This is a genomic window from Streptomyces sp. NPDC030183, from assembly GCF_055573455.1.
This window is the reverse complement of record NZ_JBVIBK010000032.1, coordinates 1-57165: the sequence shown is the minus strand read 5'-3', so window position 1 is coordinate 57165 and position 57165 is coordinate 1. Positions and strand designations below refer to the sequence as shown.

42 protein-coding genes and 2 pseudogenes are annotated in these 57165 nt (G+C 72.8%); 26 read left to right on the top strand and 18 right to left on the bottom strand.

The genetic code is table 11. From position 1 onward, the window contains the following. Positions 1–86: 86 nt before the first annotated feature. Positions 87–566, top strand: coding sequence for a DUF5709 domain-containing protein (locus ACZ4Z2_RS31580; RefSeq protein ID WP_468080677.1), 480 nt, complete (start codon positions 87–89; stop codon positions 564–566). A gap of 333 nt (positions 567–899) precedes the next feature. Here the strand turns inward: ACZ4Z2_RS31580 and ACZ4Z2_RS31575 are convergent, their stop codons facing one another. Further along, entirely contained in the window at positions 900–2321 is a 1422-nt protein-coding gene (locus ACZ4Z2_RS31575) for a phytoene desaturase family protein (RefSeq protein WP_468080675.1), read from the bottom strand. A gap of 234 nt (positions 2322–2555) precedes the next feature. Here ACZ4Z2_RS31575 and ACZ4Z2_RS31570 point away from each other — a divergent pair, with 234 nt between their 5' ends. Then, the gene (locus tag ACZ4Z2_RS31570) at positions 2556–3002 is read left to right on the top strand and encodes a DUF3592 domain-containing protein (RefSeq protein WP_468080674.1); all 447 of its coding nucleotides are present in this window, start codon (positions 2556–2558) and stop codon (positions 3000–3002) included. A gap of 55 nt (positions 3003–3057) precedes the next feature. Here ACZ4Z2_RS31570 and ACZ4Z2_RS31565 read toward each other — a convergent pair whose 3' ends face one another. The 4 genes from ACZ4Z2_RS31565 to ACZ4Z2_RS31550 all read right to left on the bottom strand — a co-directional run bounded on the left by ACZ4Z2_RS31565 (position 3058) and on the right by ACZ4Z2_RS31550 (position 6955). Then, positions 3058–3279: a hypothetical protein gene (locus tag ACZ4Z2_RS31565; protein WP_468080672.1), complete on the bottom strand. Its 222-nt coding sequence runs from the start codon at positions 3277–3279 to the stop codon at positions 3058–3060. A gap of 116 nt (positions 3280–3395) precedes the next feature. After that, positions 3396–5690 carry an ABC transporter permease gene (locus tag ACZ4Z2_RS31560; protein WP_468080670.1) on the bottom strand — a complete coding sequence of 765 codons (2295 nt, stop codon included), beginning with the start codon at positions 5688–5690 and terminating at the stop codon, positions 3396–3398. Positions 5691–5693: 3 nt separating this feature from the next. Then, positions 5694–6443 carry an ABC transporter ATP-binding protein gene (locus ACZ4Z2_RS31555; RefSeq protein ID WP_468080669.1) on the bottom strand — a complete coding sequence of 250 codons (750 nt, stop codon included), beginning with the start codon at positions 6441–6443 and terminating at the stop codon, positions 5694–5696. Then, entirely contained in the window at positions 6440–6955 is a 516-nt protein-coding gene (locus ACZ4Z2_RS31550) for a PadR family transcriptional regulator (protein WP_468080667.1), read from the bottom strand. Before ACZ4Z2_RS31550 ends, ACZ4Z2_RS31555 begins: the two co-directional genes overlap by 4 nt. Before the next feature lie 125 nt (positions 6956–7080). On the opposite strand from ACZ4Z2_RS31550, the gene ACZ4Z2_RS31545 reads away from it, so the two are divergent. The 7 genes from ACZ4Z2_RS31545 (at position 7081) to ACZ4Z2_RS31515 (ending at position 20954) form a co-directional block, all read left to right on the top strand. Then, complete coding sequence (locus ACZ4Z2_RS31545) at positions 7081–8349, top strand: ABC transporter substrate-binding protein (protein WP_468080665.1); 1269 nt, start codon at positions 7081–7083, stop codon at positions 8347–8349. A gap of 196 nt (positions 8350–8545) precedes the next feature. Continuing rightward, positions 8546–10192 carry a glycoside hydrolase family 13 protein gene (locus ACZ4Z2_RS31540; protein WP_468080663.1) on the top strand — a complete coding sequence of 549 codons (1647 nt, stop codon included), beginning with the start codon at positions 8546–8548 and terminating at the stop codon, positions 10190–10192. A gap of 51 nt (positions 10193–10243) precedes the next feature. Beyond that, a complete protein-coding gene (locus tag ACZ4Z2_RS31535; RefSeq protein ID WP_468080662.1) occupies positions 10244–11572 on the top strand; it encodes an ABC transporter substrate-binding protein in 1329 nt (442 codons plus the stop codon). A 5-nt stretch (positions 11573–11577) separates the two neighbouring features. Further along, positions 11578–12936, top strand: a complete 1359-nt coding sequence (locus tag ACZ4Z2_RS31530) for an ABC transporter permease (RefSeq protein ID WP_468080661.1) — start codon at positions 11578–11580, stop codon at positions 12934–12936. After that, entirely contained in the window at positions 12933–13778 is an 846-nt protein-coding gene (locus ACZ4Z2_RS31525; protein ID WP_468080659.1) for a carbohydrate ABC transporter permease, read from the top strand. The genes ACZ4Z2_RS31530 and ACZ4Z2_RS31525 overlap by 4 nt, the downstream gene beginning before the upstream one ends. A gap of 296 nt (positions 13779–14074) precedes the next feature. Then, entirely contained in the window at positions 14075–18340 is a 4266-nt protein-coding gene (locus ACZ4Z2_RS31520; RefSeq protein WP_468080658.1) for a HAMP domain-containing protein, read from the top strand. Positions 18341–18533: 193 nt separating this feature from the next. Beyond that, a complete protein-coding gene (locus ACZ4Z2_RS31515) occupies positions 18534–20954 on the top strand; it encodes a SpoIIE family protein phosphatase (protein ID WP_468080726.1) in 2421 nt (806 codons plus the stop codon). Between the two features lie 79 nt (positions 20955–21033). Here the strand turns inward: ACZ4Z2_RS31515 and ACZ4Z2_RS31510 are convergent, their stop codons facing one another. After that, positions 21034–21981 carry a hypothetical protein gene (locus ACZ4Z2_RS31510; RefSeq protein WP_468080656.1) on the bottom strand — a complete coding sequence of 316 codons (948 nt, stop codon included), beginning with the start codon at positions 21979–21981 and terminating at the stop codon, positions 21034–21036. A gap of 99 nt (positions 21982–22080) precedes the next feature. Between ACZ4Z2_RS31510 and ACZ4Z2_RS31505 the strand changes: the two genes are divergently transcribed. From ACZ4Z2_RS31505 to ACZ4Z2_RS31495, 3 genes are all read left to right on the top strand, one after another. Continuing rightward, the gene (locus ACZ4Z2_RS31505; protein WP_468080655.1) at positions 22081–22569 is read left to right on the top strand and encodes an STAS domain-containing protein; all 489 of its coding nucleotides are present in this window, start codon (positions 22081–22083) and stop codon (positions 22567–22569) included. After that, entirely contained in the window at positions 22566–23495 is a 930-nt protein-coding gene (locus tag ACZ4Z2_RS31500) for an anti-sigma factor RsbA family regulatory protein (protein WP_468080653.1), read from the top strand. Before ACZ4Z2_RS31505 ends, ACZ4Z2_RS31500 begins: the two co-directional genes overlap by 4 nt. Positions 23496–23658: 163 nt before the next feature. Further along, the gene (locus ACZ4Z2_RS31495) at positions 23659–24639 is read left to right on the top strand and encodes a LacI family DNA-binding transcriptional regulator (RefSeq protein WP_468080725.1); all 981 of its coding nucleotides are present in this window, start codon (positions 23659–23661) and stop codon (positions 24637–24639) included. 9 nt (positions 24640–24648) lie between these two features. On the opposite strand, the gene ACZ4Z2_RS31490 is transcribed toward ACZ4Z2_RS31495, so the two are convergent. Then, complete coding sequence (locus ACZ4Z2_RS31490) at positions 24649–26634, bottom strand: beta-galactosidase (protein ID WP_468080651.1); 1986 nt, start codon at positions 26632–26634, stop codon at positions 24649–24651. A 461-nt stretch (positions 26635–27095) separates the two neighbouring features. Between ACZ4Z2_RS31490 and ACZ4Z2_RS31485 the strand changes: the two genes are divergently transcribed. From ACZ4Z2_RS31485 to ACZ4Z2_RS31475, 3 genes and pseudogenes are all read left to right on the top strand, one after another. Further along, the gene (locus ACZ4Z2_RS31485; RefSeq protein WP_468080649.1) at positions 27096–27818 is read left to right on the top strand and encodes a family 1 glycosylhydrolase; all 723 of its coding nucleotides are present in this window, start codon (positions 27096–27098) and stop codon (positions 27816–27818) included. Then, a complete protein-coding gene (yicI, locus tag ACZ4Z2_RS31480; RefSeq protein ID WP_468080648.1) occupies positions 27815–30118 on the top strand; it encodes an alpha-xylosidase in 2304 nt (767 codons plus the stop codon). The genes ACZ4Z2_RS31485 and yicI overlap by 4 nt, the downstream gene beginning before the upstream one ends. Before the next feature lie 278 nt (positions 30119–30396). Then, positions 30397–30602: pseudogene (locus ACZ4Z2_RS31475) on the top strand (SAM-dependent methyltransferase); the annotation flags it as partial. Positions 30603–30650: 48 nt separating this feature from the next. Here ACZ4Z2_RS31475 and ACZ4Z2_RS31470 read toward each other — a convergent pair. Continuing rightward, the gene (locus ACZ4Z2_RS31470; protein ID WP_468080646.1) at positions 30651–31013 is read right to left on the bottom strand and encodes an STAS domain-containing protein; all 363 of its coding nucleotides are present in this window, start codon (positions 31011–31013) and stop codon (positions 30651–30653) included. 212 nt (positions 31014–31225) lie between these two features. On the opposite strand from ACZ4Z2_RS31470, the gene ACZ4Z2_RS31465 reads away from it, so the two are divergent. The 4 genes and pseudogenes from ACZ4Z2_RS31465 to ACZ4Z2_RS31450 all read left to right on the top strand — a co-directional run bounded on the left by ACZ4Z2_RS31465 (position 31226) and on the right by ACZ4Z2_RS31450 (position 34379). After that, positions 31226–31672, top strand: coding sequence for an ATP-binding protein (locus tag ACZ4Z2_RS31465; RefSeq protein ID WP_468080723.1), 447 nt, complete (start codon positions 31226–31228; stop codon positions 31670–31672). A gap of 97 nt (positions 31673–31769) precedes the next feature. Further along, positions 31770–33005, top strand: a complete 1236-nt coding sequence (locus tag ACZ4Z2_RS31460) for a PP2C family protein-serine/threonine phosphatase (protein ID WP_468080645.1) — start codon at positions 31770–31772, stop codon at positions 33003–33005. A gap of 179 nt (positions 33006–33184) precedes the next feature. Continuing rightward, positions 33185–33385: pseudogene (locus tag ACZ4Z2_RS31455) on the top strand (glutamate synthase-related protein); the annotation flags it as partial. Between the two features lie 151 nt (positions 33386–33536). Next, positions 33537–34379, top strand: coding sequence for an RNA polymerase sigma factor SigF (locus ACZ4Z2_RS31450; RefSeq protein WP_468080644.1), 843 nt, complete (start codon positions 33537–33539; stop codon positions 34377–34379). A gap of 48 nt (positions 34380–34427) precedes the next feature. On the opposite strand, the gene ACZ4Z2_RS31445 is transcribed toward ACZ4Z2_RS31450, so the two are convergent. From ACZ4Z2_RS31445 to ACZ4Z2_RS31420, 6 genes are all read right to left on the bottom strand, one after another. Further along, positions 34428–36401: an APC family permease gene (locus ACZ4Z2_RS31445; protein ID WP_468080642.1), complete on the bottom strand. Its 1974-nt coding sequence runs from the start codon at positions 36399–36401 to the stop codon at positions 34428–34430. Positions 36402–36523: 122 nt separating this feature from the next. Next, positions 36524–38398: an ABC transporter ATP-binding protein gene (locus ACZ4Z2_RS31440; protein ID WP_468080640.1), complete on the bottom strand. Its 1875-nt coding sequence runs from the start codon at positions 38396–38398 to the stop codon at positions 36524–36526. Further along, positions 38395–38832, bottom strand: a complete 438-nt coding sequence (locus tag ACZ4Z2_RS31435; RefSeq protein ID WP_468080639.1) for a lasso peptide biosynthesis B2 protein — start codon at positions 38830–38832, stop codon at positions 38395–38397. Before ACZ4Z2_RS31435 ends, ACZ4Z2_RS31440 begins: the two co-directional genes overlap by 4 nt. Then, positions 38829–39083 carry a lasso peptide biosynthesis PqqD family chaperone gene (locus ACZ4Z2_RS31430; protein WP_468080637.1) on the bottom strand — a complete coding sequence of 85 codons (255 nt, stop codon included), beginning with the start codon at positions 39081–39083 and terminating at the stop codon, positions 38829–38831. The genes ACZ4Z2_RS31435 and ACZ4Z2_RS31430 overlap by 4 nt, the downstream gene beginning before the upstream one ends. A gap of 29 nt (positions 39084–39112) precedes the next feature. Next, positions 39113–40963: a lasso peptide isopeptide bond-forming cyclase gene (locus ACZ4Z2_RS31425; protein WP_468080636.1), complete on the bottom strand. Its 1851-nt coding sequence runs from the start codon at positions 40961–40963 to the stop codon at positions 39113–39115. Positions 40964–40989: 26 nt separating this feature from the next. Continuing rightward, positions 40990–41100 (bottom strand): keywimysin-related RiPP, encoded by a 111-nt coding sequence (locus ACZ4Z2_RS31420; RefSeq protein ID WP_107102704.1) that lies wholly within the window; start codon positions 41098–41100, stop codon positions 40990–40992. Positions 41101–41783: 683 nt separating this feature from the next. Here ACZ4Z2_RS31420 and ACZ4Z2_RS31415 point away from each other — a divergent pair. The 3 genes from ACZ4Z2_RS31415 (at position 41784) to ACZ4Z2_RS31405 (ending at position 43570) form a co-directional block, all read left to right on the top strand. Further along, positions 41784–42158, top strand: coding sequence for a hypothetical protein (locus ACZ4Z2_RS31415; RefSeq protein ID WP_468080634.1), 375 nt, complete (start codon positions 41784–41786; stop codon positions 42156–42158). Between the two features lie 213 nt (positions 42159–42371). After that, the gene (locus ACZ4Z2_RS31410) at positions 42372–42743 is read left to right on the top strand and encodes an ArsR/SmtB family transcription factor (protein WP_468080633.1); all 372 of its coding nucleotides are present in this window, start codon (positions 42372–42374) and stop codon (positions 42741–42743) included. 104 nt (positions 42744–42847) lie between these two features. Next, complete coding sequence (locus tag ACZ4Z2_RS31405; RefSeq protein WP_468080632.1) at positions 42848–43570, top strand: PaaI family thioesterase; 723 nt, start codon at positions 42848–42850, stop codon at positions 43568–43570. Positions 43571–43637: 67 nt separating this feature from the next. Here the strand turns inward: ACZ4Z2_RS31405 and ACZ4Z2_RS31400 are convergent, their stop codons facing one another. Then, entirely contained in the window at positions 43638–44369 is a 732-nt protein-coding gene (locus ACZ4Z2_RS31400) for a hypothetical protein (protein ID WP_468080631.1), read from the bottom strand. A 291-nt stretch (positions 44370–44660) separates the two neighbouring features. Between ACZ4Z2_RS31400 and ACZ4Z2_RS31395 the strand changes: the two genes are divergently transcribed. After that, on the top strand, positions 44661–45584 hold the full coding sequence (locus ACZ4Z2_RS31395; RefSeq protein ID WP_468080629.1) for a hypothetical protein: 924 nt from the start codon (positions 44661–44663) through the stop codon (positions 45582–45584). 36 nt (positions 45585–45620) lie between these two features. Here ACZ4Z2_RS31395 and ACZ4Z2_RS31390 read toward each other — a convergent pair whose 3' ends face one another. After that, positions 45621–48104 (bottom strand): SpoIIE family protein phosphatase, encoded by a 2484-nt coding sequence (locus tag ACZ4Z2_RS31390; protein ID WP_468080721.1) that lies wholly within the window; start codon positions 48102–48104, stop codon positions 45621–45623. A 487-nt stretch (positions 48105–48591) separates the two neighbouring features. Here ACZ4Z2_RS31390 and ACZ4Z2_RS31385 point away from each other — a divergent pair, with 487 nt between their 5' ends. The 3 genes from ACZ4Z2_RS31385 (at position 48592) to ACZ4Z2_RS31375 (ending at position 55800) form a co-directional block, all read left to right on the top strand. Continuing rightward, a complete protein-coding gene (locus tag ACZ4Z2_RS31385; protein ID WP_468080628.1) occupies positions 48592–51840 on the top strand; it encodes an FtsX-like permease family protein in 3249 nt (1082 codons plus the stop codon). After that, positions 51837–54644, top strand: a complete 2808-nt coding sequence (locus ACZ4Z2_RS31380; protein WP_468080627.1) for an ABC transporter permease — start codon at positions 51837–51839, stop codon at positions 54642–54644. The genes ACZ4Z2_RS31385 and ACZ4Z2_RS31380 overlap by 4 nt, the downstream gene beginning before the upstream one ends. 121 nt (positions 54645–54765) lie before the next feature. Continuing rightward, the gene (locus tag ACZ4Z2_RS31375; RefSeq protein WP_468080626.1) at positions 54766–55800 is read left to right on the top strand and encodes an ABC transporter ATP-binding protein; all 1035 of its coding nucleotides are present in this window, start codon (positions 54766–54768) and stop codon (positions 55798–55800) included. Here the strand turns inward: ACZ4Z2_RS31375 and ACZ4Z2_RS31370 are convergent. Together ACZ4Z2_RS31370 and ACZ4Z2_RS31365 are read right to left on the bottom strand one after the other, a co-directional pair. After that, on the bottom strand, positions 55797–56492 hold the full coding sequence (locus ACZ4Z2_RS31370) for an ABC transporter ATP-binding protein (protein WP_468080624.1): 696 nt from the start codon (positions 56490–56492) through the stop codon (positions 55797–55799). The genes ACZ4Z2_RS31375 and ACZ4Z2_RS31370 overlap by 4 nt on opposite strands. A gap of 42 nt (positions 56493–56534) precedes the next feature. After that, a complete protein-coding gene (locus ACZ4Z2_RS31365) occupies positions 56535–57029 on the bottom strand; it encodes a hypothetical protein (protein ID WP_468080622.1) in 495 nt (164 codons plus the stop codon). Positions 57030–57165: the final 136 nt, after the last annotated feature.

Below are 57165 nucleotides of genomic sequence, written 5' to 3'. Positions count from 1 at the left end.
AAACAGGCAGACGGGGGGTGTCACACGGCCGGTCCTCGGTACTCCGCACGGGAAACAGCACCAGTCACCGGCAGCGGGAGGCGACCATGAGCACAGAGAACCCGGCGGACGACGCCTACCAGCCCACCGGCGGCAACGAGGAGCAGGAGGACGCCGCCCCCCTGGACCTCCAGGACGCGGTCGACGAGCGTACGTACGACGACATCCTGGACGAGGGCTACTCCCCGCCCGAGCGGCCGCTGGGAGTCACGAAGACCGGGACCACGGCCGCCGAGCAGCACGAGGGCGAGTCCCTCGACGAACGGCTGCGCCAGGAGGTCCCCGATGTGACCGTCCCTCCCGGTGACGGGGTCGGCGACCTCCCCGGCGGCGAGGGCGAACCCGTCGACCCGGAGGCCGGCGAGGACCGCGCCGGCCGCCTCGTGGCCCCGGACGAGGGCGCGCACACCGACACCACCAAGGAACTCGTCGCCGAGGACGAGGGCATCGACGGCGGAGCGGCGGGCGCGGAGGAGGCCGCCATGCACATCGTCCCCGACGACCGCCTCCCGGGCCCGGACGACTGAGGCCCGCCCAGGGCGCACCGCGTCCCGTCGGCACAGCCCCCCGCGGACCGGGAACGCGAGGGGGCCTCAGGCCCCGGACAGGCCCCGGACGGACCTGCGGCACCGGCCCAGACGAACACGCGGACGTCCCAGAGCCAAGGTCGAGCGGCGCGCCCGCGGGGAGCGGGGCGCCGTTCAGGACGTCCGTCAGGTCCGGCCGCGCGTCGGACGCGCGGCCGGCTCCCACCCGGTGTCCCGGGGCCACCCGCTCGACGCCCATGAGCAGCGAGGCGGGCCCGTACAGGGCCGTCTCCAGCGTCACTACGCGTGCCGCCGCAGATGGCGCAGCCGTCACTATGCGTGCCGCCGCAGATGGCGCAGCGCCGACGCGGCCGCGTTCGCGCCGCACATGCCGTGGGCGCCGGCCCCCGGCGGTGTCGCGGCGGAGCAGATGTACACACCGGGCACGCCGGTGCTGTACGGGTCCAGAGCCGCCCGGGGCCGCAGGACGAGCTGGAAGGCCGTGTTGGCGCCGGCGATGATGTCACCGCCCACGTAGTTGGGGTTGTACTCCTCGAACCCGCCCGGCGAGCGCACGGCCCTGTCCAGCACCCGCTCGCGGAACCCGGGGGCGAACCGCTCGATCTGCGCGACGATGGCCTCAGTGGCGTCGCCGTCGTAGCCGTGCGGGACGTGCGCGTACGTCCACACCGGGTGGACGTCGCCCTTCGAACGCCCCGGATCGGCCAGGTACTGCTGGCCCACGAGGACGAAGGGCCGCTCCGGCATCCGCCCCGCGCACACCGCCTGCTCGGTGGCGGCGACCTCGTCGTAGTTCCCGCCGAGATGGACGGTGCCGGCCCGCCGGGCCGCCTCGTTGGTCCAGGGCACCCCTTCCTGGACGGCGAAGTCGACCTTGAAGGCGGCGGGGCCATGGCGGTAGCGGCGATAGGCCCGCGCCACCCGCCCCGGCAGCCGGTCCCCGAGGATGTCGGCGACCGCGCGCGGGGCGACGTCGAACAGCACCACGTCGGCCGGGGGGAGATCCGCCCGCGAACGCACGCGCGTACCGGTCTCGATCCGGCCGCCGAACTCCCCGAGCAGCGCGGCGAGCGCGTCGCTGATCGCGCGGGACCCGCCCGCCGCCACCGGCCAGCCGTACCGGTGACCGGCGGCGATGATGGTCAGGCCGACGGCTGCGCTCGCCGGCCGCCCGAACGGCCGGAACGCGTGGGCGGCCACCCCGGCGAAGAGCGCGCGGGCCGGTTCCGACCGCCACCGGCGGGCCACCGCGGCCGCGGGCAGCAGGGCCTGCGGCCCGAACCCGGCCAGACGCAACGGATGCCGCGGCACATGGAACAGAGGCCGCATCAGATCTTCGGCGAGCGCGTCGTAGCCGTCCGCGAGCGGCCCGAAGACCTTCAGCCAGCGGCGTCCGTCGGCACCCCCGAGCCCGTCGGCCGTCTCCTTCACGGAGCGGTGCAGGACTCCGGCGGCGCCGGAGTCCAGCGGATGCGCGCAGTCCACCTCCGGCAGACACCAGCTGAGCCCGTGCCGTTCCAGGCCGAGCCCGCTCAGGAACGGGGAGCCCACGGCCATGGGGTGGGTGGCGGAGCAGTGGTCGTGCAGCAATCCGGGCGTCAGTTCGCTGGTGCGGGTGCCGCCCCCGATGATGTCGGCCGCCTCCAGGACCGTGACCTCGACACCTTCCCGGGCGAGGAACACGGCGGCGGCGAGACCGTTCGGCCCGCTGCCCACCACCACAGCCGTACTCATGAGCCTCCTGTGCTTCCTAGAGGGCCTTCGACGAGGGCGTTCGACGAGGGCCTTCGACGAGGGCCTTCGACCCTAGAGGAACGCGTCGGCCCGCCGCGGGCGAAACCCCGTCCAGGGTGTATGGGTGGGTGAACACGGGGGCTCTCCGGCCGGTGTACGGAAGCGTTCGCGGATCGTCCCGGTATGTTCCCGTACGCCCGTCATCGAGTCGGCGTACGCCCTCCGGGGGATCCCTTGGAAGCTTTGTTCAACCTCGTACCCATCCTCATGATCGTTTTCGCGGTGGGCGCGGCTGTCGCTCTGGTCCGCCGTTCCCGTCGCGTCGACGACGCCTGGACCAGAGGACTCACCGCGAAGGCGCGCTGCGTCAGGACCTATACGACGACGAGCGGCGGCGGGAACAACACGGTGCACACGACACTGCACCACGTCTACGAGTTCACCACCCGGGACGGGCGTGTCATCCGCTTCGACGAGGAAGGCGGTCCGTCGACCACGGTCGAGGGCGACGTCGTCACCGTGCACTATCTGCCGGAGCGCCCGGAGCACGCCACCGCCAAGCCCCCGGCCCGGGCGAAGCTCGCCGCGACCACGTGCGGCGCGGTGCTCTTCCTCGCCGCGTTCATCGCCTTCGCCGTCTTCCTCATGGTCGCCTGGAACTCGGACGGTTCGATGCCCTGATGCCCTCGACGGCTCCCGGCGGGCGTCGGGAGCCGTGTGAACCCGGTCCTCGTGGTCAGGCGTCGGGCGCCGCGTGGACCCGGTGGCCCACGAAGGTCTCCAGGACCCGCGTGGCTGCGATCTCCTCCGGCGGGCCGGCGGGCACCCCGACCGCGAGCAGCGCCTCACGCGGGCCGGAGCGCAGCGAGGAACGGAAGCGGACGGCGCAGGCGAGCGCGGTGAGGCCGTAGTACAGGGCGACGAGCAGGCCGCTGGCGTGGACGGCGGCCAGCAGCATGTCCGTCGACCTGGTCCTGGAAGCCCTGGCAACCCGCGCCCCAGCCCTCGACCGACCCCGACCGGCCGTGGGCGGTAGCTGAGGCGAGGTCTGCCGACCACCCCCACGCGCCCCCTTCACGCCACCGCGCTCAGCGTGTCCGCCAGGCGGTGGTGGGTGGCGCGGAGGGCGGGGAGGGTCGCCAGGGTCAGGGCGCCCAGGATCGCCGCCGCGGTGAAGAGCGACAGGACGGTGGGGGAGGGGACCCGGGCGATCCCGGCCCCGATGCCGCTGGACCTGCCCTGCGCGTCGATCAGCCAGTGCGCGAGCGGGAGTCCCAGCGCCAGGGCGACCGCCGTCGAGGCGAGGGCGGTGCACCCGGTGGCCGTGACGGTGATGCCGGAGATCTGCCGTGGCGACAGCCCGATCGCCTTCAGCGCCAGCAGATCCCGCTCGCTCTCGCGGACCGTGCCGCCGATGGCAGTCAGCAGTTCGACCAGGCCGATGAGCGCGAGGACGCCCAGCAGGCCCACGACGACACCGCGCAGCGGCGACAGCCCGTCGGCGGGATTGGTCACCGTGTGCACGTCCAGCCGGCCCGGACCGGCCGCGGCGGTCAGCTCGGCGGCCACCCGCCGCGGATCGGCGTCGGCGCGCAGCCGTACCTGGTAGAGCGTCGGCCGGAGCCCGGGGTCGTTCTCCCGCAGGGTGTCGAGCGACGTGGAGATGACCCGGCCCGCGTTCTCCGGCTCGATGCTGCGGCCCACGATATGCAGGATCTGGGGCCGCCCGGCCACGGTGAGCCGCACCCAGTCGCCGACCGCCACGTCCAGCAGGTCGAGCAGGCCCTGCCCGGCCACCGCCTCGTCGGGCCCCCGGGCGGCACGGCCCTCGGCCAGCGTGTACGGGTACGGCTCCGCGTCGGTGCCGAGGCCCCGCAACGCGATCGTGGCCGTCTGGCCCGACACCAGGGCTGCCACCTCGACGCCGGGATGGGCGGCGACCACGTCGGGGTCGCGCGCCAGGAGCGCCCGAGCCTCCGCGTCCCCGAGGTCGTCGTCCGCGCGGACGGTGAGCGCGGCCGCCAGGCCCATCCGCTCCGGCTCGCTGTGGAAGCGGTCGATGGTGGTCCACGCGCTCATCGCCACCACGATCAGCGTCAGCGGCAGGGCGAGACGGGCGATCGTGGCCAGGGACCGTGGTCGGCGGGCGAACGCCCGGTGCCAGCCGAGGACCAGCGCGGGCGGCAGCCCGAGACCGAGCGCCCGCTTCGCCGCCCCCGACAGCCGCCCGCCGGCCGGTACGGCGGCCCGAGGTACCGGGACCGGGGGCACGCGCCCCGCCCGCCAGGCCGCGAGCCCGGTGGTCGCCCCGATGAACAGCACCACTCCCACCGGCACCGCGACGAGGGCGGCGGTGTGGCCCGCCATGCCCTGCCACAGGTCGACGGCGTCCCCGAGCCGGCCGGGCAGCAGCGGGCCCAGCGCCTGGGTGAGCGTCGCCGCGGCCACGGCCCCCAGCAGCGCGTACACCAGATGCTGGAGCAGGAAGATCCGCACCACCTGGCCCGGAGTGAAGCCGATCGCCTTCAGGATCGAGATGTCCCGCAGATGCCCCCGGATACGGGTACCGATCGCCCCGTGCACGGCCAGCCCGGCGGCGACCAGCGCACCCAGCCCGAACAGCCCCAGCACCAGTCCGAGCAGCCGGTTGTCGCCCTCCGCCTCGGCCCGCGCCTGCTGCCAGGCCGAGACCTCGCTGACGGCGCCCGCGCCGAGCAGGGTGACGGCCCGCTGGACGGCGTAGTCGGTGTCGTCGGGGTCCGTCAGGCGCAGCCCGATCACCTGGCCGCGCTCGGCGTCGGTACCGGGCAGGGCGGCCGGCGGGGCCCAGACCAGCCCCGGCCGCTCGCCCTTGCGGTAGCGCGGTTCGGCGCTGTCGGCGACGCCCAGCACGGTCAGCTTCCCGCTGCCGCCCGGCAGGGACAGCACGTCACCGGGGCCGACGAGCAGAGTCCGGGCGAGGCTGCTCTCCAGCACCACACCGTCGGGCCGGCCCGGGTCCAGCCACCGGCCGGAGGTGAGCAGCGGCCGGCCCACCTCGGGCCTCTCGGACGTGCCGCGCAGTTCCACGGAGGCGCGGCTGCCGCGGGACGTGACCGTGGTGTCGGCGGTCCGGTAGGGCCCCGCCGCGGACTCGACGCCCGCCAGCCCGGCCAGCTCGGACACCTCGGCCGAGGGAGCGGTGTGGATCCACACATGGGCGCCCCGGGACTGCGTGAACAGACGCTGCCAGGGGTTCGTCGCGTACCCGAAGAGTGCCGTCGCCAGCAGCAGGGACGTGACGATGCCGACCGTGGCGAGCACCAGGAAAAGCGCCTCCCCCCGATGGGTGCGCAGGTCCGAGTGCGCCCAGCGCAACATGGCTCGCATCCGTCAGTCCCTCAGCTCCAGCACGGCGGGCACGCCCGCGCCGGGCGACGGGGCGCCGCCCAGTTCGACGTCGTCGGCTATGCGGCCGTCGAAGAAGCTGATCACCCGGTCGGCGGCGCTCGCCAGCCGGGCGTCATGGGTGACGAGGAGGATCGTCTGGCCGCGCTGGTGGAAACGCGACAGCAGCCGCATCACCTCACGGGTGCCCTTGCTGTCCAGGCTGCCCGCGGGCTCGTCGGCCAGCAGCAGGCCAGGGCGGTTGACCAGCGCCCGGGCCAGCGCGACCCGCTGCTGCTCGCCGCCGGACAGCTCGCCCGGCATGCTGCGCTCCTTGCCGGCGAGCCCCAGCTCCGCCAGCAGCTCCGCCCGCTCGGCACGGGCCCGCTTGGCGGAGACCCCGGCCAGCAGCGCGGGCAGTTCCACGTTGTCCGCGACCGACAGATTGGAGACCAGGTTGAAGAACTGGAAGACGATGCCGATCCGGCGGCGGCGCTCCACGGCCCAGCGGGCCTCGCTGTAGGCGTCCGTGCGCTCGCCGTCCAGCCAGATGCTGCCGCTGTCCGGGCGCTGCAGTCCGCCGAGCAGATGCAGCAGCGTCGACTTGCCCGCGCCGGACGGGCCGGTGACCGCCACGAACTCGCCCCGCCGCACACACAGGTCCACCCCGCGTACGGCATGGGCGGGCGCGCCCTCCCCGTGGTGGGTCTTGACGAGCCCCTCGGCCCGCAGAACGGCAGTGGGGGCGTCACTCATTCCGGCTTCTCCAGTTCCTCCTGGCAGCGCTCCAGCCAGTCGAGATCGGCCTGGAGATGCAGCATGGCGCCCTCGATCAGCAGCTGGGCGATGCGGTTGTCCCGGTGGTCGGCCGTGGCGAGTTTCGAGAGGTTGCGCATGGTGTTCAGGTAGTGGCGCCGTTGTCGGTTGATCAGGGCGACCTGGTCGGCGAGACCGGTCCGCGGGGCGAGCGCGAGCTTCATGAAGAACTCGTCCCGTACCCGTGGCTCGTCCGAGGTCTCCTCGAACCAGGCGTGCAGCGCCTCCTGCCCGGCAGCGGTGAGGCGGTAGATCTTCTTGTTGGGCCGGCTCGACTGCTCGACCTCCTCGCCCTCGATCAGACCCGACTTCTCGAGGCGGCCGAGGGTCACATAGATCTGGCCGATGTTCGGCTGAGGGTACGCGGCACCCAGGAGTTGCTCAAGGTCCTGCTTGAGCTCGTAGCCGTGGGCCGGGCCGCGCGCCAGCAGGGCCAGGAGGGGCAGGCGCACTCGAGCTGTCCTCCTCGCGGCCTCGTATTGTGTTCCAGGCCCTAGTATCGCCCATACCTAACGGGTATACATAGCCTCTGACTCCGGGCGAGGGTGCCCGGCGCCGGGTGCACAGGGAGGAACCTATGCGGTGGATACGCGCCGCCGGTAGGGGCCTCCTCGTTCTCGCGGTCGTCCTGGCCGGTTACGGCGCCTCCGGCGCGCAGGCACAGGGCGGACTCCGGGGCCGCGGTCCGCTGACCCTGGCCACCGCGGGCGACCTCACCGGCTACCTCGGCCCCCTCCTGGAGGGCTGGAACCGCGCCCACCCCGGCGAGCGGGTCACCCTCGTCGAGCTGCCGGACTCCGCGGACGAGACCCGCGCCCAGATGATCACCGATCTGCGCGGCGGTGATCGCGGCCGCTTCGACGTGCTCAACATCGACGTCACCTGGACCTCGGAGTTCGCCGCCGCCGGCTGGATCCGCCCGCTGCCGCGCAACCGTTTCCCGCTGGGCAGCTTCCTCCGGCCGGTCGTGGACACGGCGACGTACGACGGACAGCTCTACGCCGTCCCGTACATCACCAACGCCGGCCTGCTCCTCTACCGCAAGGACATCCTCGCCGAGGAGGGCGTCCCGCCGCCCCGCACCTGGGCCGAGCTGGAGCGCTACGCGCGGACCATCGCGCCCGAGCACGGCCTCGACGGCTACGCCGGCCAGTTCCTGCCCTACGAGGGCCTCACCGTCAACGCCGCCGAGGCGGTGTACTCGGCGGGCGGCACGATCCTCGGCGACGAGGGCGAACGCGTCACGGTGGGCTCCGCGGCCCGCGAGGGCATCGGGTTCCTCGCCCGCGGCGTACGCGACGGGTGGATACCCCGGGAGGCGCTGGAGTACAAGGAGGAGGAGTCCAAGCAGGCGTTCCAGGACGGCCGGCTGCTCTTCCTGCGCAACTGGCCCTACGCCTACGTCGGCGCCTCCGCCCCCGGCTCCGCGGTCGCCGGGAAGATAGGCGCCGCCCCGCTGCCCGGCCCCGACGGCCCCGGTACGAGTGTGCTCGGCGGCTCCAACCTCGCCGTCAACGCGCACGCCGAACACCCCGACACCGCCGCCCGCCTGATCGCCTACCTCACCAGCGAGCGCGTCCAGCGGCAGGTCCTCACCCGGGGCGCGCTGCCGCCCGTGCGCGCGGACCTCTACCGGGACCCGGAGCTGATCCGGCGGTTCCCGTATCTGCCGACGCTGCGCCGCAGCGTCCTGGCGGCCGCGCCGCGCCCCAAGAGCCCGCGCTACGACCAGGTCAGCATGGTCGTGCAGGCGGTCGTCCACGACGCGATGGCGGGCCACTCGACGCCCGACGCGGCGGTCCGGCGGCTCACCCGGGAGCTGGCCGACATCTCCCGCCGCGGCTGACCCCTTCCCCGCCGCGCGGCCCTTCCTACTTACATGTTAGGTAACGCCCGCGCATCAACCCCCTCGTTCTGGGGCGGAATATCCGCATATAAAGGGCCACCTTCCAGATACCTGCCGTTCATTCGTTGACACCCCCGTGAAACGCATACCTAACATGCATGCATAACAGTCAGCCCGCACAGACAGGCCAACCGGGGTGAGCTCCAAGCGCATCGAATCGCGTCACTGGTGGCGCGACGCAGTGATCTACCAGGTGTACGTCCGCAGCTTCCTGGACAGCACCGGCGACGGCGTCGGCGATCTCGCCGGGGTCCGGGCCGGACTGCCGTACCTCAGGAAGCTGGGCGTCGACGGCATCTGGCTCAGCCCCTTCTACCCCTCCCCGCAGCACGACCACGGCTACGACGTCGCCGACTACTGCGACGTCGACCCGCTCTTCGGCGACCTCCACGAGTTCGACCTGCTGGTGGCGGCCGCCCGGCGGCTCGGCGTCAAGGTGCTCCTCGACATCGTGCCCAACCACTGCTCCAGCGAGCACCCGTGGTTCCGCGAGGCCCTGGCCTCCGCGCCGGGCAGCGCGGCCCGCGCCCGCTTCCACTTCGCCGACGGACGGGGCCCGGACGGGGCCGAGCCGCCCAACAACTGGCACGCCATGTTCGGCGGCCCGGCCTGGTCCCGCGTCACCGAGGCGGACGGCCGGCCCGGCCAGTGGTACCTGCACATGTTCACGCCCGAGCAGCCCGACTGGAACTGGCGCGAGGCCGAGGTCGGCGCGTACTTCGACCGCGTCCTGCGCTTCTGGCTCGACCGGGGCGTCGACGGCTTCCGCATCGATGTCGCCGCCGGCCTCTTCAAGCACCCCGAACTGCCCGACTCACCGGACCCCGAGGCCGACGCCCGCACCCGTGACTCGGTGAACCCGCTCGCCTGGAACCAGCCCGAGGTCCACGACGTGTGGCGGCACTGGCGGGCCGTGTGCGAGGAGTACACCGAGCGGGACGGCCGCGAGCGGCTCCTCGTCGGCGAGGTCTCCGTCCCCACGGCACGCGAACACGCCCTGTACGTGCGCCCCGACGAACTCCACCAGGCGTTCTTCTTCGACCTGCTCAGCGCCGCCTGGGACGCCGACGCCTTCCGCAAGGTCATCACCGAGGCCATGCAGGACATCGCCGGTACGGGATCGACCGTCACCTGGGTCCTCAACAACCACGACCAGGTCCGCACGGTCACCCGCTACGGCGAGCCCGCCGTCGAGGGCAGCGGTCTCGGCGCCGCCCGCGCCCGCGCCGCCGCCCTGCTGATGCTGGCGCTGCCCGGAGCCGCCTACGTCTACCAGGGCGAGGAACTGGGCCTGCCGGAGGTCGTCGACCTGCCCGACGACGTGCTCACCGACCCCATCTTCCGCCGCACCGGCAGCCGCGCCCGGATCCGCGACGGCTGCCGGGTGCCGCTGCCCTGGTCGGGCCAGGCGTCACCGTTCGGCTTCACCTCCGGTGTCGAGGGCGCCAAGCCCTGGCTGCCGCAACCCGAGTACTTCGCCGAGTACGCCACCGACCGCGCGCTCGCCGACACCCGCTCCTTCTGGCACCTCTACCGCGACGGCCTCCAGCTGCGCGCCGCCCTGCCCCAGCTCGGCGAGGGCGACATGCGCTGGCTGGACACCCAGCCCGGCGTCCTCGGCTTCGTCCGCGGCGACGGCCTGGTCTGCGCCGTCAACTTCGGTACGGCACCCTCCCCGGCGCCCGTCGCCGGCACCCCCCTGCTGTCCAGCGGCCCGTGCCCGCCCGGGGTCCTCCCCGGCTCCACGGCCGCCTGGTGGATCGGCGACGACGCCGCTTCCTGACCCCCGCACTCCCCACACCGTCCATTCCCCCGCTCCGAAGGGACATCAACGATGATGCGACGACGTACCACCCTGCTCACCGGCTGCACCGCCCTCGCCCTCGCGCTCGGCACCACCGCCTGCGGAGGCGGCGGACCCGTCGCCGCGGGCGGCGGCGACAAGGCGCTGAACGGCCAGACGGTCACCGTCGCCGGCGTCTGGTCCGGCAGCGAGCAGAAGAACTTCCAGAAGGTGCTGGACGCCTTCACCGAGAAGACCGGCGCCAAGACCCAGTTTGTCTCCACCGGTGACAACGTCTCCACCGTCGTCGGCAGCAAGATCGAGGGCGGCAACGCCCCCGACGTGGTGATGGTCCCGCAGGTCGGCGTGCTCCAGCAGTTCGCCGACAACGGCTGGCTCAAGCCGCTGTCCGGCACCACGCGGAAGTCCGTCGACGCCAACTACGCCACCGTCTGGAAGGACTACGGCAGCGTCGACGGCACCCTCTACGGCCTGTACTTCAAGGCCGCCCACAAGTCGACCGTCTGGTACAGCCCCGACGCCCTCGACACCGCCGGCGTCAAGCCGCCGAAGTCCTACGACGACATGCTGAAGGCCGGGCGGACCGTCTCCGACTCGGGCCTCGCCGCCTTCTCCGTCGCCGGGCAGGACGGCTGGACGCTCACCGACTGGTTCGAGAACGTCTACCTCTCCCAGGCAGGCCCCGAGAAGTACGACGCCCTCGCCGCCCACAAGCTGAAGTGGACGGACGGCAGTGTGGTCGACGCGCTCACCACGCTCGGCGAGCTGTTCGGCGACAAGCAACTGCTGGAGGGCGGGCAGAAGGGCGCCCTCAACACCGACTTCCACGGCTCCGTCGAGAAGGTCTTCGGCCCCGAGCCCGAGGCCGGCATGGTCTACGAGGGCGACTTCGTCGCCGGCGTCGCCAAGGACCAGTTCGGCCGGAGGATCGGCGAGGACGCGAACTTCTTCCCGTTCCCGCCGGTCGACGGCGGCAAGGCACCCGTGGTCAGCGGCGGTGACGCGGCCGTCGTCCTCAAGGACGGCAAGAACACCGAGGCGGGCATGGCCCTGCTGGAGTACCTGGCCACCCCGGAGGCCGCCGCCGTGTGGGCCGAGGCGGGCGGTTTCCTCTCCCCGAACAAGAAGGTCGACCCCGCCGCCTACGGCGACGACGTCACCCGCACCACCGCCGAGTCCCTCATAGCCGCCGGGGACTCCGTCCGCTTCGACATGTCCGACCAGGCCCCGGCCGCCTTCGGCGGGACCAAGGGCGCCGGCGAGTGGAAGATCCTCCAGGACTTCCTGCGCGACCCGTCCGACCCGAAGGGGACCGCCGCGCAGCTGGAGGCCGCCGCGGCCAAGGCGTACAAGGGCTGACCGCGATGACCGCCACTGCCACGAAGGTGGCCGTTCCCCCCGCCTCCGGTACCGCCGTCCGCAAACGGCGCGCCCGGCGGCGGGGCCGGATCGTCGCCCTCCTCTTCGTCTTCCCCGCCCTGCTCCTGCTCGGCGCGCTCGTCGTCTACCCCGTGCTGTTCTCGGTGGGCCGCAGCCTCTTCGACGCCACCGGCACCCGGTTCGTCGGCGGGGACAACTACACCGAGATGTTCCGCGACCCGGCTACCCTCACCGCCGTCCGCAACACCGCGATCTGGGTGGTCGTGGCGCCGGCCCTGCTGACCGGGCTGGGGCTGATCCTCGCGGTGCTCGTCGAGAAGGTCCGCTGGGCCACCGCGTTCAAGCTGCTCCTCTTCATGCCCATGGCCGTCTCCTTCCTCGCCGCGGGCATCATCTTCCGGCTCGCGTACGACGAGGACCCCGACAAGGGCGTCCTGAACGCGGCGGTGGTCGGCGTCCACGACGCCTTCCAGGGATCCTCGTCGTATCCGACGGCCCGTGCCCGGGACGGGCAGGGCCTCACCGGGGGCGCCGACGGCTCGTACCGCACCAGCACCACCGTGTCGCCCGGTGACACGGTCGCCCTCGGCCTGGTCGGCGTCGGGCCCAGGGACGTCCCCGAGGGCGCCGAACCGGCCCGCGCCGCAGCCGCCCGCGAGGCGGCCCCCGGTGAGGTGCGCGGTGTCGTCTACCTCGACTTCACCCGCGGCGGGGGCGGAGAGCCCGGCCGGGTCGACCCCGAGGAGAGCGGGCTGCCCCGGATGACCGTCGAGGCGGTGCGCGACGGGAAGACGGTCGCGAGCACGACCACCGCGGCCGACGGCTCCTTCCGCTTCGCGGACCTGGAGAAGGGCTCGTACACCGTCGTGCTCCCCGGCACGAACTTCGCCCCGCCCTACGACGGCGTCTCCTGGCTCGGTCCGGCGCTCGTCACCCCCGCGATCATCGGCGCCTATCTGTGGATCTGGACCGGTTTCGCCATGGTGCTCATCGGCGCGGGCCTGTCCACGCTGCCGAGGGAGACGCTGGAGGCGGCGCGGATGGACGGGGCGGGCGAGTGGCAGGTGTTCCGGCGCATCACCGTGCCCCTGCTCGCGCCCGTGCTGACCGTGGTCTTCGTGACCCTCGTCATCAACGTGATGAAGGTGTTCGACCTCGTCTACATCATCGCGCCCGGACCGGTGCAGGAGGACGCGACCGTGCTGGCCACCCAGATGTGGCTGGTGTCCTTCGGCGGCGGCAACAACCAGGGACTGGGCAGCGCCCTCGGGGTCCTGCTCCTGCTGCTGGTGATCCCGGCCATGGTCTTCAACGTCCGTCGATTCCGAGGGAGTCAGCGATGAGTCTCGGCGCGCTCCGGCGCGGGCTGGGCAGCAGCCTGGTCCAGGCATTTCTGGTGGTCATCGGGCTGATCTGGCTCACCCCGCTGGCCGGACTGCTCCTGTCGTCCCTGAGGTCGGCGCAGGACACGGCCAAGGGCGGCTGGTGGACGACCTTCACCAGCCCCGGGCAGCTGTCCTTCGACAACTACGCGGCACTGCTGGAGAACGCAGGTGTCACCCAGGCGTTCTGGAACACGGTGCTGATCTCCGTCCCGACGACGGCCCTGGTGGTGGTGATCGCCGCGCTGGCCGGGTACGCCTTCGCCTGGCTGGACTTTCCCGGCCGGGACGCGCTCTTCCTGCTGGTGGTCGCCCTGCTGGTGGTGCCGGTGCAGATCGGTCTGCTGCCGGTGGCCAAGCTCTTCGGCCGGCTCGGCCTGTTCGGCACCATCCCGGGGGTCGTCCTCTTCCATGTCGCGTACGGGCTGCCGTTCGCGGTCTTCCTGCTGCGGAACTACTTCGCCGAGATCCCCAGGGAGATGCTGGAGGCGGCCCGGATGGACGGGGGCACCGAGTGGCGCATCTTCACCCGGCTCGTCCTGCCCGTGGGGCGGCCGGCGATCGCGAGCCTCGCGATCTTCCAGTTCCTGTGGGTGTGGAACGACATGCTCGTGGCGCTGCTGTTCGCCGACAGCTCGTCCCAGCCCCTGACCGTGGAGCTCCAGTCGCAGATCCGCCAGTTCGGCAGCAACATCGATGTGCTGGCCCCGGGGGCCTTCCTGTCGCTGATCGTGCCGGTGGTCGTGTTCTTCGCCTTCCAGCGCCACTTCGTGCAGGGGGTCATGGCGGGGTCCGTCAAATAGGGTCCGCGCCGACGCCGGCGAACAGGCCGAAGACCCGCGGTGGGGGCACCGAACCCCGACGAGTGCCCCCCTTTCGCGTATCCATTCCCCTCGGTCACGGGTATTTTCCGGACGTCCGGGTTCTCCCCATCAGGCTTTGGTCGTGGCGCGACAACTGGGTTAACCTTCACCGGATTTTCTCATTCGGCTCTACCGTGAACTGCGGAAACGCCGAGGATGGACGGGCCCCGCCAGGGGCCCGGCGCGGGTTCCGAGTCCTCGGAGTGAGGGCTCCTGGGGAGCGGAACGAGGGTGCCATGAGCGGCAAGACGATCGAGGCCACCGACCGGGCCCCGGGCGAGCAGGAGCTGCGGCAGCTGCTGGCCGGACTGACCGCCGTCCGGGACGGCGATTTCGGCACCCGGCTGCCGTCCGACGGCGAGGGCCTGCTCGGTGACATCGCCACGGTCTTCAACGGCATGGTGGACCAGCTGTCCGTGTTCACCTCGGAAGTCACACGCGTGGCGCGCGAGGTGGGCACGGAGGGCACGCTCGGCGGTCAGGCCGAGGTACCGGGGGTCTCGGGCACCTGGGCGGACCTGACCGACTCGGTCAACGCCATGGCGGGCAACCTGACCACACAGGTGCGGGACATCGCCCAGGTGGCGACGGCGGTCGCCAAGGGCGACCTGTCCCAGAAGATCGACGTTCCCGCGCGCGGCGAGATCCTCCAGCTGAAGGAGACCGTCAACACGATGGTCGACCAGCTGTCGTCGTTCGCCGACGAGGTCACCCGTGTCGCCCGTGAGGTCGGCAGCGAGGGCCGCCTCGGCGGCCAGGCCCAGGTGCCCGGCGTCGCCGGCGTCTGGCGCGACCTGACGGACTCGGTCAATTTCATGGCCGGAAACCTGACCTCGCAGGTCCGCAACATCGCCCAGGTGACCACGGCGGTGGCCCAGGGTGATCTGTCGCAGAAGATCACGGTGGACGCGCGGGGCGAGATCCTGGAGCTGAAGAACACCATCAACACGATGGTCGACCAGCTCTCCGGTTTCGCCGACGAGGTCACCCGTGTCGCCCGCGAGGTCGGCACCGAGGGCCGCCTCGGCGGTCAGGCGGACGTCAAGGGCGTGAAGGGCACCTGGCGCGACCTCACGGACTCCGTGAACTTCATGGCGGGCAACCTGACCTCGCAGGTCCGCAATGTCGCCCAGGTCGCCACGGCGGTGGCCCAGGGTGATCTGTCGCAGAAGATCACGGTGGACGCGCGCGGGGAGATCCTGGAGCTGAAGAACACCATCAACACGATGGTCGACCAGCTCTCCGGTTTCGCCGACGAGGTCACCCGGGTCGCCCGCGAGGTCGGCACCGAGGGCAACCTGGGCGGACAGGCCATCGTCCGCGGTGTCTCGGGCACCTGGAAGGACCTCACGGACAACGTCAACGTGATGGCGTCCAACCTGACCGGCCAGGTCCGCTCGATCGCCCAGGTCGCCACCGCCGTCGCCCGCGGTGACCTCTCGCAGAAGATCACCGTCGAGGCCAAGGGCGAGGTCGCGGCCCTCGCCGACGTCATCAACACGATGGTCGACACCCTCTCCGCGTTCGCCGACGAGGTCACCCGTGTCGCCCGCGAGGTCGGCACCGAGGGCCGCCTCGGCGGGCAGGCGCACGTGCCGAACGTCGCCGGCACCTGGAAGGACCTCACCGACAACGTCAACTCGATGGCCAACAACCTCACCGGCCAGGTCCGCAACATCGCCCTGGTGACCACCGCGGTCGCCAACGGCGACCTGTCGAAGAAGATCGACGTCGACGCCCGCGGCGAGATCCTGGAGCTGAAGACCACCATCAACACGATGGTCGACCAGCTGTCGTCGTTCGCGGCCGAGGTCACCCGTGTCGCCCGTGAGGTCGGCAGCGAGGGCAGGCTCGGCGGACAGGCCGAGGTCGAGGGCGTCGAGGGCACCTGGAAGCGTCTGACGGAGAACGTCAACGAACTCGCCGGGAACCTCACCCGCCAGGTCCGCGCGATCGCCGAGGTCACCAGCGCCGTCGCCGAGGGCGACCTGACCCGCTCCATCACCGTCGAGGCGTCCGGCGAGGTCGCCGACCTCAAGGACAACATCAACTCCATGGTGGAGTCCCTGCGCGAGACCACGCGGGCCAACCAGGAGCAGGACTGGCTGAAGACCAACCTCGCGCGGATCTCCGGTCTCATGCAGGGCCACCGGGAACTGCCCGTCGTCGCCGAACTGATCATGGACGAACTCTCGCCCCTGGTCTCCGCGCAGTACGGGGCCTTCTACCTCGCCGAGGACACCGCACGCGGCCCCGAACTGCGGCTCGTCGGCTCGTACGGCTACCCCGACGACAGCGACCGGCCCGACCGCATCCCCGTGGGGCGCTCCCTGGTCGGGCAGGCCGCGCGCAACCACCGGCCCATCACCGTCGAGGAACTGCCGCCGGACTACGTCACCATCTCCTCCGGTCTCGGGCAGGCCGTGCCCAGCGCCCTGGTGGTGCTGCCCATCGTGGTCGAGGACCAGGTCCTCGGCGTCATCGAACTGGGCTCCGTCACCCGCTTCACCCAGATCCACCAGGACTTCCTCGCCCAGCTGATGCCGACCATCGGTGTCAACCTCAACACCATCGTGGCCAACGCCCGCACCGACGAGCTGCTGGAGGAGTCCCAGCGGCTCACCGCCGAACTCCAGGCCCGCTCGGCGGAGTTGCAGGTGCAGCAGGACGAGCTCCAGCGCTCCAACGCCGAACTGGAGGAGAAGGCGTCCCTGCTGGCCTCGCAGAACCGTGACATCGAGGCCAAGAACCTGGAGATCGAGCAGGCCCGGCAGGAACTGGAGACCCGCGCCCAGGAGCTGGCGCTCGCGTCGAAGTACAAGTCGGAGTTCCTGGCCAACATGAGCCACGAACTGCGCACCCCCCTCAACAGCCTCCTCATCCTGGCCCAGCTGCTCGCGCAGAACCCCTCACGCAACCTCACCCCCAAGCAGGTCGAGTACGCGGGCATCATCCACTCGGCGGGCTCGGACCTGCTCCAGCTGATCAACGACATCCTCGACCTGTCGAAGGTCGAGGCCGGCAAGATGGACGTCACCCCCGAACGGGTCCCGCTGCGCAAGCTGCTGGAGTACGTCGAGGCGACGTTCCGGCCGATGACGACGCAGAAGAGCCTGAACTTCACGGTGGCCACCGCCCCCGGCACACCGGCCGACCTGCTCACCGACGACTCCCGGCTGCGGCAGATCCTGCGCAACCTGCTGTCCAACGCGGTGAAGTTCACCGAGCAGGGCAGTGTCGAGCTGCGCATCGAGCCCGCCGCCGACCGGGAAGTGCCCCTCGGCGTCCTCCGCGGCGGACCCGTCGTGGCCTTCCGCGTGAAGGACACCGGCATCGGCATCCCCCAGCAGCAGCTGGAGGCGATCTTCGGCGCGTTCCAGCAGGCGGACGGCACCACCAGCCGCAAGTACGGCGGCACCGGCCTCGGGCTGTCGATCACCCGCGAGATCGCCCATCTGCTGGGCGGTGCCGTCACCGTCGACAGCACCCCCGGTCAGGGCAGCACCTTCACGCTCTACCTCCCCGTCGCCCGCGCCGACTTCGAGGACCTGCTCGCGGGCGGCGCCCGGCCCCTGGAGCAGTCGCAGACCGCCGAACTCCCCCCGGCCGCACGGCCGGACGCCGCCCCCACCGTCACCTCCGAACGCCGCAGGCGGCGCCTCCTCGTCGTCGAGGAGCGCCCGCGCGGACTGCTGACCCTCGTCGCGGAACGCGCCGTCGCGGACATCGCGCCCGACCCCGACGACCCCCTCGGCGCGATCGACATCATCACGGCGGTCGGCGCGCAGGAAGCGGCGAGCACCCTGGCCGCCGACCCCTGCCACTGCGTCGTCCTGGAACTCGGCGTGCCCGACGGCGAGGGCGCCCGGCTGCTGGAGGCCATGGAGGGCGACTCGGCGCTCGCCAGCGTCCCCGTCCTCGTGCACACCGGGCACCGCGTGGACCTCGCGCAGGAGCAGACGCTGCGCTCCCGCGCGGACGGCCGCCCGCTGGACTTCCTGTCCAGCCTGGACGAGCTGCGCGAACGGATCACCCTGCACCTGTCCGCCGAGGAGCCGGGCGACGTGCTGTCCCTGGTCCGGGGCGAGGACCTCCAGCGCCCGGCCGCCGAGGTCGTCGACGACTCCTTCCTCGGCCGTACGGTGCTCGTGGTCGACGACGACGCCCGCAATCTCTTCGCCCTCAGCGGGGTCCTCGAACTGCACGGCTTCCAGGTCCTGCACGCCGACAACGGCCGCAAGGGCATCGAGATGCTGCTCGCCCACCCCGACATCTCGCTCGTCCTGATGGATGTGATGATGCCGGAGATGGACGGCTACACCGCCACCGCCGAGATCCGCGCGATGGACCGGTACGCCGATCTGCCCATCATCGCCGTCACCGCCAAGGCCATGCCCGGCGACCAGGAGAAGAGTCTCGCGTCGGGCGCCAACGACTACGTCACCAAGCCCGTCGACACCAACGACCTCATCGGCCGCGTCCGACGCTGGCTGTCCACGTGACGGGGAACCGCCCCGCCGCGCGCACCAGCCGACCCCCTGGCGTCCCCGGACGCCCGAGCCGAGGAACAGGCCAACCGTGAGCAACCTCCACCAGCCCATCGACCCGCCGGACGCCGGCTCCCCGTCGGGCGAGCTGTCCGCCGACGACCCGACGACGGGCATCGACCTGCTCGCCACCGGCCGCGTCGCCGAGGTGGCCGTCGCCGGAACGAAGGAAACGGAGCAGACGGGGGAGACGGGGGAGACGGAGGAAGGTGACGGCACCGGCCAGTCGTCCCCGGTCGGACGGCTCGCCGCGACCGTGGAGCGCCTGCGCCGCGAGGTGCAGGCGGCCCAGGCGGAGGCCGACGGCCGCGCCCTGGTCGAACTGGCCAAGGGCATCCTCGTCGAGCGTCTGCACTGCGGGCCGGCCCAGGCGGCACGGCAGCTCGCCGAGCTGACCGAGCAGGCGGGCGTGACCCCGCTGGAGTTCGCCGTCGAGGTCATCAACCAGGCCAGCCGCGACCGGCTCTCGGAGGTCACGACCGCGTTCCTCGCGACCACGGCGAACCGCGGCGACACCGTCGAGGCACCGGGGAGCGACTCCTTCGCCGTACGGCTGCGGACCGCCGAGAGCGGAGCGCTCGCCGCACACGACGCGCAGGCCGTGGCCGACTCCCTGCTGGAGCACGCCCTCACGCCGCTCGGCGCGGAGGCCGTCGCCATCTGGGCGCTGGACGCCGACGGCTCCCTCACCCTGGCGGGCAGCGCCGGGTTCTCGGTGGCGGAGGCGGGCCGCTGGCGATATGTGCCGCCGGGCGTGGCGACGGTGGCGCGCCGGGGACTCGGCGAGCGGACGGGCCAGTGGATCGGCTGTCTGTCGCAGACCGGACTGCCCTCCATCGGTCAGCACCACCACCCCGACGGAGGCCGTGTCGCCGTCCCCGCGGGCACCGCCGGCCGCATCCACGGCGTGCTGGAGATCGTCTGGCCCACACCGCTGGAGCCGCAGCCCCCGCAGATCGTCCGGCAGATCGAGGCCCTCGCCGAACTGTGCGCGCACACGCTGGAGACGTACGTCCCGCGGCGGCCCGACGGCGACACCCGGCCCGGCGTCCTGCCGGCCGTCGCCGAGCTGATGGACCTGGCCGACGGCCTCCACGACCCCGCGCTGGTCCTCGTCCCGCACCTGGACACCGACGGGGAACTGGTCGACTTCCGCATCCACCACGTCAACCGGCGCTTCCTCGACCCGGCGGGCCGGCCCAGGGGCGCCGTCAACGGAGCCCTGCTGCTGGAGGCCTACCCGATGGCCGCCGGCGACAGCGAACTCTTCGAGCAGGTCGAACGCGTCTACGCCACGGGCGAGCCGTTCCGCGCCCACCGCATGCGGCTCACCGCCCTGGTGGACGACGTCCCGCTCGCGGCGGTCGCCGACATCAACATCAGCCGCCACGGGGGCAGCGTGCTGCTCATCTGGCGGATAGAGGACGAGACGGCGCGCCTGGCGAGCCTGCTCCAGCACGCCCAGCGCCTCGGCCGCATCGGCGGCTTCGAGGAGAACCTCCTCACGGGCGAGATCACCTGGAACGGCCAGCTCTACAGCCTCTACGGCAAGCCCGCCTCCGCGGGCCCGGTCCCCCTGGAGGACCTGGCCGCCCACGCCCACCCCGACGACGCCGTCGCCATCGGCAGGTTCCTGCGCACCGTCCTGCACCACCGCCGCCCGGCGTCCACGGCGTTCCGGCTCCAGCGGCCCGACGGTGTCACCCGGCACATCCGCGTGGTGGCCGAGCCGGTCCTCGACTCCGACGGCCGGCTGTTCGTCGTCCGGGGTGCCTACCAGGACATCTCCGCCCACCACTGGACGGAGGTCGCCCTCGCCGCGACCCGCGACCAGCTCGCCCACACCGAGCAGCAGGCGAGCGAACGCAACCGGCTGACCCTCCAGCTCCAGCACGCGATCATGCCCCCCGCGCAGGCCCCGCTGGAGGCCCCCGGGCTGCGGGTGGCCGTGCGCTACCGGCCCGCGGAGACCCAGAACCTGGTCGGCGGCGACTGGTACGACGCGGTCGTGCTGCCGTCCGGGCTGGTGCTGCTGTGCGTGGGGGACGTCGCCGGCCATGGCATCGAGGCGGCCACCAGCATGGTCGTCCTGCGCAACGCGCTGCGCGGGCTCGCCGTGACGGGCGCAGGACCGGCCCAGTTGCTGTCCTGGCTCAACATGGTGGCCCACCATCTGAACGGCGCCGTCACCGCCACGGCGGTCTGCGGTCTGTACGACCCCGAGGCCCGCACCCTGCGCTGGGCCAGGGCGGGCCATCTGCCGCCGGTCCTGGTACGCGGCGGCGAGGCGGCACCGCTGCCCCTGGTCAAGGGTCTGCTGCTCGGCGCCCTGCCCGAGGCGACGTACGAGGAGCACGAGATGCAACTGGCCGTCGACGACACCTTGTTGATGTACACGGACGGTCTGATCGAGCGCCGCGACCGGTCCGTGGAGGAGTCGCTGGCCCAGCTGCTGACGGCCGCGAGCATGGTCCCGCCCACTCTCGACCAGCAGTTGGACCGCCTGCTCACCTACAGCAAGTCGGACACGGACGACGACACCTGCATCGTGGGCGTGCGCGTGGACTAGGAGAAACGGCAGGCGCTCAGGGAGGGCGCGTGCGGCGCGGACCCGGGGTGGCACCCAAGAGTCCGCGCCCCTGGCCCGCTCAGGCGTAGTAGTGGATCGTCCCGCGCAGTGCGGGTTCGGCTCCCTCGCAGTGCTGTTCGAATGTGGCGGCGAAGGCCGTGACCGTGCCCTCGGCGTTCCGGGCGAGCTTGGTGAGGGTCAGGGTTCCGTGACTGGTGTTGCAGCCGCCGAAGCCGGACACGTCAAGGCCGGCGATCCCCGGGCCGCTGCCGCGTTCGGTGCGGTAGGTGCGTCCCGCCTCGAAACGCTCGCCCGCGGGCGGGACGAGCAGCGCCGACCAGGATTCCCGCTTGCCGGACGCGTCGTAGGACAGGCCGTCGACGCCCCATTCCCGCAGCGAGAAGATGCTCGTGGCGCCGGTGTGGGTGCCGGAGCGGCCCTGGCCGGGGTAGTCGCCCGGGTCGCTGGCGTAGCTGAACGACAGCGGGAACGCGCGGTACTTGACGACGCCCTTGAGCGCGGGGGCGTCCGGGGCCTCGCACCGCTGGGTGTAGGTGGCGTCCAGCAGGGTGATGTCCCCGGAGGCGTCGGCCTCGATCTGGTGGATGGCGAACTGCCCGTACACCACGTTGCAGCCGCGGTGCTGCCCGCTCACATCGAGGCCGGGGGAACGGCCGGTCGCGGAGTGCGCCCGCTCGGCGTCGCGGTAGACACCGGGGTGCAGCTTCTCGCCGTGCGGGGCGGCGAGCACCCCGTCCCACCAGGCGCTGTCGTTCTCGACCCGGAACCGTACGACCTCCAGCGCCCCCTCGACGGTGATGCTCGCCGTCGACGGGGTGTACGCCACCGCGCTGCCCTGACCGATCCAGTCACCGGCCTCGCTGGTGTGGCGATAGGCGGTCACGGCCCGGGGCGTACCGTCGACCGCCGCGGCGGGCTGGGCCGCCGCCACGGTGAGTCCGAGCGCGACGGCCGCGCTCGCCAGGGCACCGAGTAAACGGCGCCGGCGTCTTGTGTGGATGAGCACGTGGTTCCCCCTCTGCCGGTCGACCGCCGCACCCGGCGGTCGAACAAGTGTGTCCATGACAGGCTTTGGACTGTCCCGAAAGCCGAACGGTAAACACGGATGGGCCATCAGGTCCTGCGGAGCGGCGGGTTATACGATGACGTGTCTTTTGGTCCGTCGTTTCCGAGACGCAGTGAGCGGCGAGACAGGGGGAATGTCGTTCATCGGTACCTGAGGCAGGGAGGGAACGTGGATGCCGCCGACGGTGGGGACAATGCGGTCCCGGCACCGCGGCCCGGGGACGCCGCGCTGGAGATCCGTTCGCTGTGCGGTCGTCCCGGGATCCGTGCCGCTGGAGAGATCAACGTGAGCACCCGTTCATCCTGGGAACGTGCCCTGAGGGAAGTGGCGAGCACCCATGAGGACGTCTCCCACGTGGAGCTGTCCGGGCTGATGTCCATCGACGTGGGCGGCGCGGCGGCGCTGGCCGTCACCGCGCAGCGGCTGACCGGCGGCCGGATCGTCGTGCACCGCCCGCCGCCGGAGCTGACGCGCATCCTCGACCTGTTCTGGCCCGGCCTCTCGACGATCGAGGTGGCGGGACGATGACCACGGCCACCGACAGGGAATCCTTCGTCCACCCGGCGCTGTTCTACCGGGGCGCGGAGCAGTACACGGCGGGCACCGTGCCGTTCCTCCGGGACGGCCTGGCGGCCGGGGAGGCCGTCGCGGTCGCCGTGCCGGGCCCGAACCTCGAACTGATCAGGGCCGGCCTGGGCGCCGACGCCGCCCGGATCGAGTTCCTCGACATGACGCGGGCGGGCCGCAATCCGGGGCGGATCATCCCCGGCGTCCTGCGTGCCTTCGCCGACGCCCACCCGGGCGGGCGGGTCAGGATCATCGGGGAGCCGATCTGGGCCGGCCGCTCGGCGGCGGAGTACCCGGCGTGCGTCCAGCACGAGGCCCTCATCAACGAGGCGTTCCGGGGCCGCGAGGTGACGATCCTCTGCCCGTACGACGCGGACGCCCTGGCCCCGGCGGTGCTCGCCGACGCCCACGCCACGCATCCCGTCGTCATCGACTCCGGCGTCGAACTGCCCAGCGACACCTACGCGCCCGAGCAGGTCGTCGCCCGCTACAACCAGCCCCTCACCAGTCCGCCCGGAGCGGCGGCCCTGCCGTTCGACGCGGAAGCCCTCCCGTGGGCCCGCGCGTTCGCGGTGCGCGAGGCCCGCGGACTCGGCCTGGGCGAGGCCCGGATGCAGGATCTGACGCTGGCGGTCGCGGAGTTGACCACCAACAGCGTGGTGCACGGCGGCGGATCGGGGACGCTGCGGATCTGGGCCGAGGCCGAGCAGATCGTCTGCGAGGTCCACGACCGCGGAAGGCTGACCGACCCCCTCGCGGGCCGCCGCCCCCCGGCCCGCGACCAGTTGGGCGGACGCGGTCTGCTGCTGGTCCACCACATCGCCGACCTGGTCCGCTTCCACACCGCCCACGACGGCACCACCGTCCGCTTCTACCTCGACCGCTGACCGGGCCGGCGGTGGGATCCGGCTGATCTCCGGCCCCTCGGCGCGAGGTGCCAGAATGGCGGGGCAGCAGGCCAGGGGAGGAGAAAGGGCGACCGTGCCGGACAACCGAGCGGGACAACCTTCGGCGGACGACCACGGGGAGCGCGGCGAGGGGCCCGCCTCGGTGACGATCGCGTACATCGCCGAGTCCGCCGGCGTCTCCGTGCCCACGGTGTCGAAGGTGCTCAACGGCCGCTCGGGTGTGTCGGACGAGACCCGGGCCCGCGTGGAGCAGCTGATCCACCAGCACGGTTACCGCAAGCCTCCCAAGAACCGCAGCAACCTCGTGCAGCTCGTGTTCCGCGAACTGGAGAGCATGTGGGCCGTGGAGATCATCCGCGGCGTCGAGCGGGTGGCCCGCAGGAACCGCATCGGCGTGCTGGTGTCGGAGTTCGGGCTCCACGACACCTCCGGCCTCACCCTCGACGACACCGTCGGCCGGCGCCCCCGGTGCGTCCTGTCGGTGGCGCAGCTCTCCGAGGCGGAGCGCGAACAGCTGAAGGCGCGGGGCATCCCCTTCGTCGTCCTCGACCCGATCGAGGAACTGCCCGACGACGTGCCGTTCGTGGGGGCCACGAACTGGCGGGGCGGTCAGGCGGCGACCCGGCATCTGGCCGGGCTGGGGCACCGGCGCATCGCCATGATCAGCGGGCCCGACCACGCGTTCTGCCTCGCCCGGCTCTCCGGCTACACCTCCGCTCTCACGGAGGCCGGCCTGCCGGTCGAACCCGGCCTGGTGGTCAGGACCCAGCTCACGCGCGAGCACGGGTACGCGGCGGCACGGGAGTTGCTGTCCCGCCACGACAGGCCCACCGCGGTGTTCACCGCCAACGACATGCAGGCGGTCGGCGTCTACCAGGCCGCCCGTGAACTCGGGTTGCGCGTCCCGGACGATCTCAGCGTCGTGGGCTTCGACGACGTACCCGCCGTGGCCTGGATGGATCCGCCCCTGACCACCGTCCACCAGCCGCTCGCCGAGATGGCGACGGCCGCCACCGAACTGGCGCTCGCGCTCGGCCGCGGCGAGGAAGTCCCGCAGCGGGGACTGGAGATCGCGACCACCCTCACCGTCCGGGAGAGCACGGCCCCGCCGAAGGAGCAGTGAGCCGAGCCGTCAGGGACTGCGCAGCACCGCGCAGCCGCCGGGCGGCAGTACGCGCGCGGTGGTGTCGGCGAGCAGGTCGTGGGCCGGTGCCGGCAGCCGCACCTCGTCGGAGCGGTGGTTGACCAGGACGTGCCAGCGGCGGCCGTCGGGCGCGTGGCGCGTGACCGCCTCCACCCCGGCCGGCAGCCCCGGTACGTCAGGGCGGACGTCCGCCTCCTCCAGCAGCCGGGCCATGAGGGCGCCGTAGTCGGCGTCCTCCAGACGGGTGGAGAGGTACCAGCCCTGCCCGGTGCCGAAGCGGTGCCGGGTGAGCGCGGGTCCGCCCGCGAGCATGCCGTGCGTGTAGGCGGCCAGCGTCTCGGCCCCCTCGGCGCGCAGGGACTCGCTCCAGACGGCGCCGTGCGTCCCGTCGGACAGGACCATCCGCTCGTCGCGCCGCAGGGCTCGGTGCTCCTCGACCCGGACGCCCAACGCCTCGCGCAGGGGCGCGGCGGGGTAGCCGCCGAGACGGGCGTGGAGACGGTCGTCGACGCACCCGGCCGCGTGGTGGACCAGCAGCACCCCGCCGCCCGCCACATAGCGGCGCAGGTTCTCGGCGCCCGCGTCGGAGAGCAGGAACAGCGCCGGCGCCACCACCAACCGGTAGCGGTCCAACTCGTGCTCGGGGTGGGCGAAGTCGACCGTGACGCCGGCGTCCCACAGAGCCCGGTGGGCGCGGCGCAGCTCCGGGTGGTAGCCGAGGTCGGCCGACGGCAGACCGTCCACCTCCAGGGCCCACCAGGCGTCGGAGTCGTGCAGGACGGCCACGGGCGCCGACACCGTGGAGCCCGCCAGCTCACCGAGCCGTGCGACGGCCTCGCCCGCCGCCGTGACCTCCCTGAAGAGACGGCTGTCCGGCCCCGCGTGCGGGACCATCGCCGAGTGCCAGGTCTCGGCGCCGGCCCGGGACTGCCGCCACTGGAAGAACAGGGCGCCCTCCGAGCCGCGCGCGATGTGGCCGAGGGTGTGCCTCAGGATGTCCCCGGGCTCCTTGCCGAGGACGCGGTCCCCCTCGTAGACGGTGTTCGTGCCCTGTTCCATGAGCAGCCACGGCCTGCCGCCGCCGAACGAACGGGCGCGGTCCCCGGCGAAGGCGGTGTCGGCGGCGGCGTCCACACCGGGCGCCGAGGGGTAGTGGTCGACGGCGATCAGGTCGACCTCCCGGCTGAGCGCCCACAGGTCCAGGTTCTGGTAGGCGGGGAGCATCAGGTTGGTCGTCACCGGGCGGTCGCTGTGCGCGCGGATCACGTCGCGCTGCTCGCGGTACGCGGCGAGGACCTCGTCGGACCAGTAGCGGCGGAAGTCCAGTGCCTGGCCCGGGTTCTTGTGCCACTGCGTGGCGCGCGGCGGGAGGACCTGCTCCCAGGAGGTGTAGCGCTGGCTCCAGAAGGCCGTGCCCCACGCCTCGTTGAGGGCGTCCAGCGAGCCGTGGCGTGCGCGCAGCCACTCCCGGAAGCCGACGGCCGTGTGGTCGCACCAGCAGAGCGTGGCGTACTCGTTGTGCACGTGCCACAGCGCCACCGCCGGGTGGTCGCCGTAGCGTCCGGCGAGCGCCGAGGCGACCCGGCGGGCCGCGTCCCGGTAGGCGGGGGCGGCGAGGCAGTAGGTGTCCCGGCTGCCGTGGGTGAGGCGGATGCCGTCCGGCCCGACCGGCAGCGCGTCGGGGTGGGCCAGGGTGAACCAGGGCGGCGGGGAGGCGGTCGGGGTGGCGAGGTCGACGGCGACACCGTTGGCGTGCAGCCGTTCGATGTGCGCGTCGAGCCAGGCGAAGTCGTAGCGCCCCTCCTCCGGTTCGAGCAGGGCCCAGGAGAAGACGCCGACCGTGGCCAGGTTCACCCTGGCCCGGCGCATCAGGACGTCGTCCTCCTTCCACACCGGTTCGTCCCACTGCTCGGGGTTGTAGTCCCCGCCGAAGGCGAGTCCGCCCAGACGGTCGGTGACGCTGCGGGTGGTCATGCCGGATCCTCGGGTAGGGGCGACGCCGACGCGTCGCACACGGGTCTCATCACCGGATGAGGGAGCGGCTCCGTGTTTCACGCGGGGCCGGAACGGACGGAGCCGCTCCCGGTTCAGGACGGGCCGTCGGCCCGGTCGGCGCCTCGCAGCCGGACACCCTTTCGTCCATGGCGGCGGACCTTCCGCCCTGTGCTGTCGAAGCGCTTCACTCAAGAAGTGAAGGTAATGAGGTGTCGCGCGCGAAACAAGAGGCGGGAGCGAAAGAAATGCTCCTCCTGCCTGGGATATTGACAGCTACTCGCCATGAGTGGCAGCGTCGATGCGCTTCGACAATCGGCTGTACTGCCAGCGTCCTGAAGGGTTCGATGGATGACCGTCTCCTCCCCGGCGACCGCTTCCTGCGGCGGCGTCCACGACCGCGGTGGCGCGCCCCCGGCCGGACGTGGCGCGGGAGCCGGCGCATGAGCGCTCCTGCCTTCCCCGCGCTCCCCGCCGGTTTCCGGTTCGGTGCCGCCACGGCCGCGTACCAGATCGAGGGCGCCCACGACGAGGACGGCAGGGGCCCCTCCATCCGGGACACCTTCAGTCACACCCCCGGCCGCACGCCGGACGGCGCCACCGGCGACCTTGCCGAGGGCCTGGACTCCCACGACCGGCTCATCGGCGAACTGCTCGACGCCGGTGTCTCACCCGCCGTCGCCCTCTACCACTGGGACCGGGGTAGCGGCCGGCGAAGGTGGTGGGCGGCGGCCGGCGCGCCAGGGCCCTCCTGGGTGCCGGGCGCGTGCCGGCCCTCGGCGTGGCCGACGAACGCCGAGCCGAGCTGCTCCACGGAACTCACCAACCGTTACCCGACGCTGCCGCCCCTGTGGATCACGGAGAACGGCTCCACCGAGGCCGACACGGTCACCGCCGACGGCCGGGTCCAGGACGCCGAGCGGATCGGCTACCTCGCCGACCACCACCGGGCCGTGGCCGACGCCGTCGCCGCCGGAGCGGACGTACGCGGCTCCTACGTCTGGTCCCCGCTGGACGACTTCGAGTGGGCGCGCGGTCACGCCCAGCGCTTCGGCCTGGTCCGCGTCGACTACGACACCCTCACCCGCACGCCCAAGGACAGCTACCGCTGGTACCAGGCCCTGATCGCCGCGCACCGCGCGCGGACGGAGGACACCGCCCCATGAAATTCACCGACGGCTACTGGCTGATGCGTCCGGGCCACATGGCCCGCTACGCCACCGAGGTCTGCGACGTCCGGGCCGACGAGCACCGGATGACCCTCTACGCCCCGGTACGGCACATCCGCCACCGCGGCGACACGCTCAACAGCCCTCTGCTGACCGTCGAGTGCTGGTCGCCCGCCGAGGGCGTGATCGGCGTACGGGCCACCCACCACGCCGGATCGGCGGGCCGGGCCCCGGAGTTCGCGCTGCCCGGCGTCGAGGAGGGCGCCGGCAAGGTCCGGCGGGACGGCACGCTGCTGGAGCTCACCTCCGGCGAGCTGACCCTGCGCGTGGACACCTCCGGGCCCTGGCGGCTGGACTTCACCGCCGGGGGCCGGACGCTGACCTCGGTCGGTGAGCGGGGCACCGGGTTCGTCACCGACTCCGCGGGCCGCCACCACATGTTCGGCCAGCTGGCCCTCGGCGTGGGCGAGCTGGTGTACGGGCTGGGGGAGAGGTTCACCCCGTTCGTGAAGAACGGCCAGGTGGTGGACGTCTGGCAGGCGGACGGCGGCACCAACAGCGAGCAGGCGTACAAGAACATCCCGTTCCACCTCACCAACCGCGGCTACGGCGTCCTCGTCAACCATCCCGGCAGGGTGAGCTACGAGATCGGCTCCGAGACGGTGGGCCAGGTGCAGTTCAGCGTCGAGGACCACGCGCTGGAGTACTTCGTGGTCCACGGACCGACACCCAAGGAGGTCCTGGAGCGCTACACCGCGCTCACCGGCCGTCCCGCCCTGCCCCCGGCCTGGGCCCTCGGCCTGTGGCTCTCGACGTCCTTCACCACCGACTACGACGAGGCCACCGTCACCGGCTTCATCGACGGCATGGCCGAGCGCGGCATCCCGCTGAGCGTCTTCCACTTCGACTGCTTCTGGATGCGCGGCCACCAGTGGTGCGACTTCGACTGGGACCCCGAGACCTTCCCCGACCCGGCGGGCATGCTGGCCCGGCTCAAGGACCGGGGGCTGCGGATCTCCGCCTGGATCAACCCCTACATCGCCCAGAAGTCGCCGCTGTTCGACGAGGGCATGCGCGCGGGCCACCTCGTACGGCGCCCCGACGGCACCGTGTGGCAGTGGGACCTGTGGCAGCCCGGCATGGCCCTGGTCGACTTCACGAACCCCGCCGCCCGCGACTGGTACACCGGCAAGCTGCGCACCCTGCTGGACCAGGGCGTCGACTGCTTCAAGACCGACTTCGGCGAGCGTGTCCCCACCGACGTGGTCTGGCACGACGGCTCCGACCCGGAACGCATGCACAACTACTACACCCACCTCTACAACCAGGCGGTCTTCGAGCTGCTGCGGGAGGAGCGCGGCGAGGACGAGGCGCTGGTCTTCGCCCGCTCGGCCACCGTCGGCGGTCAGCAGTACCCCGTGCACTGGGGCGGCGACTGCGAGTCCCACTTCAACGCCATGGCCGAGTCGCTGCGGGGTGGACTGTCCCTCGGTGTGTCCGGGTTCGGCTTCTGGAGCCATGACATCGGCGGCTTCGAGGGCACTCCCACGCCCGCCGTCTTCAAACGCTGGGTGCAGTTCGGCCTGCTGTCCTCGCACAGCCGGCTGCACGGCAGCAAGTCGTACCGCGTGCCCTGGGACTACGGCGAGGAGGCCGTCGAGGTCACCCGCGAGTTCACGCTCCTCAAGCACCGTCTCGCCCCCTACCTCCAGCGCGCCGCCCAACAGGCCCACACGAGCGGCGTCCCGGTGATGCGGGCCATGGTGCTGGAGTTCCCCGACGACCCCACCGCCGCCTTCCTCGACCGCCAGTACATGCTGGGCGACGACCTGCTCGTGGCCCCGGTCCTCACCGACGACGGCACCGTCGAGTACTACGTCCCCGAGGGCACCTGGACCAACATCCTGACCGGCGCCCGGGTCACCGGCCCCCGTTGGGTGCGCGAGCGGCACGACTTCCACACGCTGCCGCTGCTCGCCCGCCCCGACTCGGTCGTCCCCCTCGCCGCCGACGACCAACGGCCCGTGTCGGCCTGGGCGGACGGCGTCGAACTGCGTGTCCACGCCTTCGCCGACGGCGCCGAGCGCACCGTCGTGATCCCGCGCCCCGACGGCCCCGGGCAGACGGCGCGCTTCCACGTACGCCGCGACGGCGACCTGCTCCACGTCTCCACCGACAGCCCGCTCCCCTGGCGCCTGCGCACGGACGGTCCCGACGGACCCCTCCACAGCAGCTCCGGAGGGTCCTCGACGGTCGAGTTCCACGGCGGGAAAATCAGCGGGCCCGGACGAGGCTGAGCCGAGCGCAGCGGGGTGGTGTGCCACCGGCACGCCACCCCGCTCCGTCGCCGGGTTGCAGGGCTCCCACTTCCGGTTGCCGCCGCCGTGGCACATCCAGAGCCGCACCTTGGTGCCGTTGGCGGTCCCGCTGCCGACGGCGTCGAGGCACTTGCCCAGGGAGCGCAGGGTGCCGTCGGTGCAGGCGGACCGGTACTGGTCGGCGCCGTCCCGCAGCTTCAGGTCTGGACGGCGGTCCCGTCGGCGCCGTCGACGTCCATCCGCTTGCCGGCCACGCCGGGCTGCGGGCCGCCATCGGGACCGATGCCTCCTGGGTGCCGTCGTACCCGTGGCTGCCGCGGACGGCGGGACTCCGGTCCGTGGCGGACGAAGTCCATGTGCCGCTCCTGACGCCGGGCAGCCCCATGAGGCGGTCCGCTACCCGGGCTCCGAGGACTGCGCCGCGCTGGCGGCCGGCATGCTGACCGCCTGGGGGCACCGGCCCGAGGACGACCGCCGCCAACGAACCGCCCGTGGAAACCCTGGTCGCGGCTCAGGCGGCGAGGGCCTCCTCGACGGTGGGATGGCAGGAGATGACCTGGTCCAGGGCGACCATGTGCAGGAGCCGCCGTACGGGATCCCGGGCGCCCGCGATGCGCAGCCATCCCCGCGCCTCGCTCACCTCGTGATGGGCGGCGACCAGGACATTGACGCCGCTGGAGTCCATGAAGGTCACACCGCCGAGATCGACCACGGTCCGCACGGCCGCGCCCCCGCCGGGCAGCAGCGCCTCGGTGAGCTGCTCCTTGACCGTGTGGTCGATCTCGCCGCGCAGAATCACCACCCGGACACCGTCGACGGACGTGAGGTCGATCGACAGCCGGTCCGGACGGGCTGCTCCATGGGTGTCTGTCACCGCTCGTGTCCTCGACTGCTCTCGCTGGTGAGTGCTCGGGTTCCGACAGGATGTACATCGACACCCTGCCACGATGGTACGGCGAACAGGTGTTCAATGCCTGGGTCTATCTCAGGGAGCATGTGAGCCATGGTGCGGGGTACGCGCAGGCAGGTGAACGGGGGATTGAAGTGGACCCGGCGGAATCAGTTCCTGACGGCGAGGGCGGTGTGATGCCTGACGTCGCTCCGATCCAGGACACCGTCGCCCTGGACGGCGACGGGTCCTGCATCGCTCAGGCGCGTCACAGCGCGGTTGACTTCCTCACCCGTGTCCGGGTCGAGCACGGTCTGCCGGTGTCGGCGCGCGCGATGGAACTGACCCAACTGGTGGTCAGCGAGCTCGTCACCAACGCGCGCAAGTACGCTCCCGGCCCGGTGCTGATGGAGCTGCGCATCTCCGGCGCGATGGTCGAGGTGGCCGTGTGGGACAGCGATCCCGTCCTGCCGGTGGCCCGCGCCGCCGACCCGGGACGGGTGGGGCAGCACGGGCTGGAGATCGTGATGGCCGTCGCACACGGCTTCGAGGCAAGGCGGGAACCGGTCGGCAAACGCATCACCGTCCGCATCGCCCTGCCCGACGAGCTGGGCGGAGACATCACCGGCGGCCACGCTCAGTAGCGACGATTCGACCGGTCGCGACGCCGTGCCGTGTCGCACATCGGGTGATGTCGCCGAATCTCGGGGAAAAAGTTGCGGCAGCCGATGGGAGGTTGTCGTGGAGCGTGGAGACCTGGAACTGGGCGAGTTGCTTGCCGCCGCGGAGGCGGCACCGCCCGGTGAGTCCGTCGACGTGGTGGCACGCGATCTGCAGAAGCGGTTCGGTGCGGAGCATGTCTCCTTCCTGTTCGCCGACCTCATCGGTCAGCGGCTGGTACGTCTCGCCGCGACCGGCGGCGATGTCGCGGACCGCGCCGAGCCGATCGACCTGCACGGCACCGTCTACGACAGCGTGCTCCGCGGCCAGCGCCAGCACGTGGAGCCGGAAGGACAGGACGGACTGCGGGTCGTCACACCGGTCACCAACCGCGGTGACTGCGTCGGCCTGCTGGAGGTGACCCTCCAGTCCGCGGACGACACGGTGCTGCGACAGGTCCGCGACGCGGCCCACGCGCTGGCCTACATCATCGTCACGGACCGCCGCTTCACCGACCTCTACCACCTGGGCCGGCGCACCACCGAGACCAGCCTCGCCGCCGAGATCCAGCACCAGCTGCTTCCCTCGGCGCCCTGCTGCGAGGCCGCCCAGTTCACCCTCGCCGCCGGACTGGTCCCCGCCGACGACATCGGCGGCGACACCTACGACTACACCCTCGACCGCGACACCCTGCACCTGTCCATCACCGACGCCATGGGCCACGACACGGACTCCGCCCTGCTGGCCACCCTCCTGGTCGGCGCGCTCCGCCGGGCACGCCGCAGCGGCTGCGACGCCCTCAAGCAGGCCGAACAGGCCCACCAGGCGCTGCTGCGCCACAACTGCGGCCTGGCCACCGGACAGCTGCTGTGCGTCGACCTCGAAACCGGCCTCTGCGAGCTGGTCAACGCCGGCCACCCCTGGCCCCTGCTGCTGCGCGACGGCACCGTCGAAGAGGTCCACCTCGCCGTCAACCTGCCGTTCGGCGTCGCCGCGCCCATCCCCTACCGCGTCCAGGAACTGCGCCTGCGCCCCGGAGACCGCCTGATCCTGCTCACCGACGGTATGCAGGACCGCGGGGCCGCGGCCGTCGACCTGGTCGCGCTCGTCCACGAGACCCGCGCCCTGCACCCCAGAGAGGTCGTGCGCCGACTGACGGGCGCGGTCCTCGACGCCTGCCGGGGCAACCTCACCGACGACGCCACCGTCCTCGTCCTCGACTGGCACGGCGACCACCGCCGGTCCGCGCCGGAGGAGACCGCTTCCCGCGCGGCTCCGCGCATGACCGCCGGTGAGCGGGCAAGGCGGCGGGAGTGACACGCCTCGCCGTCGTCGTGCTGACCCTGGTGACCGCCTGCCTGGCCTCGGCCGCAGCGGTCATCTCCTCGCCCTACTGGTGGGCGGTCGCCGTTCCGCTCGTCTGCGTGGGTGCGCTCGGCGCGTGGGACCTGGCACAGCGCCGGCACTCCGTCCCGCGCAACTACCCGGCCCTCGGCCACACCCACACCGGCCCCACCGGCGTCACCACCCAGGACCCCCGCCGGGCCCGCGCCCTCGACGTGCGGGACAAGACGGACCGCGTCCGGCGTTTCCAGGAGGCCACCGTGGCCGGCGCCCCGCAGATCATGGCGGCCATGGGGGTCACCGACCCGGCGCAGCTCTGGCGTGCCGCCGACCCGGACCGCTTCACCGTCTGACCTGGAAGCCTCCGCGCGCCGCGTTCTCCGCGGGCCGAGCGGGCACGAAAAAAAATCGTGAGGTCGCAGGAATGCGGGTCGGACGCCTGGGTATGCGCGTGCTTGCCGGACCGAAGCCGGCGAGGACGAGGGCACCGACTGGGAGGGGCGGATGATGGCGACGGCCGTACAGACCACTGGACGGACGGCGGACGTTCCGGAGATCGCGGACCCTTCGAAGGTCGCGCCGAAGGACGCGCGCGAGCTGTCGAAGCTGTTCTTCGACCAGCTGGCGGTACTCGAGGAGGGCACACCCGAGTACCAGTACGCCCGGAACACACTGATCGAGATGAACATGTCCCTCGTCCGCTACGCGGCCGGCCGTTTCCGCAGCCGCGGGCCGGAGGAGATGGAGGACATCGTCCAGGTCGGCATGATCGGCCTCATCAAGGCGATCGACCGGTTCGAGCTGTCCCGCGAGGTCGAGTTCACCTCCTTCGCGGTCCCCTACATCGTCGGTGAGATCAAGCGGTTCTTCCGGGACACCTCGTGGGCCGTCCATGTGCCCCGCAGGCTCCAGGAGGCCCGGGCCCAGCTCGCCCGCGCCAACGAGGAACTGCAGAGCCGCCTCGGCCGGACGCCGACCACCAAGGAGCTCTCCGAGCTGATGAGCCTGCCGGAGGACGAGGTCGTCGAGGCGCAGCTCGCCTCCAACGGCTACAGGTCGGCCTCCCTGGACGCGGCGATCACCGGCAGCGAGGAAGGCGAGTCGGCGCTGGCGGACTTCATCGGCGACGAGGACGCCTCCTTCGGGCTGATCGAGGACTTCCACGCCCTCGCCCCGATGATCGCCGAACTCGACGAACGCCACCGCAAGATCATCCACTGGCGGTTCGTGGAGGAACTCACCCAGGCCGAGATCGGCGAACGCCTCGGCATCTCCCAGATGCAGGTCTCCCGTCTGATCTCCCGCCTCCTGTCCCGCCTGCGCGAAGGCATGCTGAACGGCGCCTGACCCGCCCGAGCAGGACGGCTCGGCGGGCGCCCGGCCGGCGGGCGCCCGTCAGCCCACGTGCACACGCGGGCGCCGGGCCCGGTCAGGTTCGGCCTCGCGGAGGACCTCCCGGGTGACCGGGGCGACCTCGCCCTGGCCGAAGAGGAAGAACCGGAGGAAGTTGGCGAAGGGGGTCCCCTCCGTCCACTCGAAGTAGATGTGGGGGACGGCGCCCGTGCTGTCCCGGACGTGCAGGAGCAGCGCGGCCAGGGCGTTGGGGACCGAGGAGGACTCCAGCGTCAGCACGCGGTAGCGGTCGTGCAGCACCTCGCCCCGGACGCTCAGACCCGTCTCGAACTCCGAGGGGTCCGTCACCGTCACCTCCACGAAGACGCAGTCCTCGGCCCCGGGGACATCGTTGTCGTGGCGGATCTGCTCGATCTTCTCCCGGTACTCGGTGGTGTCCCGGCTGTCGGGCTCGTTGGCGATGAAGCGGATCCCGCGGTGGGCGATGTCCCGGACGAAGCGTTCCGCCACCTCGTCCAGCTCCACACTCGTCACGCGCAGTTCGAAGGCGCGCGCCAACCGGGAGAGGAGCGAGACGAGGACGATGCCGGCGATGAAACAGGCGCCGATCTTCACACCGTCGGGGCGTTCGACGACGTTCAGGACGGTCGTGTAGAGGAAGACCGCCGAGATGATCGCGAAGGCGATCGTCCAGGTGCGCTGACCGGCCTTGCGGGCCGCGATGGTCACCGCGATCGCGGCGGAGGAGATCAGGACCAGGACGCCGGTCGCGTACGCGCCGCCCTGCGCGTCCACGTCCGCGTCGAAGATCCAGGTGACCAGGAAGCCGACCAGGGTGAAGACGATCACCATCGGGCGGACGGCGCGCGCCCAGTGCGGGGCCATCCCGTACCGGGGGAGGTAGCGCGGCATCAGGTTGAGCAGGCCCGCCATGGCGGAGGCGCCCGCGAACCACAGGATCGCGATGCTGGAGACGTCGTAGACCGTGCCGAAGGTGTTGCCCAGGTAGTCGTGGGCCAGGTAGGCCAGGGCACGCCCGTTGGCGCTGCCGCCCGCCTCGAACTCCTGCTCCGGGATGAGGAGGGTGGTGATGAAGCTCGTGCAGATCAGGAAGACGCTCATGATCACGGCGGCGGCCGTCAGCAGCCGCTTGGTGTCCCGGATCCGGCCCGCCGGGTTCGCCTCCGTGTCGCCCGGGTCGCCCTGCACGTGCGGCATGACCGCCACACCGGTCTCGAAGCCGGACAGGCCGAGGGCGAGCTTGGGGAAGACGATCAGCGCCACACCGATCATGACGAAGACATTGCCGTGTTCGGCGGTGAGGGCGGTCGACCAGTCCGTGACGACATGGCCCTCGGTGGCGACGTGCCACAGACCGGTCGCCACGACCACGGCGTTCAGCGCCAGATAGACCGCCACCAGCGCCACCGCGACACCGATGGCCTCCAGGAAGCCCTTGAGGAACACCGCGCCGAGCAGGGCGATCAGCACGAGCGTGATCAGGACCTGCTTGTCGTGCAGGGCGTGGGACAGGTGGGGGTTCTCCACCAGGTGGGTCGAGGCGTCGGCGGCGGACAGCGTGATCGTGATCAGGAAGTCCGTCGCCGCGAAACCCAGCAGGGTCAGAACGAAGAGCTTGCCCTTCCAGAAGGTCAGCAGACGTTCCAGCATGGCGATGGAGCCCTCGCCGTGGGGGCTCTCCTCGGCCACCCGCCGGTACACCGGGAGCGCGCCGGCCAGGGTGACGATCACCAGGACGATCGTCGCGATCGGGGAGAGCAGACCGGCCGCCAGTGCCGCGATGCCCGGCTGGTAGCCGAGCGTGGAGAAGTAGTCGACGCCCGTCAGACACATCACCCGCCACCAGGGCTGACCCCGGTGCGCGAACTCCGCCCCGGGTCCGGGCTCCGGCCGTGCGTGCGGTGCGGGCCGGCCGCCGTTCTTGCCCAGGTCGGACAGGCCCTCCAGCATCCACGCGCGCAGGCGGATGGTACGGGTGGCCTCCGTGGCAGCCATGAAGGAGCTCCTGACGTGCGGTGATACGAACAGTTCCGGCCATCGGAAGACCGCCGCATCAGCGTAGGCAAGGAGTGAACCCAAGGCCATGGCAAACGGGGCAAGGCGGCGTCAAGACCGCGTTAAGGACTGCGCCGGCCCCGGCCGGCCCCGCCCGGCCGGAGCATCTGGCTCGCCGCCAGCTCGCGGTAGAGCGGGCTGCCGGCCAGCAGCTCCTCGTGACGTCCGCCCGCGACCGCGCGGCCCTCGTGCAGGAGGACGATGTGGTCGGCGTGCTGCACGGTGGAGAGCCGGTGCGCGATGACCAGCAGGGCGCACTCCCGGGCGACGTCCTTCATGACCCTGGTGAGCGCCGACTCGTTGATCGCGTCCAGATGGGACGTGGGCTCGTCCAGCAGGAGCAGCGCCGGGCGGGCCAGCAGCGCCCGGGCGATGGCCACGCGCTGGCGTTCACCCCCGGAGAGGGTGCTGCCCCGTTCACCGATGACGGCGTCCAGGCCGCCGGGCAGCCGGTCGGCGACCTCGTCGAGCCGGGCCAGTTCCATGACCCGCCGGATCTCCGCCTCCGTCGCGTCGGGCACGGCGTACGCGATGTTGTCGCGCAGCGTGCCGTGCACGACGTGGGCGTTCTGGTCGACGACGGCGATACGGCGGCGGCACGCGCCCCGGGTGAGCCGTGTGGCGGGCAGCCCGTCGAAGAGCACCTGGCCCGCGTCCGGCTCGTAGAACCGCGCCACCAGGGAGAACACCGTGCTCTTGCCGGCTCCGGACGGCCCCACCAGTGCGACGTGCTGCCGGTGCGCGACGGAGAACGACACCCCGCGCAGCACCGGCCGACCGGGCGCGTAGCCGAAGTGCACGTCGCGCAGGGCGAGGGCGGGCCCGGGCTCGGGAACCCCGGCCCGGGGGCGCGGCGCGACCGTCGGGGCGGGGGCTTCGGTCACCGTCCGCACCGGTGGAGCGGCCAGGTCCGGGAGGGGCCCGGTGGGTTCCACCGGGAGCCGCAGCGCCCGGTCGACACGCTGGTACGCGCCCATGCCGCGCTGGATGAGGCCCGCCGCGTGGAAGACGGATGACAGCGGCAGGGCGAGGTAGGAGGCGTACAGCAGGAAGGCCACGAGGTCGCCGAGGGACCCCGCCTGGCCGTTGACGCGCAGACCGCCGACGACCAGGACGATGAGGAAGGAGCCCTTGACGGCGAGTTCGACGGCGGGGCTCATGACCGACGCGAGCTTCGCGGTGCGCACCCCCGCCCCGTAGGCCGCCTCCACGCGGGTGCCGATGCCCGCCGCCTCGCGTTCCTCGGCGCAGTGCGCGCGGACCATCGGCAGGGCGCCGAGCGCCCGTTCGAGGTCGGCCGCGATGGCACCGACCGAGTCCTGCATGTGTTCGGACGCGCGCCGGATGCCGGTGAGGAGCGAGCCCACCACCAGCGCCGCCGCGGTGACGGTGACGGCGACCAGCAGGAGCAGCAGCGGGTCGAGCCACGCCATCAGGACGATCGCCCCCGCGGCGACGAGACTTCCCGTGACCAGGTCGACGAGGGCCTGCGACACCACCTCACGGAGCAGGGTGGTGTCGGAGGTGACGCGGGCGATGAGGTCGCCGCGCCGATGGCGGTCGTACTCCCTCATCTCCAGCCGGAGCAGCCGCCCCACCAGCCCGTGCCGAAGCTGCCGTACGACGCCTTCGCCCATCCGCTCCAACAGGAAGCCCCCCACGGCTCCCGTCGCCGCCTCGGTGGCGAACAGGGCGGCGAGCAGAGCCAGCAGCGGCCAGATGATCTGCCCGCGCCCGCTCGCGTCCACGACCTGCTTGGCGACGAGCGGCTGGGCCAGCCCCAGGGCCGAGCCGACGAGGGTCAGGACGGTGGCGACGGCCACGGCGTCCCGGTGCCCGGCGGTGAGCCGGTACATCTGGGCCACCGCCGCCCGGGTGGACCTGCTCCCCTCGGCGGCCGGGGCCCGGCCGCCGCTCGTGACCGTCGCCCCGGTCATCGGTCCGTCGGCGGAGCCGGGGGCGCCACGGCCACCAGCCGGGCGAAGTAGCCCTCGGGCACCCCCTCGCCGACGGGACGGCCCTCCGCCTCGATCCAGGCGTGCGCGGTGAAGGGCGGCACGACCCGTACGCCGGTGCACCAGGTCGGCCACGTCCCGCCGAGCCGGCACAGCAGTGCCGCCCCCAGGGAGCGCGGCAGGCACCCCTTGGGACCCGCGCAGTACAGGCTGGCGGCGCACATGGCGTCGCGCGCGTTGCCGGCCTGCCGGGCGGTGGCGGGAGCGGCGCCGCGCCGCAGGACGCCGAGGACGGAGCGGATGTGCCGCGGTGGCAGGAGGGCGAGGGCGACGGCCGGGAGCAGGACGAGGCGGGCGGCCAGACGCCGGGCCGCGGGCACACCGGTGGGCCGTTCCAGCGCGCTGGGCGTCGTCATGAGGCCAGCCCCGAGCCGCGCAGCTGCCGTACCAGCGCCTCGACGTCCCGCCGGGCCTGTGTCTCGTCGATGTCGAACTCCCGGACCAGGGCGGCGGCCGCGTCCGCCTCCTCGCCCCCGTCCAGCAGCGTCCGGACCACGAGGGTCGCGGTCGGGTTCAACTCCCAGTAGGTGCCGGCCCGTTCGTCCAGCAGTACCGTGCCGTAGTCGGTCTCGGCCGTGGAGACGTCGGCGCCGAACCGCAGGGGCATGTGAGGACCTTTCTGATGGGGGCGGAGGGTCAGGGCTGGGGAGCGTGGGCGCGGCCGGGGGCGAGGCCCCGCAGCCACACCTCGGCGGCGATGGTGGAGTAGAGGATGGCGTCGGACAGGCCCGGCGAGGCGGGCCGCAGGGCGAGGCGGCGGAGCGCGGCCGCGTCCACCAGACCCAGCTCCGCCAGCCGCGACTCCTCCCACAGGGCCAGCAGGTCGGCCCGGTGTTCGCGCAGCCCGTTCGACGCGTCCATGGAGGCGGTGGCCTTGGTGGCCCGTCGCAGACAGGCGTCGGGCACGATGCCGCGCATCGCGGCGCTCAGGACGGGCTTGTACCGCCAGGGCGTGACCCGTTCGCCCGGGCGGACCGCGAGGCACGCCTCGATGACGCGGTCGTCGAGGAAGGGGGAGGCCATCGGCAGTCCGGCGCGGGCCGCCATCCGGTCCCACTGCCGGATGACGCGCGCGCACGACCGGATCTGCTCCAGGTCGCTGTGCAGACCGCGGTCCGGATGCAGCGGTGACACCGTCGCCGCCGCCCGCAGCAGTGCCCGGCGGGCCATGCGTTCCGCCTCGGGAGTCACCCAGTCGAAGAGACGGGGCGCCATGCCCCAGCCGAGTCCCGTCGCGACGGACGAGGGCGACGGATCGCGCAGCCGGCCGGCGGAGTCCGCGAGCCAGTCCCGGTACGACCGGGAGTCGGCGAGCGCGCGGGCCGTGCCGCCGAGCGGCCACTGCCACAGCGCCCGGAACCCGCGCAACTGCCGTACGGCGAACAGCGGCCGGGTGCGCAGCAGCCGGTGGTAGTAGGCCTCGGAGCACCAGGCCACGTGGTCGCCGCCGATACCGGTCAGATGAAGCCGGCTGCCGCGCGCGGCGAGGCCCGGCAGGTGGTGCAGGACCCGGGAGCGGTCCATGACTCCGACGGTGGGTTCGTCGAGCAGGTCGTCGATGCCGAGCAGGTCCTCGTAGACGAGCGGTGACGCGTCGGCGTCCCAGACCACGTGCTCGACGTCGGGGAGGTGTGCGATCGCCTGCTCCGCCCAGTACAGGTCGGTGTCCGCCGGATCGCGTCCCGGCCACGTACTGGCCACCACGCGGGCGGGGGAGCGGTCGGCCAGGAAGCACACGGACGTCGAGTCCAGACCCCCGGACAGATCGCAGCTGACCACACCGCCCCGCCCGGTACGGGCGTCGACGGCCTCCCGCAGTGCCTCCCGCACGAGCGGCGCCGAGTCGGCGAGCGGCCGGACCGGCTCCGGCGGCGACCACCACCGGCTGTGCCGTGCGGTCCGCCCGTCGGCGGCCACGACCAGGGCGTCCTGCGGGGGTACGGCGGTCACGGCACGCCACAGGGACGTCTCGAACAGGGGGTAGGGGGCGGGCCAGAGCAGCCGCACGGCCAGCTCCTCGACGTCCGGGTCGAGGCCCAGGAGGGCGGCCAGCGCGTCGGCGCGGGTGGCGGCCACCCGCACGCCGTCGATCTCGGCGTGGAAGACCAGGCGGAGCCCGGACGCCGTGCCCTGGACCCTGATCCGTCCGTCGAGGGCGGCGACCAGATGGAAGCTGCCGGGAAGGGAGCGGGCCAGCGCGTCGACCTGGGCGAGGTCCCGTAAGCGCGCCGCTCTGCGGCGCAGTTCGTCGGCGTCGACGGGGCAGCAGCCGATCACGGCGAGGGCGGCGGTGCCGGCGCTCGCCGTGACGACCTCGTCGTCGTGCCAGTGGCCGACCAGCCAGGGCCGGCCCGACGCGTGCGTGAGGGTCCGGCTTCCGGGGCGGGCGAAGGAGCGGGCCACGGCGGCCGCGTCCGCACGGTCGGTGAAGACCGCGAAGTGCGCGTCGCCGGGGCCCGTCCCCGCACTTTCGTGCAGTTCAGTCATGACGTCGGGTCAAGGACCGTCGATCGTCAGTTCTTGCTCAGGATCAGCCGGTCGTTGCCCGAGCGTCCGAGGAGCCCGGTCTCCTTCCGGAACGTGCCGAGCCGGACGAGCGTCGGTGCCTCGTATGCCTTCTTCATGACCACTCCTCACGTCACGCCAGATGGCGGTTCCCTGCCACCTCCCCGACCGACCGGTTCCGGGACTGCCCGGCATGCCGACGGTCCGCCCAGGGCTCATCGGGAGCCCCGGCCAGGAAGTGGCGCAGCACCTAGCAAGCTGCAGACCGTGAGCCTCGGGCAAGAGCGTTCGCGAAGCTCAGCTAATATGGACAATTCCCTTTCCTGGGGGGCGTGCGCCCCTCTCCGCATGCGTGCGCGGGACGGCCGTCGATTGCCGGTGTTCCGGCGTCGGCCCCCCGTCGGACGCCCGGCGACCTGGGGCCTCACCGAAGCCCACCCCTCATCCCAAGGTGCGCTCGACGGCTGTCCCGGACGGCGGCGCCGGGCGCACTCTCGCGGCCGGGACGTGCGCCGCTTCCCTGTATTTGCCCTCGATTTCCCTCGCCGGCGCCATGGACCGGAGGGCAGGGCGCCGTCTCGCCGGAGCGGAGCCGTGGCATTCGGTCTCGTCCGGGGTGTCGGCTCCTCCGTGTACACGTCCGGTCAAAAGCGGTATGGCATACGGCAATTCATGGCTCACGCATTCAGTACCGAACAACAACCGAACAACAGCGCTGTACCTCGTGGGCACTTCGTAGGGTCCTTGCACCGGCGGAAAGGGCGATGCCCCTTCCGCGCCGTGACTTGGAGGAGATGCCGGGATGAGCAATGTGGAGATCTCGCTGAAGGAGATCATGACGTCGATCGAAGGCGCGTTAGGGACCGCGCTGGTCGACTACACGAGCGGTATGGCGCTGGGCACCATGGGGGGTGGGAAAGACCTGGACCTGACCGTCGCGGCGGCGGGCAACACGGATGTGATCCGGGCCAAGACCCGCACCATGGAGCACCTGGGCCTCACGGGTGAGATCGAGGACATGCTGATCACGCTCGGCAGTCAGTACCACATCATCCAGCCGCTCAAGGGCCGCGCCGGCAACGGCCTGTTCCTCTACCTCGTACTCGACAGGGGCAAATCGAACCTCGCCATGGCTCGCCATCAACTCAAGCGCGTCGGAGCGGATCTCCACGTATAGAAAATGCCGCGTATCACGGCCTCGTATGCCCATGACTTGAAGACTTCTTCAACTGGGAATATCCAGATGAGGTCAAAGCCATGGGTGTACGGGGCCGGATCGGCGAGGATTGACGCAGCACGCGGCGTCGGCCCCCGTCGAGCCGTCCGCGGTGGCAGCTGGGCCGCCGCCGAGAGAAAGCCCGTCGAACGCGGCAGGGAGCGAGCGATTCTCATGCAGGTCCCCCTCTACCAGGCCAAGGCCGAGTTCTTCCGCATGCTCGGACACCCGGTGCGCATCCGGGTTCTGGAACTGCTGCAGAGCGGCCCTCTCCCCGTGCGTGACCTGCTCAGCGAGATCGAGATCGAACCGTCGAGCCTGTCCCAGCAGTTGGGCGTGCTCCGCCGATCGGGGATCGTCGTCTCCATCCGGGAGGGCTCCACCGTCAGCTACGCCCTCGCCGGCGGGGACGTGGCCGACCTGCTGCGCGCCGCTCGCCGGATCCTGACCGAATTACTCGCCGGGCAGAGCGAGTTGCTCGCGGAACTCCAGCAGGCGGAGTTCCAGCCGGCCCTCACACCGGGCGGAGCCGACCGTCACGCCTGACGCCGCCGACCGGCGCGTCCGACTCGTCGGGGGGCGAGCCGGGGCTGTACCGCGTGCCGCAGGTCGGCGGAGTGCGGTCCCCGGGATGTGGTGAAGTGGGGATCATGACGACGAGTGACGCGATCGTGGTGCCGGAGCTGTACGTCGGCTACCCCGGAGTGGCCTTCGGGGGCTATGTCGCCGGCGTGCTGGCGGAGAGGTCCCCGGCGAGCACGGTACGGGTGGACTTCCGCGGGCCGGTGCCGGTCGGCACGCCCGTACGCATCGCCGAAACGGCGGACGGCGGCGTGGAGTTGGGCGAGGCCGAGCGGCCTCTCGCCTCCGCCCGCCCCGCCGAGCTGCCGCTCGACGTGCCGACCGCGCCCTCCTGGGGCGAGGCGGCCGCCGCCGCGGAGAGGTTCCGCGCGACGCCGCCGCCGGGGGTGGCCGACTGCTTCGGCTGCGGCCTGCGCCCCGCCGACCGGGGGCTCCGCCTGTACTGCGGACCGGTGCCGGGCCGCGACGTGGTGGCCTCCGCCTGGACCCCCTCCCCGGTCTTCGCCGACCCGGACGGCCTGCTCCCGGCCCGCCTGGTCTGGGGCGCCCTGGACTGCCCGGGACACTGGGCGGGCCGCTTCCTCGGCACCCAGCGCCCCGGCGCGGTCACCGCCTCCCTCACGGGCACGGTCCTGCGCCCGGTCGCCGCGGGGGAGCGGTACGTCGTGCACGCGTGGCTGCTGTCGGAGACGGGCCGCAAGCACACCATGGGCGTCGCGCTCACCACGACCGGGGGCGACCTGTGCGCCACCTCCGAGTCGCTGTGGATCGACCCCCGGCCCGCCCCCTGAACCGACCGGCGAACCGACCCCGGCCCGGTACGCCGTCGGTCCTCGGTCCCCGGCCGTCGGTCCTCGGCTACGGCGTGTACGGGGCGTCGCTGTGGTGCAGTTCCACCATGGAGGCCCCGCTGACCTTGTACACGGCGGTACGGGTGAGGGTGACGACGGCCGCCGGATCGTCGTCGCCGCGTGTCCGGTAGACGACGGTCACCTGACGCGGTGTCCCGGCGGACGGGAAGGCGATGGAGACGACGGGCGTGCGGTCGCCGAGCTCGGCGGCGGCCGCGGGGACGGGGGTGCCGCCGTCGTTGCGCCATGTGACCAGCGTGTAGAACTTGCCCGTGCCGCCGGTCGAGATCTTCAGCGCGCCCACGGCGTCGGCCGCGCTGTCCCCGGTGATGTCACCGATGGCGCACTGCGATTGCAGCTCGATCACGACACCGTCCGGGCCCTCCCAGCGGCCCGCGCTGAGGGACGCACCCGCGATGCCGTACCCCTCCAGACCTCCGCCGTCCAGGGACGCGTTCTGCAACTGCGCGCAGGTCAGGGCCTTGGCGGCACCGCCTGCCGTACCGCTCGGCTTCGCGGACGGGGTCGTGCCGGGGGTGCCGGGCGCCTTGCTCGGGCTGCCGGGCGTCTTGCTCGGGCTGCCGGGCGTCTTGCTCGGGCTGCCGGGCGTCTTCGCCGGTGTGGGGCTCGCGGACTTCGACGCCTTGCCCGGCTTCTCGCCCCCCGCCGCCTCACCCGCGGGCAGGTCCTTCGGCCCACAGGCCACGACCAGCCCCGCGATCAGCCCTGCGGCGGCCATCTGGGACACCCGTCTCGCACATCCCCTGGATCGGTTCACTCGTCACTCTCCGTCGCGCTATGGCCCGGCCCATCCGCTGGGCACGGTCGGAGACGCGGGCGGGTGGTACACGGTTGCACCGAGTTGTCCCTGTTCTGTAACGCCCGGCAGGGGTCGCCCGACCGCGAGACGGGTCGCGCGACCGCGAGACGGGGCCGCACCCGGAGCCGGATCCCATGACCGTTCGGAGCATGGCCGTTCTGAGTAGGAGAACTCATGTCCGCCCGGACACGGGATGGCAGCCTGCGGTGCATGACAAGTGGCAGAGGTTCGCTGACGGCACTCCACCTTCTTCTGATCTGGGCGACGATGGCGGCCGCGGTGCCGACGCTCGGCTTCGCGCTGCTGATGGCGGGGTGGGGCGGGGGCACGGGGGCGGCCCTGTCGGCCCTCCTGGTGGGGCTGCCGCTGGCGGTGGTGCTGCTGGCCACGGCGGGTCTGCCGGCCCGTACGGTCGTGCCGATGTGCGCCTCCCTGCGGGGACGGTTCGGCTGGGCGGTCCTGGTGTTCGTCCTCGGCACGCTCGGCGTCCTGGCGGGGCTGGCCGCCTACGGTGGGGACGTCGACCTGGGGAGCGCCGGCACCCGGATCGCCCTGACGGGTGTGCCGTACGCCGTGGCCGCCGCGTTCTTCGTGCCGGACCGGTGGGTACGGACGGGCGCGCTGGCGGTGCTGGTGCTCGGTGTGGTGTACGGCGGCTTCGTCGGCCCGGAGCAGGCGGAGCGGCGCCGCGACGCCGCCGAGGTCGCGAGCTACCGGCAGCGTGCGGAACTGCTGTACCTGGGTGACGCGCCCGCCGGGATGCGGGTCTCCCGCGCCGTGCTCGGGCCCGCCTCCTTCGGCGTCGACTACCGCCCCGACGACCCGGACGTGAGCGGGTACGTGGGTCTGACGGTCCGCTCCGGGCTCACACCGTCGGCGACCTGCGCCCAGCTCGCGGCCAAGGACGTGACCTGCGCGGTCGACGCGCGCGGCGAGATGAGCGTGGTGAGCCGGCTCCCGGGTGGCGTCCGCGACATCAGGGTGATCCGACGTCACCACGGTGTGGAGGTCGAGGTCTCCAGCCAGTCCCTCGACGCACCCGGCCTGCGCCGTCTCCTGGACACCCTGCGCCCGCTGTCGGACACGGAACTGGAGCGGATGATGCGCGAGAAGACGATCATCCGGAGTTTCTGAGCGCGCTCTACGGGACGGTTGCTCTCGCGCGGTCGGCTACGGGAGGGCCTGTGCGCACCAGATCGTCTTGCCGTCGGTGGTGTGCCGGGTGCCCCAGCCCTGGGTGAGCTGGGCGACGAGCAGCAGCCCGCGTCCGCCCTCGTCGAAGGCGCGTGCCCGGCGCAGATGCGGGGCGGTGTTGCTGCCGTCGGAGACCTCGCAGATCAGGGAGGTGTCACGGATCAGCCGGAGCCGGATCGGCGGCTCGCCGTACCTGATGGCGTTGGTGACCAGCTCGCTGACGACCAGTTCGGTGACGAACGCCGCCTCGGTCAGACCCCAGCTCTCCACCTGGTCCACGGCGAACTGCCGGGCCTGCGGCACCTGCGCGAAGTCGGCCTCGACGTAGAGGTCGGCGACGTGGTGCGGGTCCAGCGCGTGCGTACGAGCCAGCAGCAGGGCGGCGTCGTCGGTACGGCGATCGGGGAGGAGCATGGCGTCCATCACCGTGTCGCAGAGCGTCTCGAGCGACGTGGCGGACGGATGCAGGACGCGCAGGAGTTCGGCGATCCGCTGGTCGACGTCGCGTTCGCGGCTCTGCACCAGTCCGTCGGTGTACAGGGCGAGCAGGCTGCCTTCGGGGAGTTCCACCTCGGTCGCCTCGAAGGGCAGCCCGCCGATGCCGAGGGGCGGTCCCGGCAGCGCGGGCAGGGGGATGCTGCTGCCGTCCGGGAAGACGATCAGCGGCAGCGGATGACCGGCGCTCGCGAGCGTGAAGCGGCGGGAGACCGGGTCGTAGACGGCGTACAGGCAGGTGGCGCCGGACTCGCCGGTCGGCTGGAAGTGGCCGCCGGGCTGGTGGTCGCTGGAGAGGTGGAGGACCAGATCGTCCAGATGGGTGAGCAGCTCGTCCGGCGGCAGGTCCACGTCGGCGAGGGTGCGCACCGCCGTGCGCAGCCGGCCCATGCTGGCCGAGGCGTGCAGTCCGTGCCCGACGACATCGCCGACGACCAGGGCGACCCGGGCGCCGGACAGCGGAATGACGTCGAACCAGTCGCCGCCCACCTCCGAGCCGCTCCCGGCGGGCAGGTAGCGGGAGGCCACCTCGACCGCCTCCTGGCTGGGCAGCCGCTGCGGCAGCAGACTGCGTTGCAGGGTCAGCGCGGTCGTGCGCTCGCGGGAGTAGCGGCGGGCGTTGTCGATGGCCACGGCCGCCTTCGCCGCCAGCTCCTCGGCCAGGATCAGGTCGTCGGCGGTGAACGCCTCGGGCCGGTCACGGCGGGAGAAGGCGACGACGCCGAGGAGCGCGCCGCGCGCCCGGAGGGGCACGGTGATCCGGCCGGTCAGCCCTGCCGCGGCGAGGGACTCGTCGATCACCGGGTTGCCCGGCGGCCAGTGGGCCGGGTCGGCGGCGAGCCCGGGCCCGAAGGCCCATTCGCCGCCCTGTCCGGATTCCTCGGTGAGCTCGACCGTGGACCTGCCGGTGGCCATGCAGCGGGCGGCCACGGATCCGGGTGCGTGGCTGACCGGCTGAGGGGTCCGGCTGACCGGCTCGCGGGTGTGACCCGGCGGCTCGGGGGCGTCGGGGCCGGGAAGGACGTCGTCCCGTGCGCTGTGCTGGGCGGCACGGCTCAGGGTGATGGTCTCGCGGGGAGTGAACGCGGGCGGCGAGGGCGGTTCCTCTCCGCGCAGCACCTCGTCGAAGAGGTCCACGGTGACCAGGTCGACGAAGCCCGGCACGGGAGTCCTGGCCAGCTCCTCGGCGGTGCCGAGCACGTCGAGGGTCCGGCCGATGCCGCCGCTGGCCTCGTTGAGGATCAGCAGGCGCTGCCGGGCCCAGTACTCGGCGCTCATGTCGAAACCCCAGTTGGCGACCGCGCGGACCTTGCCCTCGGCATCCCGGACGGGCCAGATGCTGGTGGCCCAGGCATTGGCGTAGTCACTGCCGCGCGGGCGGAAGACGGTGATGAGGCGCGTGGCCTTGCCCGTCCTCGCCACTGCGGCGAGCGCGTCGGTGTAGGGCTTGTCGTCCCGTTCGGGAAACAGCGCGCGGTCGAACTCGGGAAGCACCTCGCGGTACTTCTTGCCGAGCACTTGCTCCTCGGAGTGTGCGATCACCCGGCCGGAGGAGGCGTTGATCCACAGGAACCGCAGCTCGGGGTCGTAGACGCCCAGCGCGAAGGGGCACTGCTCGAAGGCCCGGTCGGCGATCACCGGGCGGCGACCCCAGCGCTGCACGGTCAGGACGTGGCCCAGCGCCCGGCTGCCGGTGCCGCGCAGGGGGTGGACCTCCACCACGGCGTCCACCGTGGAACCGTCCCGGTGGCGCAGGGGGACGAACCCCGCGGGGTCGGGGCCGACGCCATGGCCGTCCGGGAAGCCGGGGGGCGGGGGACCGGCCAGCAACTCGGTCACGGGCCGCCCGACGACGTCCTCCGCCGTCCAGCCCAGCAGCAGTCTGCCTCCCTCGCTCCAGCCGCTCACCACGCCGTCCGCGTCGACCACCACGGCGGCGGTGGGAGCGTCCTGCTTCCCGGGCATCTCCACGCGCCATGCCTCCGTCCGGACAGCCGGGCCCGCCGGGGCCGGGTTACCGGTCCCTTCGTCCACCCTAGATCCGCTCTCGCCGCTCGGCGCTTCGACGGGGCGTCCGGGCGTGACCCAGCGGCTACGCGGGGGACATCGTCCGGAGACCTCCCGCGTGGGCCTCGTGACCGGCTGCGAGTCGTTCGTCACGCGGTGGGCGGCCGCCTACGGCCCTGGCACCATGCCGGAGGAGACCTGCGGCCGGTGACCACGGACGTCACGGGCTGGTCCTCCCCGAGGCCGGGCACGGTGTGGCAAGTGCCGTCTCACGCAGGCAAGTTGGGGCGAGTCGTAGAGCAAATCCGATCACGAAGCGACCAAAGTCGGTCGTAGGATTGCCTCTTGCACCCGCACATCGCCGACGCCGAAGGGCGGACCCGGTCCGTGCGGAGGGTACCGGGGGGTACCGGGGGCAACGGGGGGTTTGGTGGGGGAACGAGCCGTGCCGGCAGGCGTGTTGCGGTTCATCGTGCTGCGGGCCTGGGCGCATCGCGCCCTTCTCGGCGCCGTACTGCTGACCGTGGTGTTGACCACGGCCGTCCTGGCCGCGCTCACCGCCTACTCGGGCGCGATCGGCGACGCGGCGCTGCGCCGGTCACTCGCCGAGGAGCGCACCGCCGCCGAGGCCGCCCTGGTGGTCAAGGCCGATGTACCGGCCGAGGGGCGGCGGGCGGCCGACGACGCCGTGCGGGCGGAGTCCCGCACCATCTTCGCCGGGCTGCCCGTACGGGTGCGGACCCTGCTGCGTTCCGGCCCCTACGCGCTGCCGTCCACACTGCGGCCGGCCTCCGAGCGGGGCGGCAACCCTGACCTCACGCACTTCGCGGCCGTGGACCGCACACAGGTGCGGACCGTCGCCGGGCGGCTCCCCCGTGACGCGGTGACCGCCGGGCCCGTCGAGGTCGCCCTCCCGCAGAGCGCCGCCCAGCGGCTCCGGGTGAAGCCCGGCGACCGGCTGACCGTCACCGACCAGCTGGACGGGCCGCCGGTGCGGCTGCTCGTCACCGGCGTCTACCGGCCGCTCGACCTCCGGGCGCCCTACTGGCAGCTGGACGACCTGGGCGGCCGCGGCGTGAAGGCGTCGAGCTACACGACCTACGGGCCCCTGCTCACCGCCCCCGGCGTGCCGACGTCGGGCCGGGTGAGCGTCGGGGCGTCGGGTTGGCTGGTCGCCGCCGACTACTCCGCACTGACGACCGAGCGGATCGGCGCGCTGCGCGAGGGCGTCCGCTCGGGCAGCGCGGAGCTGCGCGAGCGGCCCGAGCTCAGCGGCGCCACCGCGGCGGCCACCGGGCTGCCCGAGGTCCTGGACCGCGTCGAACGCTCCCTGCTCGTCACCCGGTCCAGCATGCTGATCGTCGCCGCCCAGCTCGGACTGCTCGCCGCCTGCGCCCTGCTGCTCGTCGCCGGTCTGCTCAGCTCCGAGCGCATGGCCGAGACCCGGTTGCTGCGAGCGCGCGGCGCCACCCGGGCACGCCTGGCGGGCCTGGCCGCGCTCGAAGCCGTCCTGATCTCCCTACCGGCGGTGGTGGCGGCGCCGCTGCTGTCGGGACCGCTGACACGGCTGCTCGTCGGACAGGGCACGCTGGGCCGGACCGGGGTCCACGTCGACCTGCCGGCCGCGGGCCGACCCGCGGTGTGGGCGGTCTCCGCCGGCGTGGCCGCGCTCTGCGCGCTGGCGGTCGCCGTCCCGGCGTGGCGGGCGTCCTTCGCGGGCGCCACGGCACGTGCCGCGGCGCTGCCCGCACCGCTGCGGGCCGGGGCGGACGTCGCCCTGGTCGCCGTGGCCGGTGTCGCCTTCTGGCTGCTCGGCGGCCGCAGCTCCGGCGCCGTCACCGCCGACCGCGAGGGCGTCCTCGACGTCGACCCGCTCCTGGTCGTGGCCCCCGCACTGGTCCTGCTCGCCGGAACGGTCCTGGTGCTGCGGCTGCTGCCCTTGCTGGCACGGGTCGGCGAGCGACTCCTCACCCGCGGGCGCGGGCTCACCACGGCCATGGTCGGCTGGCAGTTCAGCCGCCGGCCGATGCGCGGCGCCGGTCCGGTGCTGCTCCTGGTCATCTCCGTGGCGCTCGGTGTGACGGCGATCGGGCAGGGCGCCTCCTGGCAGCGCTCCCAGGCCGACCAGGCCGACTTCCGCGTGGGCGCCGACGTGCGCGTCCTGGCCCCCGCGGGCGACGGAGTGGGCCGCGGGGACGTCTACGCCCACCTCCCGCACGTCGACGCGGCCGCCCCCGCCGCACGGGGCACGGTGTCGCTCTCCGGCAGCCGCACCGCGACCGTCGTCGCCCTGGACACCGCGGAGGCGGCCGGAGTGGTGCTGGCACGCGGCGACCTGGCGGACGGTCCGCTGCTCACCGGGCTCGCGCCACGCGGAGCACCGTCCGGGGGCGTGGAGATACCGGCGGGCACCACCCGGCTCACCCTCACCGCCGCCCTGCACAGCGTCGTGCCGGGACAGGGCGCGGACGTCACCCTCACGCTGCGGGACCGCCACGGCACCTCCTACGAGCTACCTGCCGGCCACCTCGCCGCCGACGGCCGCCCGCACCGGCTGACCCCCGCACCGAACGGGACCCGGGGCCCGTTGACGCTGACCGGACTCGAACTGAGTACACAGCAGCCGATCGACCGCCCCCAACGGCACCGCCTCGTCCTCGACGCGCTGACGGCCGCGGCGGGCGACGGCGACGTCAGTCGGCTCACCCTGCCCACGACGTGGACGACCGCGATCGAGGCATACCCGCCCTCCGTCCCCGACGACGACGCCCGGGCGACCCCGCCCCGGATCGCCTCGACGGCGCCCGTCACCATGACGTACGCCACGGGGTACCAGCCGCCGGACATGTCGCCGCCCGCCCCGCCGTTGGAGATCCGGCTGAAGGTCGCCCAGCCCGAGGCGCCCGAGATCGTCGCGGTCGCCACCGACCGGTACCTCACCGCGTCCGGTGCGCGTGAGGGCCAGCGCGTGCAGGTGTCGTTCGAGGGCGGGTCGGTCCCCGTACGCGTCGTCCGCACCGCGAGCGCCCTGCCCACGACCGAGGCCACCGCGCGGGACGGCGGGGCCCTGCTGGTCGACCTGCGGGCCGTCAACCGCGTCCTGGAGGCCCGCCACGGGACCAGCCTGAAGCCCACCGAGTGGTGGCTGCGCACGACGGCGCCCGGTGCGACGGCGGCGGCCGTACGGGCCCTGCCCGACGTCGAACCGGAGCAGGTGATGGTGCGCGACGAGATGGCGGAGGAACTGCGCGACGACCCGTTCGGCGCGGCCCCGGAAGCAGCGCTGGTCGCGACGGCCGCGGTGACGGTGCTCTTCGCCTCCCTCGGCTTCGCGGTGAGCGCGGCGGGGGTGATCCGGGTCAGGGACGGCGAGTTCGCGGTACTGCGCGCCCTCGGGGCGCCGCGCCGTCGGCTCGCCCGGCTGGTGGCCGCCGAGCACGGCGTGCTGGTGGCCCTGGCGCTGCTGGTCGGCACGGCACTGGGCACGGTGCTGACGTACGCGCTGGTGCCCCTCGTCGTCCTGACCGGGCAGGCCACCCGGCCGCTCCCGCCGGTGCTGGTCGAACTCCCGCTCCCGCCCCTGGCCGCCCTGCTGGCCGCACTGGCGGCGGGCCCCACCCTGGTGACCGTGGCCCTCGCCCTGCGCCGGGCGCGGCCCGTGACGACCACTCTCAGGGACGAGGTGACCCAGTGAGCGCGCAGCCGGTGCCCCCGGGGGACAAGGGGGCGGGGGCGGTGCCACCGCAGGGCAAGGGGGCGGCGCCGCATGCGGGGGCCGGGTTGCGGACCCGGCTCAGGGCCTTCGCCGGTACCTCGGTGGCCCTCGCGCTGCTGGTGGCCGTGACCGCGGCGCTGGCCGCCGCCTACCCACGCGCCGTCGACCGGTACGGCGACGCGGGGCTGCGCCGGGCGATCGAGCGGGCGGCACCCGACCAGAGGACCGTGCAACTGCAGGCGCCGCCGCCCTGGTTGGAAACGATCAAGGAGATGGAGGTCGCGCTGCGCCCCGGCCCGCTGGCCGCGGCGAAGGCCGAGATCTTCGCCACCGCGACGGCGCCGCTGGTTCCCGACCCCGAGCAGTCCTCGTACGGTGTCCGCACCACGGTGCCCCTGGAGACGTCCGACCCCTGGCTCCCCAAGCCCTCCGGTCTGCCCGCCCAGCTCATGCTCGCCGCCCACCAGGACCTCACCACCCACGCCCGGCTCAGCGCCGGCCGGTTTCCGCGCGCCTCGCGCGAACCGGTGACCGCGGCGACGGCGCGGGTCGAGGCAGCCGTCACCGTGGACACGGCCCGAACACTCGACATCCGGGTGGGCTCAGTGATCCACGTACCCGGGGTGAAGCGTGCCCCGCTCGCGGTCCGGGTCACCGGGATCGTCGTCCCGCGCGCCCCTGCGAGCGCCTACTGGTCGGTCCAGCCACTGCTGCGCGAACCCGTGCTGAGTCACGTGCCCGACAGTCCGCTGAAGGAGGTGTACTGGCTCGGCGGACTGCTCCTCGCCCCCGACGCCGGCCCGGCCCTTCTCGGCACCCCCGGCTTCCCGGAACGCTACTGGCACGTGGCCCCCCGAGCCGGTGCCCTGCACGGCCATGACCTCGACCGCTTGGCGTCCGCCGTCGCCGCCTTCGAGTCGGGCCCGGGATTGCAGCACCTGCGGGCGGTCGTCGACGACCGCCTGGAGGCCCGGACCCATCTCGACGAGGTCCTCGCGGACCACGCCCGGCTGCGGTCGGGGATCGAGCCGCTGGTGCTCCTCGCCGCCGTCGGGACCGGCAGTCTCGCCGTCATCGTCCTCGCCATGGCCGGCGGCGTGGCGGCCGACCGCCGGCGCACGGAACTCGCCCTGCTCCGGGCCCGCGGCGCCTCACTGCCCGGCCTCGCCGGGCGGCTGCTGGCGGAGACGGCGGTGGTGGCGCTCCCGGCCGGAGCCCTCGGACTGACCGCCGCACTGCTCCTCCTGCCCGGCGCCCGCACCGCGCCCGCCGTCGCCGCCGCCCTCGCCGTCACCCTGCTCGCCTGCCTCGCGCTCCCGCTGCGCGCCGCGGCGGCGCACCGCGAGGTACGGACGCACGACGGCAGGGAGGACCTCACGGCGAGCCGGCCGTCGCGCCGCCGGACGGTGGGGGAAGCGACCGTACTGGTGATCGCGGCGGGAGCGGTCGCCGCGCTGCGCCGCCAGGGATCCGGCGGCACCGCTCTGGTGGCCGCCGCCCCGCTGCTGACCGGCGTGGTCGCGGCCCTGCTGCTGGCCCGTCTGTACCCCCTGCCGCTGCGCGCACTGAGCAGGGCGGCCGCTCGCCTGCGCGGCCTGGTGATCCCGCTGTCGTTGGCCCAGGTGGCCCGCGCCCCCGGCTTCGCCGTGTTGCCGCTGCTCGCCCTGCTCAGCGCCCTGACGACGGCCGCGTTCGGTGGCTCGGTCCTGGCCGGGGTCGCGGAGGCCCGCGACCGGGCCGCGCTCCTCGACGTCGGCGCCGACGGCCGCGTCGAGACCGCCACCGGCCCATTCCCGCGCGCCCTGCCCGAGCGCCTGCGGCAGCTGCCCGGCGTACGGGACGTGACGGCGGCCGGCGTCATCCACGAGGCGAAGCCCCAGCAGAGCTCCCAGCCCGTACCGCTGGCCGGTGTGGACCCCGCCGCCTACGCTCGGCTCTCGCACCGCACGGGGCTGGGGTCGTTCGACGCGGCGAGCCTCCGGCACGAGGACGCCGACGGGACGGGCGGACGGACGTCGACCGCCGACCGGCCCCTGCCCGCCATCGCCTCCCCCCGCGTCGCCGAGGAGTACGGCACCGGCCCGTACGACGTCCTGCTCCCGGACGGCACCTCCGTCACCGTCCGGATCGTCCTCGTCCGGGAGCACACCCCGGCCGTGATCAACGACGACTTCCTGGTCGTGGACCGGACCGGCCTTCCCCGCGAAACGGCACGCGCGACGACCCTGCTGCTGACCGGGGACACCCTGAACGGCCGGGCGTTGCGCGAGGCGGCGAACGGCACGGGAGCGGCCGTCCGGCTGCGCGCGGAGGAACGCGCGCGGTACGTCGACTCACCGCTGCAGTCGGGTGCGGAACGCCTGTACGGCGTCGCGGTCGCCGCGGGCGCTGGCTACGCGGTCCTCGCCCTGCTGCTGACCGTGCTGCGCACCGCGCCCGAACGCGGCGCCCTGCTCGCCCGCCTGCGCACGATGGGCATGAGCCGGTCCCAGGGCCGGCGGCTGCTGATCCTCATGGCCCTCCCGCAGGCGGTCCTGGCCGCGGCCGGGGGCGTGCTGACCGGCTGGGCCGGCATCCGCCTGCTGTCGCCCGGCATCGACCTCGCCACCATCGCCCTGGCCTCCCCGGCCGGCCGCGAAGGGGCTGCGCTGCGCACCGACCCGCTCTCTCTGGCGGTGCCGGCGCTCACTGTGCTGATCCTGGCCGTCGCTGTGCCCGCCGGCCAGGCATGGTGGTCCGGCCGGCGAGGCTCGGTGCGCGATCTGAGGCTGGGGGACAGCTAGAAGTGGGCGACAACCGGACAGTGGCAGACCACCAGGCAGTGGCAGACCACAAGGCAGTGGGCGACAACCAGGCAGTGGGCGACAACCAGAGAGCGGGCGACAACGAGATGCGGAGCAGTCGATGACCAGCAGCCCGACCTTCCACGAGCTCGCCGACCGTGCCCTCGCCGCGCGCGCCGCCGCCGCCTACGGTCACGACGCCCTGATCACCTGCGACCGGGTGGTGCGGATCTTCACCGCCGACGGCGTGGAGGTCCAGGCACTGCAGGGCCTCGACCTCCTCGTACGCAAGGGGGAGCTGATGGCCCTGGTCGGGGCGTCGGGCAGCGGCAAGTCGACCCTGATGAACATTCTGGCCGGGCTAGACAGACCCACCGCCGGCGCGGCCCGCGTCGCCGACCACGACCTGGTCACCATGTCCGCCAAGGAGCGTCTCGCCTACCGTCGCACGACCGTCGGCTTCGTCCGGCAGCAGACCTCACGCAACCTCCTGCCCTATCTCACCGCCGCGCAGAACGTGGCCCTGCCCCTGCAACTGGCCCGAACCCGGGGTGGGCGCCGCGCCCGGGCGGACCGTGCCATGGAACTGCTCGACCTGCTGGACGTCGCCGACTGCCGTGACCGCCGGCCGCACCAGATGTCCGGCGGCCAGCAGCAGCGTGTCGCCCTCGCGGTCGCCCTCGTCAACGATCCCGCGGTCCTGCTCGCCGACGAGCCCACCGGCGAACTCGACTCCCACACCGCCGAACAGGTCTTCGCCGCGTTCCGCACCGCGAACGAGGAACTGGGGACGACCATCGTGATCGTCACCCACGACCAGTCCGTGGCCACCGAGGTCCGCCGTACCGTCGCCATCCGGGACGGCCGCACGTCGACGGAGGTCCTGCGCCACAGCGAGGTCGACTCCGCCACCGGGCAGGAGAACCTGGTCGCCCGCGAGTACGCCATGCTCGACCGGGCCGGCCGCCTCCAGCTGCCCGCCGAGTACACCCGCGCCCTGGGGATGCGCGACCGCGTCGCCCTGGAACTGGAGCCCGACCACATCGCCGTCCGCCCGGACGACAACCGCGACGGCCGTGACAACCGCGATGACCGTGACAACCGCGACCGCCGTGACGGCCACGACAACCGTGACGGCCACGACTACTCGGCCTAGGACTCGGTGACCTCGCCGTCCTTGAGCTCCAGTACACGATCGGCGAGGTCGAGGAGGGTCGTGTCGTGGGTGGCCACGAGGGCGGTGATCTGCTCGCTGCGGACGACCGCGCGCAGCAGTTCCATCACGGAGTGCCCGGTCTCCGCGTCCAACTGGCCGGTCGGCTCGTCGGCGATGAGGATCGAGGGACTGTTGGCCAGGGCGCGGGCGATGGCGACGCGCTGACGCTGCCCGCCCGACAGCTCTCCGGGGCGCTGCGCGGCTTGGTCGGCGAGCCCCACCAGTGACAGCAGCAGATCGACCCGCTCCTGCCGCTCGCGAGGGTCGGCCCGCCGCAATCGCAGCGGCATGCCCACGTTCTCGGCGGCGGTGAGGATGGGGATGAGCCCGAACGACTGGAAGACGAAGCCGATGCGCTCCCGGCGCAGCGCGAGGAGGGCGTCCTCACCCTGGTCCCCCAGGTCCAGCCCGTCGACGGTGACGCGCCCGCTGTCCGGCTCGTCCAGACCGCCGACGATGTTGAGCAGGGTGGTCTTGCCCGAGCCCGAGCGCCCCTTGAGCGCCACGAGTTCCCCCTGGGGGACCTCGAAGGAGACACCGCGCAACGCGTGCACGGCGCTCGCGCCTCGACCGTACGACTTGTGTACATCGGCCACTCGCAGCATGGCCGCGGCGGTCACCGCCTGCCCCATCACGCCCCCGTAAGCTCCCCTGATCCCGCGGCGCTCAGTGTCTCACCCGCCCGCACGACCAACAAAGGGCCCCGAGCCAGGGCGACTTGGGGGCGGACGTCGGACCGGCCCGTCGTCCGTGGAGGTGTCGGCGGTCGCGCGGAACTCCTCCAGGACGTCGAGGAGCCCGGTCCCGCCCCACAGCGCCAGACCCAATGCGGCGACGCCCATGGCCGTCATGTGGACGGCACCCGGGAGGTCCCGGTGCGCGAACGCCCGCATCACCGACTGGTCCCCGCGCGCCCAGGCCCGCGTCGCCTCGGCCATGGCGAACTCGTAGTGGGGCGGGGCCGCGGCGGAGACCATGTCGGTGCGCCGGACAAGATCGTCCGGCGTCCGGTGCCTGCCCGCCGGCTGCATGATGCCGACGGGGGAGCGCAGCAGACCGTTCAGGACGGCGTACACCTCCTCCCAGCCCCTCGCGTCCAGCCCCGCGAGCGCCTCGCGAACCGCGACGGCGTCGGTGCGGGCGTAGCCCCGGACAGCGTCCAGGGCCACGTCGTAGGGGGCCTGTGCGCCGCGTCACTCATGCGTCCGACCCTAGGCCCTGTCGTCAAATTCCCACCTACCCCGCGACGCCATGCACGTGCTCTCGACGCACCGGGCCCCGACCCGAGTACGTCCAGTACACGGG

What these genes read in the sequence shown, in the direction of transcription:
- ACZ4Z2_RS31580 (WP_468080677.1), top strand. Translation starts at nt 87, where the DNA reads ATGAGCACAGAGAACCCGGCGGACGACGCCTACCAGCCCACCGGCGGC.
- ACZ4Z2_RS31575 (WP_468080675.1), bottom strand. Translation starts at nt 2,321, where the DNA reads ATGAGTACGGCTGTGGTGGTGGGCAGCGGGCCGAACGGTCTCGCCGCC.
- ACZ4Z2_RS31565 (WP_468080672.1), bottom strand. Translation starts at nt 3,279, where the DNA reads ATGCTGCTGGCCGCCGTCCACGCCAGCGGCCTGCTCGTCGCCCTGTAC.
- ACZ4Z2_RS31560 (WP_468080670.1), bottom strand. Translation starts at nt 5,690, where the DNA reads ATGCGAGCCATGTTGCGCTGGGCGCACTCGGACCTGCGCACCCATCGG.
- ACZ4Z2_RS31555 (WP_468080669.1), bottom strand. Translation starts at nt 6,443, where the DNA reads ATGAGTGACGCCCCCACTGCCGTTCTGCGGGCCGAGGGGCTCGTCAAG.
- ACZ4Z2_RS31545 (WP_468080665.1), top strand. Translation starts at nt 7,081, where the DNA reads ATGCGGTGGATACGCGCCGCCGGTAGGGGCCTCCTCGTTCTCGCGGTC.
- ACZ4Z2_RS31535 (WP_468080662.1), top strand. Translation starts at nt 10,244, where the DNA reads ATGATGCGACGACGTACCACCCTGCTCACCGGCTGCACCGCCCTCGCC.
- ACZ4Z2_RS31530 (WP_468080661.1), top strand. Translation starts at nt 11,578, where the DNA reads ATGACCGCCACTGCCACGAAGGTGGCCGTTCCCCCCGCCTCCGGTACC.
- ACZ4Z2_RS31525 (WP_468080659.1), top strand. Translation starts at nt 12,933, where the DNA reads ATGAGTCTCGGCGCGCTCCGGCGCGGGCTGGGCAGCAGCCTGGTCCAG.
- ACZ4Z2_RS31520 (WP_468080658.1), top strand. Translation starts at nt 14,075, where the DNA reads ATGAGCGGCAAGACGATCGAGGCCACCGACCGGGCCCCGGGCGAGCAG.
- ACZ4Z2_RS31505 (WP_468080655.1), top strand. Translation starts at nt 22,081, where the DNA reads ATGGGCCATCAGGTCCTGCGGAGCGGCGGGTTATACGATGACGTGTCT.
- ACZ4Z2_RS31500 (WP_468080653.1), top strand. Translation starts at nt 22,566, where the DNA reads ATGACCACGGCCACCGACAGGGAATCCTTCGTCCACCCGGCGCTGTTC.
- ACZ4Z2_RS31490 (WP_468080651.1), bottom strand. Translation starts at nt 26,634, where the DNA reads ATGACCACCCGCAGCGTCACCGACCGTCTGGGCGGACTCGCCTTCGGC.
- ACZ4Z2_RS31485 (WP_468080649.1), top strand. Translation starts at nt 27,096, where the DNA reads ATGAGCGCTCCTGCCTTCCCCGCGCTCCCCGCCGGTTTCCGGTTCGGT.
- yicI (WP_468080648.1), top strand. Translation starts at nt 27,815, where the DNA reads ATGAAATTCACCGACGGCTACTGGCTGATGCGTCCGGGCCACATGGCC.
- ACZ4Z2_RS31465 (WP_468080723.1), top strand. Translation starts at nt 31,226, where the DNA reads ATGCCTGACGTCGCTCCGATCCAGGACACCGTCGCCCTGGACGGCGAC.
- ACZ4Z2_RS31450 (WP_468080644.1), top strand. Translation starts at nt 33,537, where the DNA reads ATGATGGCGACGGCCGTACAGACCACTGGACGGACGGCGGACGTTCCG.
- ACZ4Z2_RS31445 (WP_468080642.1), bottom strand. Translation starts at nt 36,401, where the DNA reads ATGGCTGCCACGGAGGCCACCCGTACCATCCGCCTGCGCGCGTGGATG.
- ACZ4Z2_RS31440 (WP_468080640.1), bottom strand. Translation starts at nt 38,398, where the DNA reads ATGACCGGGGCGACGGTCACGAGCGGCGGCCGGGCCCCGGCCGCCGAG.
- ACZ4Z2_RS31435 (WP_468080639.1), bottom strand. Translation starts at nt 38,832, where the DNA reads ATGACGACGCCCAGCGCGCTGGAACGGCCCACCGGTGTGCCCGCGGCC.
- ACZ4Z2_RS31430 (WP_468080637.1), bottom strand. Translation starts at nt 39,083, where the DNA reads ATGCCCCTGCGGTTCGGCGCCGACGTCTCCACGGCCGAGACCGACTAC.
- ACZ4Z2_RS31425 (WP_468080636.1), bottom strand. Translation starts at nt 40,963, where the DNA reads ATGACTGAACTGCACGAAAGTGCGGGGACGGGCCCCGGCGACGCGCAC.
- ACZ4Z2_RS31420 (WP_107102704.1), bottom strand. Translation starts at nt 41,100, where the DNA reads ATGAAGAAGGCATACGAGGCACCGACGCTCGTCCGGCTCGGCACGTTC.
- ACZ4Z2_RS31415 (WP_468080634.1), top strand. Translation starts at nt 41,784, where the DNA reads ATGAGCAATGTGGAGATCTCGCTGAAGGAGATCATGACGTCGATCGAA.
- ACZ4Z2_RS31410 (WP_468080633.1), top strand. Translation starts at nt 42,372, where the DNA reads ATGCAGGTCCCCCTCTACCAGGCCAAGGCCGAGTTCTTCCGCATGCTC.
- ACZ4Z2_RS31405 (WP_468080632.1), top strand. Translation starts at nt 42,848, where the DNA reads ATGACGACGAGTGACGCGATCGTGGTGCCGGAGCTGTACGTCGGCTAC.
- ACZ4Z2_RS31400 (WP_468080631.1), bottom strand. Translation starts at nt 44,369, where the DNA reads ATGGCCGCCGCAGGGCTGATCGCGGGGCTGGTCGTGGCCTGTGGGCCG.
- ACZ4Z2_RS31395 (WP_468080629.1), top strand. Translation starts at nt 44,661, where the DNA reads ATGACAAGTGGCAGAGGTTCGCTGACGGCACTCCACCTTCTTCTGATC.
- ACZ4Z2_RS31390 (WP_468080721.1), bottom strand. Translation starts at nt 48,104, where the DNA reads ATGCCCGGGAAGCAGGACGCTCCCACCGCCGCCGTGGTGGTCGACGCG.
- ACZ4Z2_RS31375 (WP_468080626.1), top strand. Translation starts at nt 54,766, where the DNA reads ATGACCAGCAGCCCGACCTTCCACGAGCTCGCCGACCGTGCCCTCGCC.
- ACZ4Z2_RS31370 (WP_468080624.1), bottom strand. Translation starts at nt 56,492, where the DNA reads ATGGGGCAGGCGGTGACCGCCGCGGCCATGCTGCGAGTGGCCGATGTA.